This window comes from Arenibacter certesii DSM 19833, assembly GCF_000429545.1.
GTDB lineage: Bacteria > Bacteroidota > Bacteroidia > Flavobacteriales > Flavobacteriaceae > Arenibacter > Arenibacter certesii.
In genome coordinates, this window is record NZ_AUCB01000017.1 from 1 (window position 1) to 57,671 (window position 57,671).

Consider the following 57,671-nt stretch of genomic DNA (forward strand, 5'->3'; position numbering starts at 1 on the left):
TGTCGGCCATGGCGCTGGAAAAAGCGGCATAGGGACTAGCGATCCGAAACTTCGATGGGAAAGGTATGCCAGAACCTCACTAAAACGACCAAAAAGCCCTCTTAAACCGGACGAAAATCCACTTCGAAAATAAACCATAAAAAAAATCCCGGAAACATCGATGTTCCAGGATTCGTTCTGTCCAGTTTTTAGTGAAAATCGGCCTACTCCCGAATATCCCCGAATAGAGGGCTTTTGATAATATATATACGTTTTTTATATATTAGAAAGAATAGTTTAGACCAAACAACCAATACGTCTGCAAGTCATTATCTACATTGCTAAAATTAGGCTCAGGATCGGTAACTGCCATATTATTAATAGCATAGTTCAATGCTTCTTGCTTGTTATCCCTTAAGCCAAACTCAAATCCTAACCCAATTCCTTTCCACAAGGTATAACCAAAAGAATTGGTCCAAGTCCAGTTAGAATAGTCCGAAGATTTATAGCTTTGAAACATAGATAAATTAGTTTTAAAATTTACTTTCCCTAATTGTCTTGTATAATCGGCAACAATCTTAGCTCCTAAAGAAGATTCAAAAACGGTATCCCCACTACTAAAAACAAAGTTATAGTTTAATGGGTGTATTACCACTACTAAATCGGTAATAGGAGTCCACGTAGCACCCACCCCAAGATCCAAATAACCAGGATCGTTAAAATTATCGATAATGGTTGTTTTGTATTCCCCTAAGGTCGAGATCGCAAAATTTTCGCTAAGCTTCTGACCGTAAAGAGATGTTATTGTAAATACATCTGTAGAGGAACGAAAGCTATCGTCATCGGTATCAATATCCTTATCGTCTATCTTTACCCATCCAAGATTTACGTTAAGGGAGTTTCTCCAAAAAAACTTTTCCTGATTAAGGTTTGCAAAGGCATTTACTGTTACACCAATATTCCCTGCACTAGAGTTAGGAGCTCCTTTGGCGTACCAGTTGTTAAATCCAGAAAGACTGGCACCTATTGTTCCAAAAGCGCCTTTTTTCCATCCCGGAAGCGCCTTTATCTTTGCTTGGATGTCATTTACCCTTCCTTGAATTGCTGCAATGGAATCAGTCTTAATACTTTTCTCTGCCTTTAGTTCTTCCAAAGTTTGAGCTGAACCTACTTGAATCGTCATAAGGACGATAAATGCGAGTACAATTTTCTTCATAATAATCTATGTTTATTGAATTTACGGCAAAATTAAGAAACTTTGTATTTTGGCTGTGTCTTATTGAGAGTTATTTTGCCTTAAAAAGTGGCACGGAGGAACAAGCTTCACCATACATAACACTTCTTGCCACCTTTTGTAATTTTGCCGTGACCCATAAATAAGCATTGGGAGGTACAGGTTTGTTAGAGCACCCTTTAACGATAACGGGTTTACCCTCGTATTCCGAAACATCTAAATTTTCCAAAATGTCTTGATATAAGGAAGATTCCAGCATTTCTAGTTCACCAACAACCATTCTCTTGCAGTAGGGCTGTAATTTAGTACCTATAAGCATATAGGCCCAACCCGGAATAATAGCGTCTGAAGAACAGGTTAAAGCAATATACTTATCTTGGTATTGGCTCCAATCGTGATCTTCCAAATACTGCCTAAATTCCTTTTCCCGAAGTATAATATCTTCGTACAGCCAATCCTTTATATCTAAAAGCACCCTTTCTCCCTTAGGATAGTAATCCTCTAAATTAAAGGTGACTAATTTACTTTGCGCAACGCGATTTACGATCTCTGACATATTTAAAATTTAAGCAAAAATAAAGACATTATAGCATTAAGACTCTAAAATAATTCTTTGCCTGAGTCCAGACCATTTACGGCCTTTAACAATACGCCATCGTTAGACCATGTTATACATCATCATAATCCACCGTTAATGTTTCGGTAGTTGGATGCGCTTGACAGGTTAAAATAAGCCCTTCGGCAATTTCGCCATCGGTTAAAATTTGATTTTTTACCATCTCGGCCTTTCCTTCTTTGATTCGAGCGATACAGCTACTACAAACTCCACCTTGACAGGAATAAGGCGCATCAATGTTCTCTTTTAGAACCGCATCGAGCACTACGGAACCTTTATCCATAGAAAGCGAAAACTCCTCATCGTCCAAAATAACCTTCACCACGGTTTTACCATCTAGCTTCTCAGGAAGTTCGTCCTTAATTTCAGTTTCGGTAAAAAGTTCAAAATGAATCTTATCCTCAGTAATTTCGTTTTCTTTTAAATGATCTTTCACCAAGTGGATCATAGGTTCTGGACCACATAAATAAAAATCATTGAACGTTACGTTCTTATGTTTATTCTTTAGCACATAGTTTATAGTGGAAGTGTCTATTCTCCCAAATATAGATTCGTCCTCCTGAGTCTGACTCAATATAAAATACACGAAAAACCTATTTGGGTAATCCAATTGTAATTTCACCAAATCCGTATAGAACATGGTTTCTTTATAGGACCTATTCCCAAAAGTCAGAACAAAAGTGTTTTTAGGATTACTTTCCAACACCGTTTTGGCAATACTCATAATAGGAGTAATTCCACTCCCTGCAGCAAATGCGGCAATATTTTTAGGACTGCTGCTAGGCTTAAATATAAACCTACCTTCTGGAGGCATAACCTCTAAAACATCCCCAACCTTTAATTTACTATGGGCATAAGCGGAAAATCCACCTTTATCCACCTTTTTTACCCCAATGGTAATGGAGTCGGATTTAGGGGAAGAACTAATGGAATACGCTCTACGTAATTCCTTGCCTTTAATCTCTTTTTTAATGGTTATATATTGACCAGCGGTAAAACCAAATGTCTGGATCAGTTCCTTTGGAATGGTAAAAGTTATTGCAACCGAGTTTGGTGTAAGTTGCTTTATTTTTTGAACCGTAAGCGAATGAAAATGGGCCATATTAAATCTTTGGCGCAAAATTAAGCAAAGCAAGCAGGATTTAAAACGGGATTTCAAAAAAAATGCATACATAGGATGCTTAGGCATTCTAATATTTCTTACATTTATTATTTAAACTGTAAAGCCGTGCTTTGTTTTAGCTCCAGAAAGGCGCACATATTATGCATTTGTAATCAAAATGAGAAATTCCAAATTATATAAAGGAAGTTTAAATATCATTATCCTAAAACTCTTAGAAGAGCAAGGAAAAATGTACGGGTACGAAATTACCCAAAAAGTAAAGGAGATCACCAAGGGCGAATTAAAAATCACCGAAGGATCATTGTATCCTGCCCTACATAAATTAGAAGCAGAAGGTTTATTAGAAGTAGAAGTTGCCAAAGTAGACAATAGAATAAGAAAGTATTATAAACTTACCGAAGCCGGAGAAAAGGAGACCGTGAACCGCTTAGCAGAATTGCAAGATTTTATCCGAAATATGCAGCAATTAGTAAATCCAAAGTTGAGTTTAGAATCATCCCTACAAAGTTTGATACTAAATAGAGTCCCGATTCCGAAAAACCAACAATAAATGAAATTAGACCAACACCAACTAAGATTTATAGATACCTACCTTAAAAATTCAGACATTGAATATTTAGATCTCCGTGTGTAAATGCTAGACCATGTTGCTACTGGGGTTTTGGAAACAATGGAAGTGGAGAACATTTCTTTTTACGAGGCCTTTAAATCTTTTATGATAGTCAACAAGAAAGAGCTTTTAAAATGGAATAAAAATTTTAGGAAGGTTACCGACTTAAAGATGCTGCGAAAACTTGGTATTCAATTATGTAAGCCTTGGAGCATAGTAGTCTTTTTCACTTTTCTTTTACTCCTAAAAATAGGTACGGAATCATTTGATCTAATTGTAACTTTCAGATATATACCATTGGGGATTTTATTCGTGATTCTTATTTATTATTTCTATAACTATAAGATTGTATTTAGGAAAAACCGTTTTTCAGGGTTAGAGCGTATAGGAACACCTTTAATTATTTTTCAGCAAGGGATATTGTTTTTATTTTCCCCCTATTATTCAAAAGTGTTTTTTCAAGAAAACACCTTAATTTACTACGCTTTTATCTCGCTAATCGTAGTAATGGGTTTGGTCTTTATAAGATTCATCCATGAATTGAAGAAAGCGTATTTAGCTCATTACAAAATAGCATAAAATGAAAGTTAATCCAACGCAAATACAGGAGCTATACACCTTTACCCGCCAACACTTTGTGGAGCTTTACGACTTGCAAACCGAGTTAGTAGATCATTTAAGCAATGGGATTGAAGCCTAATGGAAAGAAAATCCGCAACTTAGTTTTAAGGAAGCGCTAAACAGAGAGTTTAAAAAATTTGGCGTTTTCGGATTTCAAGACGTTATTTTAGAGCAGGTAAAAGCAATGGAAAAACGATATCGGGCTTATATCTGGCGTTTTTTTAAAGACTATTTTACCTTTCCTAAAGTTGCATTAACCGTTTTTTTAATAGCTCTTTGCTATACGCTATTACGGCTATTATCTCCTGAAATAGGAATTGGGGTTGTTTACGGTGTTTACTTTATGTCTTTGCTATTTATGTTTTATAAAACTTTTAAATTTAGAAAGCAACAACGTTCTAAAGAAAAAAGATGGATGCTAGAAGATTTAATTTTTCAACAATTGGAATATTCCAACATTGCTTTTATTCCCATATACATCATTTCTTGGCCTATCAGATCCACAAGCTTACAATCTGAGTGGTTATCACTCCTTATCTCTGTTGGACTCCCCTGCCTAGGCTTATTTCTTCATGTAGTTACTAACATCATTCCACAAAAGGCAGAAGAACTATTAGAAGAAACGTATCCCGAGTACAGAATTGTATAAATTTGCTGTAACAAATCTGATGCATTTTATACTAACCGATGAGCAATAACCAAACACCTATATGCTAAAACACTTTCTTTCCCTTGAGTGGAAATCCTTTTTTAGATCCGCATCCTTTAAATCCAATTTGGGCATTAAAATCCTAATGTTCTTTGGGGCACTCTATTTTATGGCCGTATTCTTAGCAATGGGCGTTGGTGCCTTTTATATTATTAAAAAAGGGGGATGGGGCGATCCGCTAGAGGTATTCAACCAGTTTTTGATTTACTATTTGGTGGGGGATCTCTATTTGAGGTATATGCTTCAAAAAATGCCTATTACCAATATAAAGCCTTTATTATACCTACCGGTAGAAAAAAATCAGGTAGTGGCATATTCCTTAGGAAAAACGGTAATTTCTTTCTTTAACTGGTCCCACGCATTTTTCTTTTTACCGTTCGCAGTTGTACTGCTGATTGAAGGATACAACCCCACAGGAGTTATAGCTTGGCAATTGGGGATTATGGCATTGATCTTCTGCAATAATTTCATCAATGTATTGGTGAATAATAAAGACCAAATATTCTATGCCGTATTGGCCCTCATCATCGTTTTGGGTGCTTGTCAATATTTTAACCTTTTCAACATCACCCAATACACAGCGCCGCTATTTAATGCCTTATACCAAAATCCACTAACTGCCTTATTGCCGTGGGCCATGTTGCTAGCCCTTGCTGTATCCGCCTTCACCTATTTTAGAAGACATATGTATTTAGATGCAGGGTTAGCAAGCAAAAAATCGGTCGCTAAGACGGAGGATTATACATGGTTAAACCGTTTTGGAAATTTAGGCACCTTTTTAAAGAACGATATTAAATTGATCAAAAGAAATAAGCGTTCCAAGACCTCAGTAATTATGAGTTTCTTTTTCATTTTTTACGGGCTGTTGTTCTTTAGTGGAAGCGTATCTGCTTATGACGGACCGGTTTGGAAGATATTTGCAGGGATTTTTATTTCAGGCGGCTTCCTATTTAGTTTTGGTCAATTTGTTCCTAGTTGGGATAGTGCCTACTACCCTTTAATGATGAGTCAGAACATAAAATACAAGGAATATTTAAATTCTAAGTGGTTCCTAATGGTAATTGCCACCATAATAAGCACAATTTTAGCTTCCTTTTATCTCTATTTTGGACTGGATGCTTACTTAGCGGTAATCGTTGGTGCAATTTATAATATAGGAGTCAATTCTTACCTAGTTCTTTGGGGCGGAGCCTATATAAAAACACCTATAGACCTTAGCTCAAACAAAAAGGCATTTGGAGATAAACAGGCATTTAACTCCAAAACCCTTCTACTTACCCTTCCCAAGTTAATTTTGCCCTTAGGTTTTTATGCCTTAGGACACTACCTAATTAATCCTACTGCGGGTTATATTTTTGTAGCCATGGCTGGCGTACTTGGGTTTGCCTTTAAAAATAAGGTGTTTAAAAGGATAGAGCATATTTATAAAAAAGAAAAGTATAAAACGCTGGCTGCCTATAAGCAAAAAGCTTAATAACAACATATTTTATGATTAAAATTGAAAATATAACCAAGACCTATGGCAGCGCTACGGTATTGAATATAGCGAATTTGGAAATTCCTAAAGGACAGAGCTTTGGCCTCGTAGGAAACAACGGGGCAGGAAAAACCACCCTATTCAGCCTAATGCTAGACCTTATTCAACCCACTACAGGCCACATTATTAATAACGGCGTTTTGGTAGATGAGTGCGAAGCATGGAAACCATTTACCTCCGCATTTATAGATGAAACCTTTTTAATAGGGTATCTTACCCCCGAGGAGTATTTCTATTTTATTGGAGAATTAAGAGGACTGAACAAAGCCGATGTAGATGCGCTCTTGCCCGGTTTTGAAGGTTTTTTCCATGGGGAGATTCTTGGACAGAAAAAATATTTGCGTGACCTTTCTAAAGGAAACCAGAAAAAAGTGGGCATTGTTGCCTCTTTTATTGGCAATCCCGAAGTGATCATTTTAGACGAGCCCTTTGCTAACCTAGACCCCACTACTCAAATTAGACTGAAAGGTATAATTAAAGATCTTGCCAATAACAGAGAGGTTACCGTACTAATTTCTAGTCATGATTTAATCCATGTTACAGAGGTTTGTGAGCGTATAGTAGTGTTGCAGAAGGGCGAAACGGTTAAGGACATCCGTACCTCTACGGAAACCCTAAAAGAACTGGAGGCCTTTTTCGCAGGACCTGCGTAGTTAAACTTTCACAATTATATAAATAAAATGGTGTCCAGGGAAAATTCCTCCTCAATTCGCATGCTAGGGAACCTCGGAATAATACAACAAGAGCATATTTACTTCTCTTGATATTATTAATTATTACCACTGAAAAATTAACTTCTTAATGGAAGTTACCAAAGATTGTGTCTACTTCATAAAAATAATTCTACTTTTACCGACCAACTGCATAATAAACACGTTATTTTTAAGTTCTAGGATACGTACGAATACATTGAATTTTGAAGCTTCGCAACAATCTAATTTTATTATCTGTTATTGGTGGATTGGCATTTAATGCCTGCTCTACCAAGAAAGATGCTATGCTCAATAGAAGTTGGCATGCCCTAAACACCAAATACAATAGTTTGTACAATGGCAATATTGCCTTTGAAGAAGGCCGCGAAGGGCTAAATACTGAATACCAGGACAATTATTGGGAGATATTGCCAGTAGAACGATTGGAGGTTACCGAAGACCTGAAATTGGATTCGGAAGATAATAATCCCAAGTTTCTTCTCGCTGAGGAAAAAGCGGCAAAAGCCATACAAAAACACAGTATGGATATTAAAAATAGGGAACGCAATCCGCAAACCGATGAGGCTTTCCTGCTCTTGGGAAAAGCTAGGTATTTTGACCAAAGGTATATGCCCGCCCTAGAATCCTTTAATTATATCCTCAATAAATACACACAGAGCGACAAACTTAATGAGGCTACCATTTGGCGAGAGAAAGTTAATATACGCTTACAGAATGAAGAGCTTGCAATTAAAAATTTAAAACGACTGCTAAAACAGGAACAGTTAAAAGATCAAGAATATGCAGATACCCACGCTATGATGGCGCAAGCATATATTAATTTAAATGTCCCAGACACCGCTATACAGCAACTAAAGATAGCAACAGCATACACCAAGAAGAACCCCGAAAAAGGTCGATATTTATATATTATTGGTCAATTATTCAATCAAATAGGACATAAAGACAGTGCCAACTATGCCTTTGACAAAGTCATAGCCCTTAATAGGAAATCTCCTAGGGTATATATGATTAACGCCCATATCCAAAAAATACAGAATACCGAACTTACCGATGAGAATACGGATGCACTATACCAGTATCTGGTAAGCTTAGAAGAAGATAGAGAAAACAGACCTTTTTTAAATAAAATCTACAGGGAATTGGCAGAATTCCATTATGCAGAAGAATCCGATAGCCTCGCATTGGCATATTACAATAAATCGCTAAGGGCAACAAACAATATGCCTCAACTAAATGCGCTGAACTATGAGGATTTGGCCATCTATAATTTTGACCAGAACAACTATCGTACTTCTGGAGCTTATTATGACAGCGTACTGCAGAATTTACATGAAAATTCAAAAAAATACAGAGCGGTTAAAAAGAAACTGGACAATCTAGAAGATGTCATAAAATATGAGGAAGTTGTACAATATATGGATAGTGTTATTGGATTATACGAGCTTCCGATAACGGAGAGACAGGCCTATTTTGAGACGCATATAACCAAACTAAAGACTGCGGCAGCTAAAAAACAAAATAACGAATCGCGAGCTACCAATGAAGGCTTTGCAACCTTTATGAAAACTAAAGGCAATAATGAAAATAAGGGTAAGTTCTATTTCTATAATATAACCACTCTTAGCTACGGCAAGAACGATTTTAAATCCAAATGGGGAACAAGAACCCTAGAAGATGATTGGCGTTGGTCCAACAAAAATAGGGTGCAAAATATAGCTCAAACAGGCGGGGAGGATCCAAACAAGAAAGATAATACGGTAGCCCTCGAAGACGATCAAAAATATAACGTGATGTTTTACATGGATCAGATCCCTACAGATGAAAATTTCATAGATAGCCTACGAACCGAACGCAACTTTGCTAATTACCAATTAGGACTTATCTATAAAGAGAAATTTAAGGAAAACCTTTTAGCTTCAGGAAAACTAGAGAACGTCCTTCGGTCCAGTCCAGAAGAGCGACTCATTATTCCTTCCAAATACAATCTATACAAGATTTATGAGGAAGAAAATAGTCCGCTAGCGGAAGAAATGAGGTATAACATTATTATAAACCATCCAGAATCGCGCTATGCGGAAATACTACGAAACCCACAGGCTGTTTTAGCCGCAGATTCAAATAGTCCGGATGCTATTTATGGACAATTGTATAAAAAATATCAAAATCAAGAATTCCTAAGCGTTATTACAGGAACCGAAGAACAGATCAGCAAATTCATAGGTGATCCTATAATTCCAAAGTTGGAGATGCTCAAAGCCAATTCTATTGGCAGATTGCAAGGCTTTGTAGCACTTAAGGAGGCTTTGAACTATGTATCCCTCAATTATCCTAATTCACCGGAAGGCAAAAAGGCTCAAAGCATGGTTGCCAATCAATTACCACAACTAGAAAATAGAGAATTCTCTACTGAAACAGAAAGCAGTGGCACTGGAAATTGGAAAGTTGTTTTTCCCCTCAAAACTCGTGATACCAAAAAAGCACTTCGATTAAAAGAACTATTGGAAAATTCTATTCAGGAATTAAAGTATAAAAATAAAGTCTCTTTGGATGTCTATAATCTAGAGGAGATATTCGTGGTGGTACATGGTTTTAGAGCTAAGGATTTTGCCCTTGGATATACGGAACTGATTCAAAAAAATAAGGACTACATGATTCTGGATGAGAATTTCGTAATTTCATCTACCAATTACAAGATTATCCAAGTTCATAAAAATGTAGAAGAATATAAAAGCACATCAATAATTACAAAACTATAAAATATGTTTTCAGACAACAAAAAAGTTCGTACTACAAATGAACCAACCGGACAACCAAACAGAATAGGCAAGTCTACCAAAATTAAAGGAGATATAGTTTCCGATGCAGATTTTAGGATAGATGGCGAACTAGAAGGCAATGTAACTACCTCTGGGAAAGTGGTTATTGGCGCAGGAGGAAATATTAAGGGAAAAGTGGAGTGCGCACAAGCCGATATAGAAGGAAGTTTTAATGGTGAATTGATCGTTACCGATCTATTATCGCTAAAATCATCTGCGATTATAGACGGCACGGTAAGCGTTGCTAAGCTAGCTGTAGAACCAGGAGCTACTTTTAATGCCTCTTGCACCATGAGGGGAAAAGGCACTAAGGGAAGTGCTTCAAACACACAAAATACCGCAACCGTTAATGGATCCTCAAAAACCGCCTAAAAAAAACAATGGCCTAAGAAATGCAGCCATACTATCCGGAGTTGCCATACAAATGGGAATAATCATTTTCTTGGCAGCTAAGGGTGGAAAATGGCTAGACGCTTATTTTGAAATGGAATCCAAAACCTTTACGATCATAGTTACCCTCCTTGGGGTAGCTATTTCTATTTATCTTGTTTTACAACAATTGAAACGCATAAATAATTAATGTTTAAAAAAAATCTTCTCTACAGTTTTTATTTCTCCATTGCGCTATTAGGCCTATTCGTATTTTGCCTACACCTATTAGTTTTATATTCAAAGGGACTCCCCCTATTTGATCACATGATTCTATTAGCCTATGCATCAAACCTAATCTTGGCCATTCTCATATTTTCTATTCTTTACCTTTTTAGAGAACCACTTAAACACCAATTAGGATTTTTATTCTTAGCAGGTAGTATGTTAAAGTTTGTTCTTTTCTTTATACTTTTCTATCCTGTTTATAACATGGATGGGAACATGGAATCCGTAGAATTCGCCACATTCTTTATCCCCTATTCAGTAGGATTGGTGGTAGAAACCATTTTTGCTGCTAAATTGTTAAATAATTTACCTTGATTTTACGATAGTTAGGGCTTTTGCGATCCTCTTAAAAATAAACCGTTCAATGCTTTTTTCTTTTTTAAATAAAAGCGTACATTTGCACGGATTTTTCGAGACCGATATTTAAAGCGATATGCAAAAACCATTTTACGTTAAGATTCTTTTAGTTGCCACACTCCTTCTGGGATTCAATGCTTTTGCACAAGATAAGGACAATCAGTCCGTAGATGAGAAAGGTAGCGTAAAAGCAGAAATAAAAGAATTTATAGCCCATCATTTACTTGATTCGCATCATTTCACCCTTTTCACCATTGATGAGGAGAATAATGAGCACTTTGGCTTTCCTCTGCCTGTAATTTTATGGGACAATGGCCTAAAGGTATTTTCATCCTCCAAATTAGATCATGGTCAAGCTGTTGCCGAAGTAGATGGCGAACATTATGCCCTGTACCACGGAAAGATAGTAAAAACAGACGCTCAAGGAACCATTAATTATGATGCAGAAGGCCATGCAACCAACGTAAAGCCTTTAGATTTTTCCATCACAAAGAATGTAGTGTTCATTATTTTGGTATCCCTACTATTGATCTTTATGTTTAGCAGAATGGCCAAAACTTATAAAGGTAATAACATCCCTAAAGGGATAGGACGAGCTCTAGAGCCTATTATTTTATATATCAGAGATGACATTGCTATTCCTAATATTGGAGAAAAGCATTATAGAAAATATATGGGATATTTGTTAACGGTATTTTTCTTTATTTGGATTATCAACCTATTAGGTTTATCCCCATTGGGCGTAAATGTTACCAACAATATTGCCGTAACTTTTTGTTTGGCGATATTCACCTTTTTCATTACTGCTTTCACAGCAAATAAAAATTACTGGAAACATATTTTTTGGATGCCAGGCGTACCTGTTTTCATGAAAGTAGTATTGGCTCCAATAGAATTATTGGGAACCTTGATTAAGCCTTTCTCATTAATGATCCGATTATACGCGAACATTACAGCGGGGCATTTAATTTTGATGAGTATCCTAGGAATGATGTTTATCTTCAAAAGCTGGATGGGAAGTTCCATGTCGTTTGTATTGGCTAGCGCACTTTCTTTCCTAGAATTGTTGGTAGCTGCCCTACAAGCATATATTTTCACCATGCTTTCTGCCCTTTATTTTGGAATGGCCGTTGAGGAACCTGAGGATCACTAAAAGTAGAATGTTTAATAATTAATTATATATATTATGGAAATTCCAACAATTGTAGGAGCTGGTTTAATAGTTGTCGGTGCCGCTTTCGGTATCGGTAAAATTGGTAGTTCTGCTATGGATGCCATCGCACGTCAGCCAGAGGCTTCCGGTAAGATTCAAACAGCAATGTTGATTGCTGCAGCTCTTATTGAGGGTATCGGTTTTGCTGCGTTATTTGCATCTTAATCAAACAAAGAAACAGCTATAACGGTTGGTTATAGCTGTTCTTTTTACCATTTAATTATTAAACGTATATATCATAATATTAAAACATGGAGAAATTAATAGAACAGTTTTCATTTGGATTGTTTTTCTGGCAATTGTTATTGCTGATTATACTGTTACTTGTATTGCGTAAAGTTGCATGGAAACCCATCCTTAATGCAATTGAAGAAAGAGAATCTGGCATAAAAGATGCTTTAGAAGCAGCAGAAAATGCCAAAAAGGAAATGCAAAATGTTACTGCAGATAGCGAACGTCTTTTGCAAGAGGCCCGTATTGAGCGCGAAAGCATGATTAAAGAGGCTCGCGAGATGAAGGAGAAGATTGTTGCTGACGCCAAAGAATTAGCTCAGGTAGAGGCCGACAATATGATAAATCAAGCTAAAACCGCTATTGAAGGCGAAAAGAAGGCAGCAGTAGCCGATATAAAAAACCAAGTAGCTACCCTTTCCCTGGAAATTGCCGAGAAGGTAATTAAAGAGCAGTTTTCCGATACAGGAAAGCAACTGAAGTTGGTAGAAGAAATGGTAAGTGATATTAAGCTTAACTAAGGTTAAAAAATGAACGAATCTAGAGCAGCGGTACGTTACGCAAAGGCAGTTTTGGGCATGGCGGTAGAAAATAAAGCTACCGAAGAAGTGGAAACAGACATGCGAAAAATAATGGCCACAATTTTGGGAAGTCCAGAACTTCGCGAAATGTTGGGAAGTCCACTGCTAAAAGGGGAATCTAAAAAAGATGCCTTGTCCGCAATTTTTAAAGGTAGTCATCCGGTAACAGAAGGCTTGCTAACAATATTGGTAGAGAACAAGCGAATCTCCATGTTGAATAATGTGGCAGAGAAGTTTATTATCCTAAATGAAGCCAGAAAAGGACAGGAGGTTGCCACGGTAACCACCGCAGTTCCTTTAACAGCAGAATTGGAGAAAAAAATTCAGGATAAGATAGTTCAACTTACCGGAAATAAGTCCAACTTGGAGAACAAAGTGGATGCGAGTATTATTGGAGGCTTTATTTTAAGGGTTGGAGATACGCAGTACGATGCAAGTATCGCCCATAAATTAGAGAATCTAAGAAGAGAATTTACAAATAGTTTATAAATAATTACTTTGGGCGAAGTTGATTATCAATTTAGTCCTAATCTTATATCTATAACAAATGGCAGGAGTTAAAGCCGCTGAAGTATCAGCAATATTAAGGAAACAATTATCGGGATTTGAAGCATCAGCTTCTTTAGACGAAGTAGGTACCGTATTACAGGTTGGTGATGGGATTGCCAGAGTATACGGACTATCCAACGCTCAATATGGGGAATTGGTAGAGTTTGAAGGCGGACTTCAAGGTATCGTTCTTAACTTAGAAGAAGATAATGTTGGTGTGGTATTGTTGAGCCCTTCTAGAAATGTTAAAGAAGGTTCTGTTGTAAAACGTACTCAGACCATCGCTTCTATTAAAGTTGGAGAAGGAATTGTAGGACGTGTTGTAGATACCTTGGGTAATCCAATAGACGGTAAAGGCCCCATTACGGGAGACCTTTATGAATTGCCATTAGAGCGTAAAGCTCCTGGGGTAATTTTCCGTGAGCCGGTAACCGAGCCATTGCAAACTGGAATTAAAGCTATAGACGCCATGATTCCTGTAGGTAGAGGACAAAGGGAATTGGTTATTGGTGACCGTCAAACTGGAAAGACTACAGTTTGTGTAGATACCATTCTAAATCAAAAAGAATTTTACGATGCAGGTAAGCCTGTTTACTGTATATATGTTGCCATAGGCCAAAAGGCGTCTACGGTAGCGCTTATTGCTAAAACCTTGGAAGAAAATGGCGCTTTGGCCTATACTACCATTGTAGCGGCAAATGCTTCTGACCCTGCATCCATGCAGGTGTATGCTCCTTTCGCAGGTGCTGCAATTGGAGAATTCTTTAGGGATACTGGTAGACCCGCTTTAATCATTTATGATGATTTATCTAAACAAGCAGTTGCCTATCGTGAGATTTCCCTATTATTAAGACGTCCACCGGGACGTGAGGCATATCCTGGGGATGTATTCTACCTTCACTCTAGATTGTTAGAGCGTTCTGCAAAAGTTATCGCGGATGATGCTATTGCAAAAAACATGAACGATTTACCAGACGTATTAAAACCAATGGTAAAAGGAGGTGGTTCTTTAACAGCCCTACCAATAATTGAAACACAAGCAGGTGACGTTTCTGCATATATTCCAACCAACGTAATTTCTATTACAGACGGTCAGATATTCTTAACTCAGGATTTATTTAACCAAGGGGTACGTCCTGCAATTAACGTGGGGATTTCCGTATCACGAGTTGGGGGTAACGCTCAGATAAAGTCCATGAAAAAGGTTGCTGGAACCCTTAAATTGGATCAAGCACAGTTCCGTGAACTAGAAGCTTTTGCCAAATTTGGTTCGGATTTAGATGCGGCTACTTTAAACGTAATTGAGAAAGGACGTAGAAACGTAGAAATCTTAAAACAGGCACAAAACGATCCGTTTACCGTAGAAGATCAGGTTGCTATTATCTACGCAGGTTCTAAAAACCTGTTAAGAGATGTTCCTGTTACCAAGGTTAAAGAATTTGAAAAAGACTATATCGAATTCCTAAACGCAAAACATCGCCCAGTATTAGATCAGTTGAAAGCAGGTAAATTAACCGATGAGGTGATAGATGTATTAACAAAGGTTGCTAAGGATTTATCGGCAAAATACAAAGGCTAGTATTGCGGTTATAGGTATCCAATATAAAGTCTTATGAATAAAATGTGTAATGACAAATAGTGATACCAAATGGAAAGGCTGCTTATACCAGTAGTAACTGATAATGCAGGTTCCACTATGATTATTACAAATTAAACTCATTACTCAACACCAAAAAAGATGGCCAATTTAAAAGAAATAAGAAATAGGATTACCTCGGTATCCTCTACTATGCAGATTACCAGTGCCATGAAAATGGTATCTGCTGCTAAGTTGAAGAAAGCCCAGGATGCTATTACCGCCATGCGCCCCTATTCTGACAAGTTATCGGAATTATTACAGGGTCTTAGCGCAAGTTTGGAAGGTGATTCGGGGAGTATCTATTCTGATAATCGCGAAGTAAAGAAAGTGCTTATCGTTGCAATTACCTCTAATCGTGGTTTGTGCGGGGCCTTTAACTCCAATATCATTAAGCAAAGCACCCATTTAATCAATACCATCTACGCACACAAAGAAGTAGATTTTATGGCCATTGGTAAAAAAGCTAATGACACATTGAGAAAAAGAAGTGAAGTTATTGCAGATCATAGTGATCTTTTTGACAGCCTAACCTTTGAAAATGTGTCTGAAATTGCAGAAGAGTTGATGGAGCTTTTTGCCTCAGGAGCCTATGACAGGATTGATATTGTCTACAACAAATTTAGAAATGCAGCCACCCAAATTATAACTACAGAACAGTTTTTACCAATTGTTCCTATTGAAGGGGATACCGATGGAATGGCCGACTATATCTATGAGCCCACCAAGGCGGAAATTGTTGAGGAATTAATACCAAAATCCCTTAAAACGCAATTGTTTAAAGGAGTATTAGATTCCTTCGCCAGTGAGCACGGTGCGCGTATGACCGCAATGCACAAGGCCACGGACAACGCAACGGAACTAAGAGATCAATTAAAACTGACCTACAATAAAGCAAGACAAGCCGCAATTACCAGCGAAATTTTAGAAATTGTTGGGGGAGCGGAAGCATTAAATAATTAGGCAGAGCGGTAGCGAAGCCAAATTATAAAACTGCGGAAGCATTAAATAATTAGGCAGAGCGGTAGCGAAGCCAAATTATAAAACTGCGGAAGCATTAAATAATTAGGCAGAGCGGTAGCGAAGCCAAATTATAAAACTGCGGAAGCATTAAATAATTAGGCAGAGCGGTAACAATTGAATTATCGAATTTAAAAGAATAAATATAGAGCCCTTCAGAAATGTGGGGCTTTTTTTATGCATAATCTTCACATCACTATTTATTAGACCCCCTTTGTATAACTACAATACACCCTACCTTATAATACCGTAAAATGTTAATCCGTTCCCAAACGTATTTAACTAACTTTGCACTCAGTAATTAAATCTCTATTTTTAAAGTTAATTCATAGTTTTCTTTGAGTCAGATAAAAAAACTTTTCAAGCAGACCTTTATCTATGGCTTGGCAACAGTATTGCCAAGGATGCTATCATTTCTCTTACTACCTCTTTATACAGGAGTTTTAGAAACGGCCGGGTATGGGGAAATAAGCATTATTTTTTCATGGTTTGCTATTTTCAATGTCTTATTGGCGTATGGAATGGAAACCGCCTTCTTTAGGTTCTACAACAAAGCTGAAGATCGAAAGAAAGTAGTGACTACCTCATTAATCTCCATTGGGGCAACTACCCTTATATTTGTTATTATCGCTCTCATCTTTAAGGATGTTATCGCCCATTTAACCAACATAGAAGTCAAATACATCCACTACGCCATTTATATTTTGGCCTTGGATGCTTTGGTCATTGTTCCCTTTGCTTGGCTAAGAGCAAACGAACAACCAATGCGTTATGCGGTGATTAAAATTTTAAACGTCTCCGTGAACTTTGGACTCAACATATTCTTCTTGATCCTGCTACCAAAAATGGTCGCAGAAAACTCCAACACCCTTTTTTCAGGATTGTATAAGCCCAACTTTGAGCTTTCCTATATATTTATTTCCAACCTAATAGCCAGTGCTATTACGCTATTGTTAATGCTAAAACTATACTTAAGACAACCCTATGTTTTTGATAAGCACTTATGGGTTAAAATGATGAAATACGGCCTTCCAGTTCTTGTAGCAGGAATTGCTTTCACCATAAATGAGGTTTTTGATAAAATATTGCTATCCTACCTCTTACCGGAAGCCATCGCGGAAAGTGAAATTGGCAAGTATTCTGCCTGCTACAAACTGGCCATGTTTATGACCTTATTTGCTACAGCATTTAGAATAGGCATAGAACCTTTCTTCTTTAGTCATTCCTCCTCTCAGAACCCACAAAAGGCTTATGCCCAGATTACCAATTACTTTGTAATATTGGGAAGTATTATTTTACTAGGGATAGTCGTTTTTGCCGATTTGCTAAAAGTCCTTTTCGTACGAGACAGCTCTTATTGGGAGGCCATGTCTGTTGTTCCCCTAATTGTTCTAGCCGCTTTTTGCCTCGGAATCTACCACAACCTCTCTGTGTGGTACAAAGTAACGGATAGAACCAAATTTGGCGCTTACATTTCAATAGCTGGAGCTATTCTGACCATAATCATTAATTTTGCTTTTATACCTAGTTTTGGATATAAAGCATCGGCTGTAGCTACCTTAGTAGCTTATGCAACCATGATGGTGTTATCTTATTATTATGGTAAAAAATATTATCCCGTTCCCTATAACCTCAGAAAGATCATTTTTTATTTAGGAGTATCCATTCTCTTCTCTATATTATCCTTCTATGTATTCGATCGGAATTTAGTTATAGGGATATTATTCCTAAGTATCTTTTTAGGTATAGTGTACAAACTTGAAAACGATTCATTAAAACAAATATTTTTAAAAAAATGACAATAAACATTATCAATAAATCGGAACACCCCCTACCCCATTATGAAACTATAGCTTCCGCTGGCATGGACCTAAGAGCCCACCTAACCGAACCAGTTACCTTAAAGCCTATGGAGCGCACCATTATTAAAACTGGGCTATTTATAGAGCTTCCAATAGGAGTTGAAGCACAAGTACGACCTAGAAGTGGATTGGCAGCTAAAAAGGGGATTACCGTACTTAATGCACCTGGAACGATAGACGCGGACTACAGGGGAGAGATTGGCGTGATTCTTGTAAACCTTTCCAATGAAACCTTTATTGTTGAGAATGGCGAACGAATAGCTCAAATGGTCATTGCAAAGCACGAAAGGGCAGATTGGAACAAGGTAGACGTCCTTTCCGAAACCTCACGAGGAGAAGGCGGATTTGGTAGTACGGGTGTAAAATAAGCGTAGTCGTGCGCTCTTTCGCAATTAGATTGCCTTAATTCTGAATTGGATACGTTATTCAATTTTATAAATAGCAGATGGTAAAATGAAAAACATCGGATCGCTTTTTTTTCTTGCTTTAGGGTGCTTATTGATGCCTATAAATACCTATGCGCAAAAAGTGATTTTTGAGGAAGAAGAGAGCTCCGAACTGTTTATGGAAGAATATTCAGATGAATTTCAGGAATTGTTTTTTGAGGCCTTAAAACAAAAAGGAATAGAAAACTATGATAGAGCCATTAACCTATTCTTGGACTGTAAAGCCTTAGGAGCAAACAACCCGGTACTAGACTATCAGCTTGCAAAAGCTTATTTAGCTACTAAAAATTACGTTTTGGCTCAAGAATATGCACTTGCCGCTCTTAATTCCAAACCAGAAAATTATTGGGTCCTTAAAACAGCTTATAACATTTTAGCTGCCCAAGGCCTTAATCTAGAGGACATAAAAAGTCAGCTGCCCTTTACCAATAGCGAATTGCAAAAAAACTTAGTGCTGATCTATTATGAACGTCAAAACTACGAAGCAGCACAGCAAATATTAAAAGGGATGCAACAATCTTCCTTCTTGAAAGAATATACCGTAAAGATAGAAGAATCTATTCGCAATAAACAGGAGAAAACAGAAGAAACACCCATAGAAATGGAGGAGCAGGCGATTCAAGAAAGTCCTATTGACAATTACTTAAAAGCACTTTCAGATTTAATTGCTCAAAGTAATTACAAGGAACTATTAGCAATGAGTTTGGAAGCTTTGGAAAATTTTCCTGCCCAACCTTATTTCTATTACTCCCATGGTTTAGCACTAAATAAAATGGACAAACACAAAGAGGCCGTCTCCATCTTAGAATCAGGAATTGATTTTATCTTGGACGATGAGCGTTTATCAAATAAAATATATAAGGAATTGGCATATGCCTATACTGCTTTGGGAAATTCTTCCAAGGCAAATATGTATCTTAGCAAAATAAAATCAGGCTCATAACACCATGGGAAATCCAACAATAAATTTTCGAAATTGGGCAGTTATCATTAGTATGATAACCCTTTTCATTTCATGTAAATCTACTAGCGTTGTAAAAGACGGTACGGTGGATGAAAATATTAGCGCCAAATCGGTAATCAGAAATCATTATTATAACAAACTCAGCTTTAAAACCCTTAGTGGAAGAATGAAAATAGATTATTCTGACGGAAGCTCTTCTCAGGGTGTTAATGTAACCTTTAGAATGGAAAAGGACAAGGCAATATGGTTAAGTGCCCCCTTGGGCATCGTAAAGGCCTACATCACTCCAGAAAGGGTAACATTTTACAATAAGTTGGACAATGAATATTTTGATGGAGACTTCTCTTATTTAAGTCAGCTTTTAGGAACCGACCTCGACTTTGACAAGGTGCAGAATCTCTTGCTAGGACAGGCTATTTTTGATCTTAGGGATGAAAAATACGCAGTAGATATCGCAAATAATAACTATCAGCTTAAACCCAGAAAATCAGGAGAGCTGTTTAAGACTCTTTTTCAAATAGAGCCATTAAACTATCGCATGGCTACCCAGCAACTTTCCCAGCCTTGGAAAAAGAGAATGTTGGAAGTCCAATACAAAAATTATCAAAAAGTAAGCAATTGGATACTTCCCAATAAAGTTGAGATTCTTGCAATGGATGGAGATAAATCCAATAGCATACAAATTGAATACAGGAATATGGAGTTTAATAAATCGTTAAACTTCCCCTATACAATACCAAATGGTTTTAAAGAAATTGCCTTAAAGGAATATGGGAATTAAACGATCATCTATAGTATATATCCTATTTCTTTTATGCCACCTTGGGGGTACAGGCCTATTTGCACAAACCAGTGAACAAAAAGCCTTAGAAACCAAACGGGAACAATTAGAAAAGGAAATTAAGGAGATTAACCGATTACTTTTTGCAGAAAAGAAAGAAAAGGGGAACGTATTGGACCAAATGGAGGCGATGGACCACAAGATTAATGTACGTCAACAATTAATTCGCGTTACCAATCAACAATCCAATCTTTTAAACAGGCAAATAAATACCAACATAAGAAATATTGGTAAGCTACGTGATGATTTAGACAGATTAAAAGAAGATTACGGCAACATGATCCTTAAATCTTACCAGAACAAATCACAGGAAAGTAGACTTATGTTCCTGCTTTCTTCGGAGGACTTTTTTCAGGCCTTTAAAAGATTACAGTATATGAAGCAATATACCCAGTACCGAAAGGAACAAGGGGAACAAATTCTGGTAAAAACTGATGAACTTACCCAACTAAACAAAGATCTTTCCGAACAACGAAAAGAAAAGGACAGATTAGTTGCCGAGAATACGGCGGTTAAGAACCAGCTGTTTAAAGAAATGCAGTCTCAAAAGGAATTACTAAATACCATTAAGCGCAATGAAAGCAAATATGCTACCCAAATAAAGAATAAACAGCAGGAGGCAAAACGCATTGATGCACAGATAGAGCGATTGATCCGAATGGCAATTGCAGCTTCCAATAAAGAAACTACTAAATCATCGGGAACAAAGGCAGCTAGTAGCAGTACTTTTGTACTAACTCCAGAGGCCACCATAGTAGCCAATAATTTCTCTGCCAATAAGGGGAAGTTAATTTGGCCAGTTGAAAAAGGAATTAAAAGACAAGGCTTCGGAATCTACAAAGATGCCGTTTATCCGGGCATAAAACACCAGAGCAATGGGGTAATAATTGCCACCGATCCAGGCTCCCAGGCCCGCTCTATTTTTGAAGGGGAAGTTATTGCCATCCTCAGTGTTCCTGGCGGAAACAAAGGAGTACAAATAAAACACGGAAATTATATTAGCACCTATTACAATCTGTCTACGGTAAATGTAAAAAAGGGAGATAAGGTCAGTATTAAATCCAATTTAGGGGAAATCTATACCAGTAAGACCAATGGCAACACCCAATTAAAATTCTACCTATACCGTGATTCTACGAAGCTAAATCCGGAAGATTGGATCTATCAACTCTAACTTCCAAGGTGTTTAGAAATAGTAACATGACAAAGCATTTTGCTTAACTTAAAGGGTGTGTGGTACGCCTACTTATAATACGGCCACCGCTAATCTAGGAATAATGAATTCCCGCTTCTATTTGTTTCAACAACTAGCCGGTTGGTGTTAGTCCATGAAGAGGGCTCGTAATTCCGTAGCTTCTTTGGGCTTCATTTTTCCTGCCAGCACCAAACTCAATTGTTTTCTACGTAGAGCGGCGGCGTAACGCTCCTTTTCTAATGGAGTTTCAGGATTCAATTCAGGAATTTGTATTGGTCTACCACTCTCGTCTACCGCAACAAAGGTATATATCGCTTCATTCACCTTGGATTTCTCACCACTAAATCGGTCTTCCATCCATACATCTATGTAAATCTCCATAGAGGTCTTAAACGCTCTAGAAACAGCTGCTTCAACCGTTACTACACTACCCACAGGTACAGCTTGGTTAAAAGCTACATGGTTTACAGACGCAGTAACTGTAATTCGCCTACTATGTCTTCTTGCAGCAATACTAGCAGCCCTATCCATACGGGCCAGTAGCTCACCTCCAAAAAGATTGTTTAGGGGATTTGTTTCACTTGGCAATACCAAGTCGGTCATTAATGTTCGTGACTCACTAGGTGTCTTGGACTGCATAAAGGATAATTTTTTGCCCAAAGGTACGTTGCTATTAAGAAGGTGGGAAATGGAAGTCTATTTATTTTACGGAACGCATCCATGCTTCGGAAGATTCGGACGCTTTTATTTTCCTTAGTTCCTGCAAAGCCTCGTCAGTGTTACTATAGCTGCCATAAGCAACCATGTGCAGCCCGTATTCGTTTTCCCCAATATATAAGGCGTCGTATCCCTTTTCCTTTAGCTGCTCCACCTTTTTATCTGCATTCTCCTTAACACGGAAGGCACCTGCAATGATTTGATGTGCCGCACTTTTTTTAGGAGAACTGATATTAAGCGATATTACGGGCAATTCTAATGGTGCCGTATTAAAAAAGGTAGCTTCTTGTATGTTTCTAGAAACCTGTTGCTCTGCTTCTTGCCTAACCAACTGTTGGGTATTTACATTCTCATTATATAATCGGTAACCAGTAAAACTGGTCGCTACCGCCAATAATATTACTGCAGCATATTTAAAATAAGGCCTATTACTTCTTTCTTTACGTGCTTCGGGAGTTATAGTAAATGGAACCTTTTCTTCCAGTTCCAAAATCTCTTCTTTTAAGATTTCCCTAGTTATTGGAGAAGCTACAAAAGAAGACAGTCCAAATGAAGAAGTTAAATAATTGACTTCATTTGAAGGTTGGAATTGCGTTTTTCCTTCTTGGTTACGCCATAATTCACCAAGATTAGGGAATGATAGCTTTTCGCCTGCTTCCAACTTCAATTTCCACTGTTGAGAGACCCAAGCAATTTTTTTCTGCATGTCTTCATAAGACATTTTTTCAGCATCGGCCATGTAGGATACTAAAAGTCCATCATTGGAAGTAAGTTGCTCATTAAAGGAAATCGTTTTCCTTGGTGGTGAAAAGGTGTTATTGCTTTCGTTGATAACCGCAGACTCCATCTGGGTTAAAAATGCGCCAAATTCCGGCACCATAACGCAATTATATCTATAAAGTAGCTCCGCTATATAATGTTCCGTTCCCATAAGGACAAAGATTGTAAATATTCTACAAGTTAAAAACCCTTACCCCATCTTTTTATTAACATAAATTTTTATGTATTTTGTGAACAACTAAGCGCTACTTATAAATGACTAAAGATGAAATAATTGCCCTTTTGCGATTGCAGAACGTCCCCAATATAGGAGATATTACCGCTAAAAAATTAATCGCTCATTGTGGTGGACCCGAAGCAGTTTTTTCTAAAAAGTTAGATTCTCTCCTCAAAATTGATGGTATTGGCAATTACACTATAAGAGGCCTATTAGACACTGAACATTTAGAAGCAGCACAAGAAGAATTCAACTTCATCAAAGAAAACGATATTCAACTATATCCTTTTACAGACCCTAATTACCCCGCTTATCTAAAGCATTGTATTGACGGTCCCATTTTACTTTTTGGAAGTGGTAAAATCGATTTGGACAAAAGAAAGATAATAAGCGTAGTAGGTACCAGAAACATTACTAGTTATGGCACTGCTTTCTGTGAGGAACTTATTGAAGAATTAGCCCCGCTAAACCCTATCATTGTAAGCGGTTTTGCCTACGGGGTGGATATCTGCGTACAAAAAGCGGCGATTAAAAATGGACTACAAACCATAGGCTGTTTGGCGCATGGTTTAAATCAAATTTATCCAAAACTCCATAAACGGTTTGTAGTAGAGGTAGAAAAGAACGGAGGGTTTTTAACTGAATTTTGGAGCACCTCTCAACCTGAAAGAGAGAATTTCTTGAGGCGAAATAGAATAATTGCCGGAATGAGCGAAGCTACTGTGGTAATAGAATCGGCCGAAAAAGGAGGCAGTTTGGTTACAGCTGATATTGCCAACAGCTATAACAGGGATGTGTTTGCAGTACCAGGCAGGGTGCAAGACAGATATAGTTCTGGCTGCAACAATCTTATTAAACAACAAAAGGCGCAAATGATTACCTCAGCTGCTGACTTAATCTATATGTTGGGATGGGAATTAGAAGACCAACAGCCCAACGCAATACAAAAACAATTGTTCGTAGAATTAGATGATACGGAAAAAAATATTTACAACTACCTCCAAAAAGGAGGAAAACAAATGCTTGATACCATTGCCCTAGATTGCAATCTTCCTATTTTTAAGGTATCATCTACCCTATTAAATATGGAAATGAAAGGGGTAATAAGACCCTTACCAGGCAAACTATTTGAAGCGATTTAAAACTATCTTCGCCACCAAACTCATCTAATAAAACCCTTTATTGTATAAAATTTAGACCGCTATAATTTTCAAATCCGCATCTGCTTACCGATCAATTGGTATGTAGCGCACATTTCTGAGCACATACATTGACCATTTTTGCCCGTACATTCGGAAACATTGCCAATCAACGCTAATTACCTCGTAAAGTAAGAAATGAGCACTAATAACAAGGGACCGAGCGGTTTTTTATGATTTTAGTAGCCTACTTTGGTTCTCACCCTTGCCAAAACCTCATCGGCTACCACCCTGGCCTTTTGTGCGCCTATCTCAAGAGCAGTATCCAGTTCATCCAAGTGGGTCATATAGTAATCAAACTTCTCACGAGCTTCTCCAAATCGGTCCAATATTACTTCGTACAACGCTTGCTTGGCATGTCCGTAACCATAATTCCCTCTAAGGTAATTTTCCTGCATTTCTGCCACCTGACTTTCCGAAGCCACTATTTTATAAAGGGCAAAAACAGTATCAGTATCCGGATTTTTTGGATCTTCCATAGGTGTACTATCCGTTTGGATTCCCATAATCTGCTTTCTCAATTTCTTATCGGATTGAAAAAGACTGATTAAATTCCCTTTACTCTTGCTCATTTTAACGCCATCCGTTCCTGGAATATACATAGTCTCTTCTTGCACCTTTCCATTTGGCAATACAAATGTCTCCCCTAGCTGAGCATGGAATCTTGAGGCTACATCACGCGCCATTTCTAAATGCTGCATTTGATCTTTCCCTACGGGCACGATTTCTGCGTCATAGAGTAATATGTCTGCTGCCATTAACATAGGATAATAAAAGAGCCCAGCATTAACGTCATCTAACCTATCTGCCTTGTCCTTAAAAGAATGAGCCAAAGTAAGACGCTGATAGGGAAAAAAACAACTTAGGTACCACGCCAATTCCGCAGTTTGAGGAATATCACTCTGACGATAAAATACCGTTTTATTTATATCTAAACCGAATGCTAGCCAAGTAGCGGCCACGGCATACGTGTTATTTCGCAATTCTGCACCATTTTTAATTTGAGTAAGCGAGTGCATATCAGCAATAAAAAGAAAAGATTCGTTCTTAGGGTCGTTTGCCATATTTATGGCTGGGATAATTGCCCCCAATATATTTCCCAAATGTGGGGTTCCCGTACTTTGTATTCCTGTTAATATTCGTGCCATGACATTATTTTCAAAAGACTACAAAGGTAAAAGAAATCCTAAAAGAGAACTTATAATTATTATTTTTGATTTCATGATTTCAATACTGAAAAAAATAGGCTATACGTTATATCGTATATGGTTTTATATTTTAGTTGCTCTACCCATTTTGGTGATGCTACCCCTACTTGTGCTCTTTACCATGTCCGAGAAAACTTATGCACAATTCTTTTGGTTGGCTAGGAATATTTGGGCAAACTGTATTCTTTATGGAATGGGGTGTTTCCCCAAAATAAAGAGGGAGCAAAAATTAATAAAAGGCGAAAGTTATATGCTGGTAGCCAACCACACCAGCATGTTAGATATTATGCTGATGTTAAAAGTGAGTAGAAATCCTTTTGTTTTTATCGGAAAAAAGGAGTTAGTAAAAATCCCCCTATTTGGATTCTTCTACAAAAGGGTATGTATAATGGTAGATCGCGAAAGCTCAAAAAGTAGAACTGCAGTATACAGAAGAGCACAAAGACGATTAAACCAAGGCTTAAGTATTTGTATTTTTCCAGAAGGTGGCGTGCCCGAGGAAGAGATTATATTAGACAATTTTAAAGATGGTGCCTTTAAAATGGCTACAGCTCATAATATACCCATTGTTCCTATTACCTTTTGCGACAACAAAAAACGGTTTTCCTTCACCTTTTTTAGTGGAGGCCCAGGAAAAATACGCGCACGAGTCCATAAGTTTATCCAAACAGACCAACTAAATATGGAAGAAAAAATTAAACTAAAAGAAAAGGTAAGGACGGTTATACTAAAAGACCTAGAAGCCAATTGCAAATAAGCCTGTTAGCTATATTTATTTGGGTCCATCTTATAACAAATAGAAGTCAATAGCTTTAGAATTTAAAACTAAAACCACTATAGACCCCAATAGAGTAAGGGTTGAAATTTCCAGAAGTATCATTAAAAGTATTCAACTGGTACTTAAACACGGGTTCTACATTCAACTTTAAATTGCCGCTAAATTCATAATTAAGCCCAAGTCCAATATTTGTACTAAAATTCACGGAGTTAATATTATTGGCTTCCCCTAATTCCGTAGTCTGTCCACTAGATTGCAAGACCACCACATTATCTGTTAAAAAAAGTGAGCTTAGTCCACCAATCAGGTTTACTCCAAATTTACTGTCCAAGATAGCGTAATTCACTTCCAAAGGAACTTCTAAATATCCAATTTGTTGCCCCATTTTCCCCATACGGGCAGGACTCTTACCGGTAAAATCCAGAGCAACCTGCATATCAGACTGCGGAGCTCCCAACTGCCTCCTAGTTTCCCTAAGCACAATAGATTGGGCAGTATTAGTATAATTAATATTAGTTAGCTGAGCTTGGGCAGGGGCGTTAAAAGAAGAAGAAAAAGACACATCATTGGTATTATAACCAAAGTCCACTTTATGTATCCCCGAACGTATGCTAACTTTTTTAGAAACCTCATAAGCCACATTCACCCCATAGCTGAGCGTAACATTTCCAGTTTTGGAATTGGATGCCAAGATGGAATTAATGGGAGACCCTTCTCCAATACCATTAAAATAAACAGGGGCCACACTCGGTCCCGCAGACCATTTGCCTCCTTTTGCAGTCGCAACTTTAATGTCTTCCTCCCGATTTTCTATCTCGTCAAAAATGGACTTTTTCTTGGGGTCTATTTTTTCTGTAGAAGTTTCGGATATATCAGTTAATTGGTCTTCCCCTTGTTTGCCAAAATTATCCCCAACTACTAACTGATGACCATCTAGGCTCTGATTGTCATCTAACCCAGGCTGACCCTCTAAAACAGGATTTACTTTATCTTTAATTTCACTTCCACCATCAGCAATATCCATTACTCTAGCGTTCCTAACATTCATTAATACATCAGCATCGTCTTTTTTCGATGAAGAGGATACAATTACAGCATTAGAATTATGTTTTTTCTTGGCATCTACATTGACTATTGCATTCTTAACAGGCTCTTCCCTTTCTTCCTGCACTGTGGTTAAGGCGGGAGTCTCCTTTACAGATTCCTTTAAAATGGTATTGAATTTTTCATTAACATCCTCTACCGCTTTATTTTCTACATCTGTAATAATGGGATCTACGTTTGTAGTACCCGAAAATGGATTAATAGCCACGAACAATATAGCCAATACCGCTGCTACCCCACTAAGTTTCCACCAAAATGGCACAATCCTTCTGGACTTACCTTTCTTATCCAAAGAGGCCTCTATAGAACTCCAGACTTTACTGTCGGGAACTACCTGAAAGTCGGCCAACTTTTCTTGGAATAATTTGTCTAAATTATTTTCGCTCATACACTGTACTCTTGGGCAGCTTGAAATTAATGTTAAGGCCTATCCCTCCACATGTATCCTTGCTTTGTTCGCTTCTATTTTTTCTTTCAATATTTTCCTGGCCCTAGCCAAATTAGATTTTGAGGTTCCTTCGGAGGTTCCCAACATTTCACTTATCTCTTTATGACTATACCCGTCCAATACATATAAATTAAATGTAAGTCGATATTTATCTGGTAGTTCTTGGATATACCGCAATAGAACCTGCAGGTCCACATCCACATACTCTGCTTCCTCTATAGCCTCCTCCTGTATATTGTCGGACACTAAGGATAAGCTTTCTTGTTTCCTATATTTCTGTAGCACCGTATTTATGGTAATTCGCTTCATCCAACCTTCAAAAGACCCTTGATGCTTAAACTGATCTATCTTACTGTAGATTGTCATAAAACTATCGTGCAAGCTGTCTTCGGCCTCCGTTTTATTGCGTGAGTATTTAAGGCAAATACCGAACAATATCCGGGAGTAATCCCGATATAACTGCTCTTGTGCCTGCCTACTCCCGTTTTTACAATTATTGATGAGCTCAATTGGATTACTCAAAATACAGTATGGGTTATGCTACTATTCCTTGTTCTGATCCGAACTCCCTGAGGTTACAGGAACTGTAAACTCTAGGTATTCTGAATCTCCATTTTCGTCCTCTCCTGTCCAAAATTTAAACAAATAAGGTTGATTGTACAAAACTTCAAAGTTAAATGAAGCCGTTACCTCCTCCAGTTTTTCTGTACATTGCGCATTGTCATCTTCAATGACCGATCCTACAGCGACCACTTTACGGGTAGTAAGCTCTTCCTTCACTACATCAAATCCCTCAAAATAAGTACAGTTGTTAGGCCTAATATAAGTAACTTTTATCTTATAGATATTGCCATATTCAAACGATTCCGGCATTTCTACAGATTCCACCTTCAATGCTTCAAAATGGTAATTAACTCCGTCATCTACAGAGCAGGAAGCCAATACAGAAGAAATGATAACAACCAGTAAAAAGAGTGTTCTTTTCATGTTTTATTACGTTTACGTTTAAAATTAATTAATGGAAACTTCAATTACTATTTAAGACTCGAAAAACAGCATCTAGTTTAAATTAACTTTCAGTTTCAAAACAATTTCTTTTTATTAGTAGATGTAGTTTAAAACAAAGGTTGCGTGGTGGTCAAAAAAAAATCCCGAGTAAATCGGGATTTTCTATTTGCAATTACAGCTTCACTGTTTTGATAGCTTCTATTATCTTACCTTCCAGCTCCTCCAGCAACTCTGGATTGTCTAAAAGCAGGTTTTTAACGGCATCTCTACCTTGACCCAGTTTGGTGTCACCATAACTAAACCAAGAGCCACTTTTCTTAACGATCTCGAATTCGACTCCTAAATCAATTATTTCCCCGACTTTGGAAATTCCTTCACCGTACATGATATCGAACTCGGCAGTCCTAAATGGAGGAGCCACCTTATTTTTTACGACTTTCACTCGTGTTTTATTTCCTTGCACCCCGCCATCTGTATCTTTAATCTGCGTAGATCTTCTAATATCCAAACGAACGGAAGCGTAGAATTTTAGGGCATTTCCACCAGTAGTAGTTTCGGGGTTACCGAACATTACACCAATTTTCTCCCGTAACTGGTTAATAAAGATAACCGTACAATTAGTCTTGCTAATAGATCCTGTTAACTTTCTTAAGGCTTGTGACATTAAACGGGCATGAAGTCCCATCTTAGAATCCCCCATCTCACCTTCTATCTCACTCTTGGGCGTCAATGCCGCAACGGAATCGATCACCACAATATCAATAGCACCAGATCTAATTAAATTATCGGCAATTTCTAACGCCTGCTCTCCATGGTCTGGTTGTGATATAATTAAATTGTCTATATCTACCCCTAACTTCTGAGCGTAAAAACGGTCAAATGCATGCTCTGCATCAATAAAGGCTGCAATCCCCCCATTCTTTTGTGCTTCTGCCATGGCATGAAGGGTTAGGGTAGTCTTACCAGAAGATTCTGGTCCGTATATTTCAATAACCCTTCCACGTGGATATCCACCTACACCAAGTGCAACATCTAATCCTAAAGAACCGGAAGATATAACTTCAACATCTTGTGCCACACTATCCCCCATCTTCATTACTGCACCCTTGCCGTACGTCTTATCTAATTTATCTAGGGTAAGTTTTAATGCTTTTAATTTTGCTTCTTTTTCAGAACTCATTTTCATATCGTATTAAGGACGCTAAAATACCACTTCTTTTTGCATAAAACCATCTAAAAAGCGGATTTTCTAGGTCGTATTCACCTACATAATAGGCTACATAAATAAGAGATCCTATAAAAAATAGGCGTTTCCACCCGGAACCCCACTCCTATTGCAAAGGGTTGTTTTATAGACTATTCCCTAAAGTTTTTTATTATTTTAAGGCGTACGCAACCTTTTTAGAATTATAACATCTAACTAATAACTAACTCAAATAACATTGCTTATTGTTTTTGGTAGAACAATAAGGGTTGTGCGTCAATACTGAATCCTAAGTCTATGAAAAAGAGTATTGGTATTGACCAAATTAAAGGGGTCTTGAACATTCAAGATCCTTTTTTTGTACACTAATTCCAGCTTCCATTACTTAAAAATGAGCTAATAGTTTTTAAACCCGCCTTGGAAATATTAAATTTGCACTTTTAATAACTACTTTAACTTAAATATTAGTATAGCATGCAACTGTACAATACCTTAAGTGCAAAGGAAAGGGAAGCTCTTATTGAGGAGGCAGGTAAAGAACGCCTAACTATTTCTTTCTACAAATATGCACATATTGGCAATCCGTCAATTTTTCGAAATCACTTATTTATCCATTGGAACGAATTAGATGTTCTAGGTCGTATTTACGTTGCCCACGAAGGAATAAATGCGCAGCTATCTGTTCCTGCAGAGAACTTTGCGGCTTTTAAATCTCATTTAGACAGTATTATTTTTTTAGAGAACGTACGTCTAAACATCGCCATAGAACAAGACAATAAATCCTTTTTAAAACTAAAGGTAAAGGTTAGAAAGAAAATTTTGGCCGATGGCTTAAACGATGCCACCTTTGATGTCACCAACAGAGGAGTTCATGTAAACGCAGAAACTTTCAATACCCTAATCGAAGATCCGGATACTATACTGGTAGATATGCGTAACCATTACGAAAGTGAAATTGGGCATTTTAAAAATGCCCTAACTCCGGATGTGGACACCTTTAGGGATTCATTGGATATTATAGAACAAGATCTGGCCGACCATAAAGAAGATAAAAAGCTTGTGATGTACTGCACCGGAGGGATTAGATGTGAAAAGGCAAGCGCCTATTACAAACATAAGGGCTTTAAGCAGGTTTACCAACTGGAAGGAGGAATCATAGAATACACCCGACAGGTAAATGACCAAAATCTTGAAAATAAGTTTATAGGGAAAAATTTTGTATTTGACCACAGGCGCGGCGAACGTATCACAGACCATGTAATCGCCAATTGCCATCAATGTGGAAACCCCTGTGATGTACATGTAAACTGTGCCAATGAAGCCTGTCACCTGCTTTTTATTCAGTGTGATTCCTGTTCAGAAAAAATGGATAATTGTTGTTCCAATGAATGTAAGGAGATAAATGCCCTCCCCTATGAAGAGCAGAAAAAATTAAGAAGAGGTAAGGTGGTCAGCAATAAAATCTTTAAAAAAGGAAGATCAGAAGTGCTTACCTATAAGAAGTAGGAGACTATTTGCATCAAGGTTCACTCTTTCTTTTCATCGCTTAAAAAAAACACTATCTTTACGGTTGATAAAAATTATGAACCTTTTTCGGTGAAATCATTACATTTTTTCACCGAACCAACATATTAATTATGGGTTGTAGCAGTTGTTCAACCGGTAAGGACGGACAGCCAAAAGGATGCAAGAACAATGGGACTTGTGGTACCGATGGCTGTAATAAATTGACGGTATTTGATTGGCTTTCCAATATGTCGCTTCCAAATGGGCAAAAACCATTTGACTGCGTGGAAGTCCGCTTTAAAAATAGTAGAAAAGAATTTTTTAGAAATTCCGAAAACCTTTCACTTTCCATCGGGGATATTGTAGCCACTCAGGCTACATCTGGTCACGATGTGGGCATGGTTACCCTTACCGGAGAATTGGTACGGGTACAGATGAAAAAGAAGAAAGAAGATTATACTAATCCTCAACTTCCTACAATTTATCGAAAGGCCTCCCAGAAGGATATCGATAAATGGCAGAAATGCAGAGACAGGGAAGAAGAGATAAAAAAGAGAGCTCGGGAAATTGCTATCATCCTAAAGCTTCAAATGAAAATTTCCGATGTGGAATTTCAAGGAGATGGTTCCAAAGCTACTTTTTATTATACTGCGGAAGATAGGGTAGATTTTAGGCAGTTGATAAAGGATATGGCCAAGGCCTTCGGTATCCGAATAGAGATGAGACAGATTGGATACAGGCAGGAGGCCCAACGTTTAGGTGGAATTGGCTCTTGTGGTAGAGAATTGTGTTGCTCTACTTGGTTAACAGATTTTAGATCGGTTAGCACCTCTGCAGCACGTTACCAGCAGCTTTCTTTAAATCCGCAAAAACTGGCCGGACAGTGTGGAAAACTAAAATGCTGCCTTAATTATGAACTGGACGTCTATTTAGATGCCCTGAAAGATTTCCCTAGTCAGGATACGAAGCTGTTTACGGAAAAAGGAATGGCCTTTTGCCAGAAGATTGATATTTTTAAAGGGTCACTTTGGTTTTCTTATAAAGATCAACCTGCCAATTGGCATGAGTTAACTAAAGATCAGGTAATTAAAATCCAAGAAAAGAACAAGAAAAAAGAAAAGGTCGCCAGCTTGGAGGAATATGCCGTAGAAAACGTAGAAGAACTAGAAAAGGTGTTCGAAAATGTAGTAGGACAAGACAGCCTTACCCGTTTTGATGCTCCAAAAAGAACTAAAAACAAGAAAAGAAGCAAGAAAAGAAGAAAGCCCGCTCCTAAAAAAAGACCCACAAACAATGCTTAGAGCTTTAGCATCACTTATCATGGTAGCCTTAATTGTTTCCTGTGATGGGCAAACTATTAGATCTGGTTATACTGCCACAGATAATGGGCTGTGGCATAAGGACAGTATTATGCAATTTCAATTTAATGGGATAGATACCGTACAACCCTATAATATTTTCATCAATATAAGAAATGACCAAACCTTTCCTTATAGCAATCTATTCCTAATTGCAGAACTAAACACCCCTAACGGAGATTTAGTAAGGGACACCTTGGAGTATGAAATGGCGCTCCCAAATGGCCAATGGTTAGGGAGTGGTAATGGCAGTTTAAAAGAAAATAAATTGTGGTATAAGGAAAACATCATTTTTCCATCTTCTGGCGTATATACCTTAAAAGTATCACACGCAATGCGAAAAAACGGCCAGGTAGAAGGCATCGCAGAATTAGAAGGCATTACCGATGTTGGATACCAAATAGAAAAACTTAATCCCTAGGCCCATGGCGACCGCAAAGAAAAAAACAAAAAAGAAAGGAAACAGTTTTATAAAATTTATTAAATGGTTTTGGATCTTATTTATTACAGGAATCCTTTCTGTAATTTTAATATTCTTAATGACAGCTTGGGGAGTTTTTGGACCCATGCCAGAATACGAACGATTGGAGAATCCACAAACCAATCTGGCCAGTGAGATCATCTCTTCCGATGGAGAAACGCTTGGAAAGTTCTATCTAGATGACAACAGAACAGATGTAAAGTTTGAAGACCTGCCCAAAACGCTGGTACAAGCGTTAATTGCAACAGAGGACGCACGCTACTATGATCACTCCGGTATAGACGCAAGAGGAACAATTAGAGCCTTTGCTTTTTTAGGAAAAAGAGGAGGGGCAAGTACTATTTCACAACAATTGGCCAGACAGCTATTTGTTGGAGTTCGATCTAAGAATTTATATGAAACCATTACCCAGAAATTAAAAGAATGGGTTTTGGCCACTAGGTTAGAACGCAGCTATACCAAAGAAGAAATCATTAAAATGTACCTCAACATTTATGATTTTAACTATAATGCTGACGGTATTAGATCCGCGGCCAGAATTTACTTTGGAAAAGAACCCAGCAATCTAAAAATAGAGGAATCGGCGGTATTGGTAGGGATGTTAAAAAATTCATCCTATTACAACCCACTGAGAAGGGAAAAGTTGGTTTTCGACCGAAGAAATACCGTGTTGGGACAAATGGCTAAATACGATTTTATCACTGAAAAGGAGAAAGATTCGCTACAGGCCCTAAAAATGGATATTAATTTTAGTCCGGAATCCCACAGGGAAGGGATAGCGACCTATTTTAGAATGTACCTCCAAGGATTTATGCGCAAGTGGATAGAACAAAATCCCAAGCCTGCCATTAAAGGGGAACGAGATAAATGGAACATCTTTTTGGACGGATTAAGAATATACACCACCATAGACTCTAGAATGCAGAAAAATGCGGAAGATGCGGTTTCCGAACATATGAAGCGTTTGCAAGCCGAATTCTTTCATCAAAATACACCAGAAAGAAATAAAACTGCACCATTTATACAGGAATTTCCCGGGGAGATAGATCGCATAATGGACCGTGGCATGAAAACCTCCGATCGTTGGCGCAACATGAAAGCCAATGGCAAATCGGAAAAGGAGATTAGAGCGTCTTTTGATAAACCAACCGAAATGACCGTTTTTGATTGGAATAGTGAGACTCAGGACAAGGACACTATAATGACTCCTATGGACTCCATCCGCTATTATAAATCTTTCTTAAGGGCAGCTATGATGTCCATGGAACCACAAACGGGGCACGTAAAAGCTTGGGTAGGCGGACTCAATTACAAACATTTTCAATATGATAACGTTTACCAAGGCGCTAGACAGGTAGGTTCTACTTTTAAGCCCTTTGTGTATGCCGCGGCAATTGACCAGTTAAGGTTATCGCCCTGCGACGGGCTGTATGACAACCAATATTGTATTGAAGCAAACAAACACGGAAACCCCGATCCTTGGTGTCCCAAAAATGCTGACGGCAAGTATTCCGGGAATTTAATTACTCTAAAACATGCCTTGGCCAATTCCGTAAACACTATAACTGCTCAATTGATAGACCGGGTGGGTCCAGAAGCAGTGATCGAGATCACAAAAAACTTAGGTATTACAGGAGATATTCCTGCTGTTCCATCCATTGCATTAGGAAGTGCAGACCTTAATGTTTATGAAATGGTAGGCGCCTACGGTGCATTTGCCAATCAAGGAGTTTATGTAAAACCTGTAATGGTTACTAGGATCGAGGATAAAAATGGTACCGTCTTATTTGAATATGTTCCAGAAACCAAGGACGTGCTTAGTAAGGATGTAGCCTATGCTATGGTAGACTTAATGTCTGGCGTAACGCAAGGTGGATCCGGAACCAGACTTAGAACCAAAGGTGCGGAAAAATGGAATAAGGTTTACGAAGAAATTATTACAGGATATCCATACGGATTTACAAACCCTATTGCCGGTAAGACAGGAACCACACAAAATCAAAGTGACGGATGGTTTATGGGCATGGTGCCTAATTTAGTCACTGGAGTTTGGGTAGGCGGTGAAGATAGAGCAACACACTTTAGGTCCCTCGCATACGGTCAGGGAGCATCTATGGCCCTTCCAATTTGGGGATTGTACATGCAAAAGAATTATAAGAACAAAGAATTAGGTGTTTCTGATGGGAATTTTGAAAAGCCAGAGAATTCATCCATCAATGTAGACTGCAATAACATTAGTGAAGAAAATGACGATGATATAGACACAGAAGACGATTTGGATTTCTAAAGTTATCTGCTACAATCTTCAAGAAAAATGCCCTAGCTTTTACCTAAAGTTAAGGGCATTTTTTCGTTTAAATCATGTATTTTAGAGGAAGTACTTTTATCAAGCTAATATTAAAATTATAACAAATGATACGGAAAACAGTTGCCAATGCAGCGGAAGCCTTAAAAGGTATCCAAGATGGAATGACCTTGATGCTTGGAGGATTTGGATTATGCGGCATCCCAGAAAATACAATCACGGAATTGGTGAAAATGGAAGTAAAGGACCTAACCTGTATTTCCAATAATGCTGGAGTAGATGATTTTGGACTGGGGTTACTACTACACAAGCACCAAATAAAAAAAATGATATCGTCATATGTGGGAGAGAATGACGAGTTTGAACGGCAAATGCTAAGCGGGGAGTTAGAGGTAGAATTAACCCCACAGGGTACCCTAGCAGAAAAATGTAGGGCCGCACAAGCAGGGTTCCCCGCGTTCTATACCCCCGCCGGTTATGGCACCGAAGTAGCTGAAGGAAAGGAAACTAGAGAATTTAATGGTAAGATGTATGTGTTGGAAGAAGCCTTTAAAGCCGATTTTGCTTTTGTAAAGGCTTGGAAAGGCGATGAAGCAGGGAACCTTATTTTTAAGGGAACTGCGCGAAATTTTAACCCAGTTATGTGCGGAGCCGCTAAAATTACGGTAGCAGAAGTAGAAGAGTTGGTCCCCGCTGGGGAATTAGATCCCAATCAGGTTCATGTGCCAGGCATCTTTGTACAACGTATTTTTCAAGGCTCCAACTATGAGAAAAGAATAGAACAGCTAACTGTAAGGAAGCGTGATTAATCAATTTGGAGCTTAGCTAATGTGTTAATTTGAAAATGGGTTGATATAAAATGACTAAAATATGAGAAAGGATAAGGAAAATATGATAGTTAAGAAAACCTTTGATTTCTCTCTCGAAATTATAGAATATTCCGTAAAGTTAAGGGCCTTAAAGAAATACGAAATGGCATCTCAATTATTCAGAAGCAGAACATCAATAGGTGCAAATACTTGGGAGGCTCAAAACGGAGAAAGTAAAGCAGACTTTATTCACAAATTTAAACTTGCGGCTAAGGAAGCAGACGAAACTTCCTATTGGATTGAGCTTTGCAAGGCCTCTGAGCACTATCCAAATCCTAAACCCATTCTTTTTACAGAATTAAACTTAATTATTCTCATCAGTTCAAAAATACTAGGCACAACAAAGCGAAGTACATTGCCAAACTAAAAAATTACCAAATTTTCAAATCAAAAATTATGTTGGACAAAAACGGAATTGCAAAGCGAATAGCACAGGAAATAAAAGATGGATATTACGTAAACCTAGGAATTGGAATACCAACTTTAGTGGCCAATTTTGTTCGGGATGATATCAGCGTGGAATTCCAAAGCGAAAATGGGGTACTGGGAATGGGTCCCTTCCCATTTGAAGGGGAAGAGGATGCCGATATTATTAATGCAGGGAAGCAAACAATTACAACACTCCCCGGAGCGTCATTTTTTGATTCCGCAACAAGTTTTGGAATGATTAGGGGACAACACGTAAATCTTACTATTTTGGGCGCTATGGAAGTTGCTGAAAACGGAGATATCGCCAATTGGAAAATTCCAGGTAAAATGGTGAAAGGGATGGGGGGAGCAATGGATCTCGTAGCCTCTGCAGAAAATATTATTGTCGCCATGATGCATACCAATCGACAAGGGGAATCCAAATTATTAAAAAAATGCAGCCTGCCGCTTACTGGCGTAGGATGTGTTAAAAAGATAGTGACCAACTTAGCGGTACTAGAAGTTGTTCCTAATGGATTTAAACTCTTGGAAAGAGCACCCGGAATAACCATTGATGAAATAAAAAAGGCAACCGAAGGAAATTTAATAATAGATGGAGAAATTCCAGAGATGTTAATTTAATATTTTCTAGTTATTCATTGGCTTTCAATAACTTATTATTATCAATCACAACAAGTATTGTACGATTCACAACAAATTTTAAGTCAATTCGTAATGTTGTATTATATTAGGCTCATCATAAAAGTTAAACCCCAAATTTCACTGAACTAAAATATTTTTACTATGGACGCCCAAATAAATCACAACCCTACACAAGAAAAGATTCAGGTTTATTATAACGACTTCTATCATGGATTCGTACGATTGACCAAGAAGTTGTTTATGTTGTAAACATAGAGAAACGAAACAAATGAGAGCAATGCACAATACATTGCTCTCTTTTTATTTTAAACCTCACCCCAAAACACTACTTTTAAGATAAAAGCAGGAAATGGAAATCCAGATAATACTTTGCTCAGTTAGCGATTTGGCTGCGTTAATCAACCTCGGAAAGTGTACTTTTACTGAATCTTTTGAGGAGCAGAATAACCCTGACGACTTTAACCATTACCTAGAAACCGCATTTTGCAGGACAGAAATTTTAAAGGATTTAGAAGATCCCAATACCTCCTATTACTTTGTGACCAAAGATGCCATAAAGGTTGGATATTTTAAAGTGAACCAAGCAAAATCGCAGACAGATATTAAGGATGATTTGGCCTTGGAACTAGAGCGAATTTATGTACTAAAAGAATTTCAAGGTAACGGGATTGGAGGCCGAATTTTGAATTGGGTAATTAAAAAGGCTCGATTCTTAAACAAAAAGTACCTTTGGCTTGGGGTCTGGGAATACAATCTAAAAGCCATTAATTTCTACAAACAAAATGGTTTTAAAAAGTTTGGTACCCACCCCTATTATATTGGTAAGGACAAGCAAACGGATTGGTTAATGAAATACGAACTTTAAGCCCTCAATACTTCCCATTTATTTTTTCTGACAGCTGCACCCGCTTTAATAAATTTGTCCTGGCCCACATATGGGCATATTGTATATTTCCATCTCCCATTCTAATAATCACCTATTCGAATTATGTGATACTTCTCAATTTAAATACTCCGATAATAAAATCCGGGTTATTTCACTATAGCGATTTTTGGCCCTAGTATTTTAATATCATTTATTGAATATAGTTAAACAGAAGTTAAACCTTTCCTCAACTATTGAGTCCAACAAGCCATACAACATCGGTTTAAAATTTAAATAGCAAGATTTGAGAACATTAATATCTATTTTATTTCTCTTGGCAGTAAACAATATAATCGGCCAAAAATTCAGTTTGGAAGGGGTGGTTCAAAATCCAAATGAAGGCAATTTAGAAGGAGCAACTGTATTTGTTCAGAATACAAACGACTCAATAACTATGGCCTATGCTATTACGAATAAAGATGGAGAATTCTCTATTAGAATTAATGCAGAGAATCAAAACAAATTGCTTTTTAGAGTAGCTCATTTGGGGTATATCCCTTATAGCAAAGAAATTCTGGTACCAGAAAGCGATAAATTAGTTTTAGATGATATTATTGTAGAGGAACAAGTGGAGGAATTGACGGAGGTGTTCCTACTTGGGGAAGCACCGCCTGTATTAATGAAAAAAGATACCATAGAGTATAATGCCGATAGTTTTAAAACCTTACCCAATGACAAGGTAGAAGATTTACTAAAAAAGCTGCCCGGAATAGAAATTGACATGGATGGAGGTATCACCCACAATGGAATAGAAGTAGAGGCTGTAAATGTAGATGGCATGCGTTTTTTTGGAGAAAAGAATGGAAATATTGCCATTAAAAATCTACCAAGTCTCGTTATAGATAAGGTTCAAGTAACCGATTTTAAGACCGACCTGCAAAAGTTTACGGGAGAAGAGTCAGATTCTGGAACCAAGGAGCTTAACCTAAAGATTAAAAAAGGGAAAAATAAGGGATATTTCGGGGACGTTGCCGGAGGATATGGGACAGACAAAAAATACCAGGTCAACGCCAACCTCTTTCAATTGATCGATGGAAAGCAACTGGGTGTAATAGCGGGGAGCAATAACATTAATTTGTCCAACGGTTTTAATAGCTTACCAGATACAGATACAAGTAATGGATATTTAGAATCTGATTTTGTGGGAGCTAATTTTACTAAGGGAAAATGGAACGAAACACAGGTTAATAGCAATTATAGGTTTAGCAGTCAAAGCAGAGAAACCGAACAAAAAACCATACGGGATAATTTTTTGCCAGATTTAAATTACACCACTTATTCAGAAAGAATAGGCAGTAACGATTCCGACAGTCATAATGCTAATCTAGATTTAAAATTTTTATTGGAACCCAAAAATAAGTCGGCAAGCAAGAGAGTACAAATTGCCAATAAAACTGATTTTATCATGTCCAATTCAGAATCTTTTAACCAAGAGACCACACAATCTAAGGAAAGTAATGGCGATTTGGTGAGCGATTATACTTCAGCAAATCAAGCTATTTCCGATCAATACAGTATTAGCAATAACTTTAGTGTGACTCCCAGGATAGGAAATAATCGCGACTTTTTCCATATTGGTATTAGTACCAATATCAACAAAAACCAGTCCAGCGGAAAAAAGTATTCCGAAAATATACTACACCAGAAAAACACCACCAATATTCAAGATCAAATAAGTGAAACAGATAACTTTAGTACTAATATTGGATTGAACGCTAACTGGAATAAAGAATTGTTTACTGGTTTTAGGGTTATTCCGAGATATTCTGTTCGAATAGGGAACAGTAGTAATGAAAGGTTTGTGTACGATTTTAATACCGATGAAGATTCGTATGAGGAATTTAACCAACAGTTAAGTACCCAAAACAATTATATAACCACCTCTGTAAGCCCTGCTATAGGACTTAGGTATAATTATAAAGGATTTCGTTTTGAAGCATTGGGTAATTATACAAATACCTATAGAAAATATGTAGATAAAATTATTGAAGAGCGTAATTTTAAGACCGACTTTAATTTTATGACTTATTCGGGTAGGATTAGGTATAGGGATGACAAGGGCTACAAGAACATCAACCTAAACTACGATCAGAATGTAGATTTACCGTCCATAGGCCAACTACAACCTGTCCCAGATGTAAACAACCAATTACACATTCGTACTGGGAACCCCTTTTTAAAACCAGCGATAAACCACAATTTCCGGTTTCAATATCAAAATAATTTAGCCTTCAATAATATTAATATCACAGGAGATGCGGGAGCAAGTTTTGTAAAGGATAAAATAATCAATAGTACAATTACGGATGAAGACCTTATAAAAAACACCACCTATACCAATATCCAAGGTGATTATTCTTTTAACGGTAATACGGCCATCACCAAAACCTATTTTAGCCAGAATAGCAATATAAACATCAACCTTAGGCTACATGGAAGTTTTAGAAACAATCTCTCATTGCAAAACAATGTAAAATTTACCGCTCAATCGTCCGTACTAAGACCATCGTTATCTTTCCGGTATGCCTATGATAAGAAATTGGATTTTAATGCCTCTTACAGCTATGAATTAAACAAGACCATTTACGATACCGATATTTATGACAACAACGCCTACTTTGTACAAAACCTTCAATTAAACAGTACCGTTTATTTCTTTAAAGACGCTTTCTTTACCAATAAGGTTTCCTATCGCTATAACAGCAGGGTAGGTGATGCCTTTGACGGGGATGCTGTATTTTGGAACGCTGGTCTAGGAATGCAACTCTTAGACGGTAACGGGACACTTACTTTGGTAGGCTATGATATTTTAGGTAAAAACAACGGATACGTAAGAACCGTATCCGAAGCCTTTATTCAAGATTCTGAAAGCAAAATATTAGAACAATATTTTATGCTAACTTTCAGCTATAAATTTGGGCGATTTGCTGGACAAAGAATGGATATGAACCGCAGACCAGGAAGGTCTCAAATGCGACGAATAAGATCCTAATCTCCCTTTATGCCATGTACCGTAACTTGCCAGTTATTTTCGTTTCTGAAATGACCTACAGAATGGGTACACAATTGTTGCCCCGTTATAACGTGCACAAAATTGCCACTGCTTTTTCTAAAGTCGCATCGGTCTTGGCAAAGCAAAATCGCAAAAGATTATTATCTAATTTATTGGTGTTAAAGCTAGATATAGGAATACTGGCGATTTTGTACTCTCTTACCAGTCTTTCCGCAAATACCTCATCCGGTTCCGTAGTAATGGTACTATAGTCTAACAATTGAAAATAAGTGCCCTGACATGGTTTTATTTTAAATCGGGAATTGGCTAGCTCAGATAAGAAGAAATCTCGTTTGGCCTCATAAAATGCGCCTAATTCCAAGTAATTGCAAGGATCTTTTAAGTAGGTTGCCAATGCCTTTTGAACCGCATGATCTACACAAAATACATTAAATTGGTGGACTTTTCGAAATTCGTGCATCAATGCTTCCGGACCAAGGCAATACCCTACTTTCCACCCCGTTATATGAAAGGTTTTTCCGAAGGACCCACAAACAAAACTACGTTGACTAAGATCACTGTACTTGGCGGCACTATGATGAAGCTGCCCATCAAATACAATATGTTCATACACCTCATCGCTAATTAGGATAATATTAGTGCCCTCTAGGCTTTTTTGTAATTGTAACATATCGGCTTCCGAGAAAATTGTTCCACTGGGATTGTGAGGTGTATTAATGATCACCATCTTGGTCTTGGAGGTTATCTTTGACCGGAATTCCTCCCAGTTGATCTTAAAATCCGAATTACATAATTGAATTGGCACCACAACCCCTCCATTTACTTCTATTGCGGGCTCGTAACAATCATAAGCAGGCTTTATTACAATTACCTCATCCCCACCCCTGATAAACGCTGTAATGATCGTAAAAATAGCCTGGGTAGCACCTACTGTAACGGTTACTTCCTTCTCTGGATTGTACCTTCTCCCATATAAATCTTCCATCTTGTAGGCTATTCTTTCCCGAAGTTCCAATAATCCGGGCATAGGTGCATATTGGTTATATCCTTCTTCCATGGCTTTTGTTACCAACTCGATGAGACTTCTATCTGGCTTAAAATTAGGAAAACCCTGGGACAGATTTAGGGCCTTGTGTTTTAAGGCCAATTGCCCCATTGTAGTAAAAATGGTCGTCTTTACGTTAGGGAGCTTAGAGAAGGCTTTATTATTATTTTGAGGCATCGTATTAACTTTGAATAATTAAATTAGGAATGTAAGGATTTAAGGTGAGCGGCAACTTTAAATAGACAATCTTCTAATTCCTTATTTACCTCACTTTCCCAAAAACGGAATACGGTATACCCCATCCGCTTCAATTCTTCATTAACCTCTTCGTCTCTCTGGATATTACGCTCTATTTTCGGAATCCAAAACTCCCTATTAGTCTTTAGGCTATCCTTTTTTTCTTCCCAATTGTATCCATGCCAATATTCACCATCTATAAATAGTACCGTTTTATACTTTTTTAAAAGAATATCTGGCTTACCTATCAATTTTTTATAGTTTACCCGATATCGGTAGCCAGCCTTCCATAGTGCCTTTCTAAAGATAAGTTCCGGCTTGGTATTCTTGCCACGAATTTTGCTCATAATCTTAGAGCGTTCCGGTGTAGTATAAAAACCGGACTCCTCATTAAAGCGAGGGACGATTATTCTACCTTCTGAATATTCTTTAGACATACCTAAAGGTAGGTTATTTTAGATTTTATCCATTACACTAGTTCATGGAAAATAAGGAGTCATCTTTTATTTAATGATATAGAACATAAACTAGTAAAAAATCCATCCAAGTATACACCGCATTGTATTTAGCTTCTATTTTTATAATGCCTATTATTATAACCTAATGATCCTTTTCATTTGGCAATACATCGAATAGAATAAATAAAGTATCGACCACATCATGTATAATATAGGGATTTAACTACCTTGGGTACAACGTTAGAATCCATTTATATATTTTCTTAGAATGAAGAACATAGTTATTGTAGGAGCCACCAAGGACGGGGGCATTATTTTGGACTCTTTAGATAAAAATGACGAATATAAGATAGTAGGGTTTATAGATGGGTCTAAGGAGAAGGGAACAGAGTTTAATGGATATACAATTTTAGGAACCGAAGTAGACCTTCCTAATTTAATAAAGGATTATAACCTAGATGGGGGCATTTTAGCCATCGAGAACAATTGGTTACGAATGAAAATGGCTGAGAAGCTCAACTCAATTGATCCCAATTTTCACTTTATCACCATTATACATAGTAGTGCTATAATAGGAAGGAACGTTAAGATTGGAATGGGTAGCCTTATTATGCCAGGTGTGATTATAAACGCTAACTCCAGCATTGGAAAATTTTGTAATATAAATGCTAATTCGTCCATCGGACACGACAGCAACCTAAAAGATTTCTCGAGCATTGCATCTGGTGTCTGTACAGGTGGCAATCTTAAACTAGGGGAGTTTTCAACAATCTCATTAGGCGCAAAACTAATAGAAAATATTACGATTGGCAAACATAGTATTATAGGCGCCGGCTCATTGGTAGTTAAAAATGTAAAGAGTCTTTCCGTCGCGAGTGGATCACCGGCAATTATTGTTGAGAAAAGGAAGTTAGGAGATTCATATTCAAGTAAAGAATAACAATTCCAACATAAAATTAATGTCACAGTTTATAAGTTTGAAATAGATTATCCCTGCTAGTCCTGAAAGTTGCGTTAAACCGAATCTAGATTCGCTTCATAGTAATATAGGAATGGCTTTCTGCACCTTTATAGTTCTTCTATGAACTAATAATACCAGGGCTAACACATAAAATTAAATACTATCTATATGCATTTCGATAACCCAGAGCGGATAAAAGTATTTCTAAAGAATCCTAATAAAAAAAACTACCTCAAAATCTGTAAAGAAGTACTGGTACTTTGGGTAACGAAAAAAGAGGTGCCTATGTATTATTTTAAGCATCTTTATAAAAGGGAGATCAAAAATTATAAAGATTATCTAGGCACCAAGGAAGCCGCTGAAATTAGAGAAGGCAAAAAATTACACCAATTAGAGTTTACCTCCATATTGTGCAACAAACTTAATTTTTCTCTTTACTGCGAAAGAAGTAATATCCCCACCCCAAAGCTTATAGGCCACAATCTTGGAAATCATTTTTTCTCGGGGAGTGAAATGCGCAAAATAAATAATAAGACAGAGCTGATTGCATTTTATGAAGCAATATTTGAGTCTACCCAATTAGAAACGCTCTTCTTTAGGCCCCTATCCCAATATGGGGGAAAAGGAATATTTAAGTTGAGGCACGATAATATTGAAGCAAAGTTGGAATCCGAATATCAAAACTTAATAAATGGAAATTATCTGTACAATGAGGTAATAACACAACATCCAAAATTAAATGCCATTCATGGTACCTCCATAAACTCCCTTAGAATATTGACCTACATCCATAATGGGGAAGTAAATATAATTTCATCTATCTTTCGGTTAGGTACGGCAGGTGCCGTGGTAGACAACACCTCATCTGGCGGATTGTTTATAGGTATAGACGACAAAACAGAGACCTTAAAAAAAGAAGGATACCGAAATTTAGAATTTGGGGGAGAAGTACTTACGAAGCATCCAGATACTAATTTTGAGTTTCTAGGTTTTAAAATGCCTTACTATAAAGAAGCATGCGAATTGGTTAAAAAAGCGACTGCCGTAATTCCCAATCGTCTTATCGGATGGGACGTAGCTATTACGCCCACTGGGCCAATAATTATAGAGGGCAATGCACATCCTGATTTGTTTGCGGCAGATGTGGCCTATGGCGGACTTTTAAAAAACAAACAGATACAAAGGATAAAAGCTTTTATAAAATAATTGGATTTTAGGAAAAAAAAATCCTAAGCACCATTAAATGGAGCTTAGGATTTTGTGCTATCTTAATTAGGAAGAGGTTTTTAACCCTTTACATTGGCTTTAAAATACTCTCTATTTAAGCGCGCTATATTTTCCAAAGAGATTCCTTTAGGACATTCTACTTCACAGGCTCCTGTATTGGTGCAGTTTCCAAATCCTTCCAAGTCCATTTGCGCCACCATATTCTTAACACGATCTACAGCTTCCACCTGCCCTTGTGGCAATAACGCATATTGCGAAACCTTTGCCCCAACGAATAACATAGCTGAAGCATTTTTACAGCTAGCAACACAGGCACCACAACCTATACAAGTAGCGGAATCCATAGCCATATCTGCAGCATGCTTATCAATTGGAATGGAGTTCGCATCTTGAGTATTTCCAGAAGTATTTACTGATATATACCCACCTGCTTGTTGAATTCTTTCAAACGAGCTACGGTCTACCATCAAATCCTTAATTACAGGAAATGCTTTCGCTCTAAATGGCTCAATGGTAATAGTATCGCCATCTTTAAACGAACGCATGTGCAATTGGCAGGTAGTGATCCCTTTATCCGGACCATGGGGTTCTCCATTAATATGCATAGAACACATCCCACAGATACCCTCTCTACAGTCGTGATCAAAGGCAACTGGCTCTCCTCCTTCATTGATGATCTGCTCATTTAAAACATCCATCATCTCCAAGAAAGACATGCTTTCCGATATATCCGACACTTGGTAATCTACCATTTTACCCTTGTCTTGAGATCCGTTCTGTCTCCAAATTTTTAATGTAAGCTTCATATTTTAAGTATTGAGTATTGAATATTGCATATTGAGATTTTAATCCCGATTATTAGGTCAATACTACTTATTTATAACTCCTTTGCTTCAATTCTATATCGTTAAACTCCAATTGTTCCTTATGCAGAACGGCATCTGAAGGCTCTCCTTTGTATTCCCATGCAGCAACAAATGCAAATTCTGCATCATTACGCTTGGCTTCTCCTTCTTGTTCTCCATCCAGCTCTACGGATTCTTCCCTAAAGTGTCCTCCACAAGATTCCTCTCGCATCAGGGCATCTTTAGCAAACAACTCTCCTAATTCCAGGAAATCGGCCACACGACCTGCTTTCTCTAGCTCTGGGTTCATTTCATTAGCCTTTCCGGGTACTTTAACCTCCTTGTAGAATTCTTCACGGATAGCTTTAATTTCCTGGATCGCTTCTTTTAAATCCGTTGCGTTTCTAGACATTCCACACTTATCCCACATTACCTTTCCTAATTTCTTGTGGAAATAGTCCACGGAATGGGTTCCCTTATTATTGATGAATGCGTTAATTTGGTCAGTGACCGCTTTTTCCGCTTCGTCAAATTCTGGGGTATTGGTAGGTATTTTTCCTGTCCTAATTTCGTGCGACAGGTAATCCCCAATAGTATATGGCAATATAAAGTAACCGTCTGCCAAGCCCTGCATTAGTGCAGAAGCTCCTAAACGGTTGGCACCGTGATCAGAGAAGTTGGCCTCCCCAATACAGTACAATCCTTCTACAGTGGTCATTAGGTTGTAATCTACCCAAATACCGCCCATGGTATAGTGCGTAGCTGGATAGATCATCATTGGAGTCTTATATGGATTTTCGTCCACAATTTTTTCATACATCTGGAAAAGGTTACCGTATTTGGCTCTTATAATTTCCTCTCCTAACTCCGTAATTTTTTCTTTACTGGCATTGGTTATCCCATGAAGTTTTGCCTGCTCATTCCCGTAACGCTCTATTGCCGATTTAAAATCTAGATAAACCGCTTCTCCAGTTGCGTTTACTCCGTAACCCGCATCACATCTTTCTTTGGCAGCCCTAGAAGCCACATCACGCGGCACCAAGTTTCCAAAAGCAGGATATCTCCGTTCCAAGTAATAATCTCTTTCCTCCTCACTTAGGTCGGTTGGTTTTTTCTTTCCCTCCCTAATGGCCATTACATCTTCCATTTTCTTCGGCACCCAGATCCTACCGTCGTTACGTAGGGACTCTGACATCAGCGTTAATTTGGATTGATAATCCCCTGATCGCGGAATACAGGTAGGGTGAATTTGAGTATAGCAAGGATTTGCAAAAAAAGCTCCTTTTTTATGTACTTTCCAAGCTGCAGTTGCATTTGATCCCATAGCATTGGTAGAAAGGAAATAAACATTCCCGTATCCTCCGGTTGCAATTACAACCGCATGTGCAGAGTGGCGCTCAATTTCCCCAGTAACTAAGTTACGGGCAATAATTCCCCTTGCCTTACCATTTATCTTAACTACATCCAACATTTCATGTCGGTTGAACATTTCTATTTTTCCACGTGCAATCTGCCTGTTCATAGCAGAATAGGCACCTAGTAATAATTGTTGTCCTGTTTGTCCTTTAGCGTAAAACGTACGGGAAACAAGTACCCCACCAAAAGAGCGGTTATCTAACAGACCACCATAGTCCCGTGCAAAAGGCACACCTTGAGCAACACATTGATCTATGATGTTGCCAGATACTTCTGCCAAACGGTATACGTTAGCCTCACGAGATCTATAATCTCCCCCTTTTATAGTATCGTAGAATAAGCGGTAGGTAGAATCCCCATCACCCTGATAATTTTTTGCCGCATTGATACCTCCCTGAGCCGCAATAGAATGTGCTCTTCGTGGAGAATCTTGGTAGCAAAATGCCTTTACATTGTAACCTAGCTCCGCCAAAGTTGCCGCAGCAGAACCTCCAGCAAGTCCGGTACCTACCACAATAATATCTATAGAGCGTTTGTTAGCAGGATTAACTAGGTTAATCTTATCCTTATAGTTGGTCCATTTATCCTTTAATGGCCCTTTTGGTACTTTAGAATCCAATATAGACATAGCTATGTAGTATTATATTATTGGTTGAAATGGTGAAAAAGAGCAATAAAGATAAATCCTAACGGAATGATTATCGCATATGCTTTTCCAAACCCTTTTAATCCTCTTGTGTATTTATTATTGGCACCTACAGACTGAAATGCCGAACTAAATCCGTGCAATAGGTGAAGGGCAAGAAAAATAAACCCTACACAGTAAAGCGCCACTCTCCAAATAGGAGCAAATTTGTGGGTAAGTTCTTCGTAATAACGATATCCTTCCCCATCTGCAAGTAATCCCGACATATCTCCTTGGATAAACTTAGTGTTGATTTCCGGAAACCAGAAATCTATAAAGTGTATTACAAGGAATACTAGGATAAATCCACCGCTCCAGATCATGTTTCTGCTCATCCAAGTAGAATTGGCATCACCATTGTACTGGGCATACTTTACCACTCTTGCATTTCTATTCCTAATTTCTAGGATAAAGCCCATAACAAAGTGAAAAATAACCCCAAAGAGCAAAATAGGCTGTAACCCAAATTGCACCAAAGGATTGGTACCCATGAAATGGGAGATCTCGTTAAATGCATCCGGGCTAAACACGGATAGAATGTTAATGGCAAAATGTTGAACGATAAAAATCATCAAGAAAAAGGCCGAAAGTGCCATGGCATACTTTCTGCCAATTGAAGAGTTAAAAAATCCACTCATTATGTTAGTTGTTTTGAATACAAATCTAATCTAGAATGCAGTTATTCACAAACTTTGTTTAGTTTATGTCCCATATTTAGAACCAATTTAAAGAACTTACTGTTATTACAGCTATTTAGGTGCAGAAATTTTTACGATTAAAAGTGTCGTTTCACCTAAAAACTATAGCATAATTAAGATAATTTACATTCCCTTAAACCTAATAAAAACCAAATTACATTGTACCGTCCTTAGTGAGAACCGCACTCTTTGTTCTATAATATTTTTCCTCCTACTTTCTTTTTAATTCGGAGATAAAGCTGTCAGACTGCATTTCAATAATAGACCGCGCACTTAAAATGGCCTTTTCCACAATAGCGGTATTTCCCGGATTAGCCATATCCCTAGTAGAATCAATAGTTTTTATGTACCAATCTGTCCATGCCTTAATAATCTGTTGTTCCTCTTCTGAAGACGCCCCTTTTTTTACAGCTCTTTCACTCAATAAAAATTCTGCCGCCAAGCGATTGGTAGCAGCATCTTTCATTAGGTCAATTATTGCTGTAGCCGTATAGCTATCTCCATTTACCAGGGTTAGGGCACTAGCTAAGGCTGCGGTACTCACATTTCTCAAGGTTTCTTGCGACACCTTATCCATAGTATCATTATCTGTATGATAAAATTGGTCGGTAAAGTGCCAAAGCAATAATCCCGGAATATCCGCTTTTAAAAAGGGCATATGGTCACTGCCCCCTTCATACGGATTGGTTTTTACCACCCAATTAGCAAACTCACCCTGATTTTTAAAATTATGTATCATAAAGTCGTTCAAGTAATGTGGTTTCATATCCTCTAGTCTTAGCACTCTTCCACCCCACTCAGAATGCTGGTCTTCCCCTCTTGTCCAAATAGCACTAGGATCAGGCATTTTTTCAATAAGAAAGGTCCCGCCTGTTATACTGGTATTTTCCCCAACCATGTCTAAACTAATGCCCCATTTAATACTTTTGGCCCTTTCCTCATCCTCAACAATATACCGATTGGTTGATATAATTTCATCTCCCCAAAGAAAACTGATACTCCTATAGGCATCAATAGCATCGGAGGCTATAAGTTTAGCCGTTGTAATAGCCATTTCTAATTGCGCCCCTACGCCAGAAGCATTATCATTTGCACCTGGCTCCTGAACATGCGCGCTAAAAACAAGTCGTTCTCCTGGAGTTTCAGATCCCCTAACATCAGCCACCAAGGTTAGCTCTTCTGAAGGATATAATTTAGTAGCCACATTCACCTTAGCTCTTACGGTTCCCTTATCCATAGCCGATTTTAATGTTTCCTTAGCTTCATAAGATAGCGCTATGGCCCATTTATTATTTGGATGATAGGGTAGGCTACGAAACTGAATAGAGGTCGTATTTATTTCTGGTTTCAAGTAGCCAGGATTATTATAACTAAACATCCCCAAGGCACCATTATTAAGCACTCCCTCCTTATAGATTTCTGAAACACGATTGGCATCGGTATAAATAATCTTGCCTCTTACCGGGGAATTTTTTAATGCCCCTAAGTCCTTTATATAGACCACCTCCCCTACAACTCCATTACTTGGAGTAGAAGCAGAATTTAAATAAACCATATTGCGATTGGTGGCCTGTTTAAGCAACGGTGAGGCGCTCCCAACAAGACTAACCTCGGCACTTACAGGCTCCCAAGTAGGATGCTGCAACGACCTCTTCTCTATTCTATAGGTGAATCGGTCCAAAATAGTTGCATTTGTCTCCTGCACATAGCCAGCGGCCTCCAATTCTGAAGCTACTTTAAAAATACTTTTATTAAAGCCCTCATTCCCAACTACCCTCCAGTATTGGGATACAAAAGCTGTAGTTTCATAGGCTTTTTCACCCGTAATTGTCTCACGTAAAATTTTAAAATAATCGTCAGTTGTAACGGCCGATTTTTTTTCTTGGGACCACCCCACAACTACAATTGAGAAAAAGAAAAATACGAAACTTTTAGTCATGTGAATAATTAAATTTATAATGAAGCAATCTGCTTTTAAATGCTATTTAGAGCTTTCCGATTAATCAGCGAAGATAGACTATTTTGAAAATTTCGGGAATGTAAGCGGTCCCTTTTAAAATGATTTGCGCCTTAATGGCATTAAGCATAACCTATTTCTTAAATTTGCAGATATAATTAAAAACTGGCGCATAAATGAGGTCGCTGCTATATTGGTGGGAATATTGACTACACCGTTTCACCACTGAAGATATCAATGGCAAGATGCTATGCCCAAAAAAAACATAACTGATGAAGTACGAGCAAATACCACAGCAATTATTTGTAAAAAATCGCAAGAAATTTATGGCACAAATGAAGCCAAAAAGCATTGCGGTATTCAATTCCAATGATATTTACCCAATAGGTGCAGATAGCACTCTTCCCTTTGAGCAGGATAGGGATCTTTTTTACTTAAGTGGTGCAGATCAGGAAGAAACCATACTATTACTTTTCCCAGATGCCCATGACAAAAAACACAGGGAAGTGTTATTTGTAAGGGAAACCAATGCTCATATTGCGGTTTGGGAGGGAGCAAAGCTCACCAAAGAAAAAGCTACTGAGGTTTCAGGGATTGAAACAATTTATTGGCTTACGGATTTTGATAAGATATTTTTTGATCTTATGACCGAAGCAGAGACGGTTTACTTTAACACCAACGAGCACTACAGACAAGCGGTGGAAACCCAAACTAGGGAGGACAGATTTATTGCGCAGTGCAAGCAGGACTACCCGGCACATAATTGGGCAAAGAGCAGTCCTATCCTTCAAGAAATACGTGGGATTAAAGAGCCAGAAGAAATCGCAATTATGCAAACGGCTTGTAATATCACCGAAAAGGGTTTTAGACGTTTATTACCCTTTGTTAAGCCGGGTGTTTGGGAATATGAAATTGAGGCGGAACTGTTACACGAGTTTATCCGAAACCGTTCTAAAGGGTTTGCCTACACCCCTATTATTGCTTCTGGAAACAATGCTAACGTATTACATTATATAGAAAACAACAGACAATGCAATGATGGCGATATGCTGTTAATGGACGTAGCTGCAGAATATGCCAATTATTCTAGCGACTTAACCCGTACCATCCCTGTTAATGGAAAATTCACAAAAAGACAAAAAGAAGTTTACGAAGCAGTACTTAGCGTTAAAAACGAGGCTACAGCCATGCTAGTCCCCGGAACCATGTGGGCGGAATTCCATAAGGAAGTAGGTAAATTAATGACCTCCGAACTCTTAGGATTAGGATTGTTAGATAAGGCCGATGTACAAAACGAAGATAAGGATTGGCCAGCCTACAAAAAGTACTTTATGCATGGCACAAGTCATCACATTGGATTAAATACCCACGATTACGGTGCTTTAAAAACACCCATGAAAGCGAATATGGTATTTACCGTAGAGCCCGGAATATATATCCCAGAGGAGAAAATGGGAATTAGGTTAGAGGATGATGTTGTTATCCAAGAAAATGGGGCACCATTCAACTTAATGGCCAATATCCCTATTGAAATTGAGGAAATTGAGGAGTTGATGAATGCCAAGGCATAATAATCAACCTATTTATTTTATAACTATTGAAAAAGAGCTGGCAATATCCGGCTCTTTTTATTTGTAATATTATTTCGGCACTTTTTAAGAAGGATCCTTTACCAAAGCAGAATTTCGTATAGCGTTAGCTATCACAAATGCCACAACAGCAGGTAGCACCCATCCTAATTGGTGCCCGCTTAAAGGTATCCATCCAAAAATACCTTTATCAATGGTCAAAAACTCCAAGCTCCCCAAGAAATCAGGAATACTAAACAAGATTGTTATTAAAACTACTACTTTAAAGACTATAGGCGATGCCAAGCGATCTGGGACAACATTTAAAAGTATAAGCACTATAGTTAACGGATAGATAAACATAAGGGCAGGCAAGGCCACCGTAATGATATACGCAACATTAAATTGTCCAATTAAAACCCCAAGAACGCAACCAAGTATCGCTGTATATAGATAGGCATTCCTATAGTTAGAATAGCGTTCCTTAATAAAATCGGCAGTACCAGTTACAATTCCCACCGCAGTGGTAAAACATGCAAGACTTACGAGGATACTTATAAAAATGTTGGCTGTATTTCCCATTGTAAGCCTACTGATTCCTGTTAACAGCTCTGTTCTACTGATATCTGGAGAAAAATTATTTTGATTTAATGATCCTGTGATAATTAATCCAGCATAAATAAGGAATAGTGCCAGCCCAGCCAACCAGCCCGATTTACGGATCAGTCCTTTTTTGGCTTCATAAGAGGCTTTAGTCTTTAAATTGATAGAAACTATAATTACACCTCCAACAACTACAGCACCAATAGCATCAAAGGTCTGATAACCTTCCAATATACCAATGCTGAATGGATTTTTAATAGTTGCTTCCCCAAAACTTACATCTACATCAAAAATGGTAATTCCTATTATAGCCAACAGTATTACAATAATAGTGGGCGTGAGAATTTTGCCAAGCACATCTAATAATCTGGACCTATTAATTACAAAAACAAATACTAAGGAAAAATATATAACACTTGTGGTGAGGGACGAGATATTAAAAAATGGCTGAACGGCAATTTCATGGGTTACTGAAGCGGTACGAGGTGAAGGAAGGCTAATAGAAATCGCATATATAGAAAGGGAATATATTAGACTAAAGGTTGAAGAAACCTTTTTTCCAAAATCAAAAATAGTCCCTTGCAATTTAGCATGGGCCAATATACCAAATACAGGTACCAAAACTGCAGAGGTAGCAAAACCTAAAGTAACCAACCACCACATTTCGCCAGACTTAAAACCCAATAATGGAGGTAGAATTAGGTTACCAGCTCCAAAAAATAAGGAGAACATCGCAAATGTGGTTATCAGAGTTTCTTTAGTCCTAAGCATACTGAAAAATTTCGACGAAAGATAGGGTAAAAACCACTTAGCATAAAACCCAAATTAACTGTCTAAAAACCACCATTCATCGAAAAAGAAACAATTTGACCGAAATAATCACATAAAACACATATGAATTCCAATAAATTGCAAATGTTTACGTTCATAGAATGTTACGAATTTAAAATTACACCAATACCAACAACCAAAACATTAAATTTTTAGCTATTAAGGCTATCACACTTTAACATTACAACCTAAAATCTTAAATTATGATAAAAACAATCAACCACTACAGCAACAGATTTAGCGCAGTTTTCTGCAGTATCTTTGGACATCATTATGGTGTTACCAAAGAGATTACATTACATATTAAAGAATATAAATGCGTTCACTGCTACAAACAGGTAACTACGGATGCCAGTGGCAACCTATCCGAATTAACCCCAGAATTGCAAGACATCAACAATACTTTAGAGCATATTTATCAAAAAAGACACAGCTCCAACCAGCAGGTTGCCTAAACCCGATGGATCAGGGCTGTTTTAGCAATCGTTACGGGTTGATATATAAGATAGTTCCTGAAGATTGATTGTGTAATTTTTATTTGAACCTGTTATTTACCCCACGACAGTTAAGATAGGTTACAATCAATTTTCGGGAATTTTTTTTTGTTTAAGAAAACGAATTCCACCCTTGGGCAGTAATCGGAATTTTTGTGTCACTACGAGAAACTAAATTAGCTCCTTCATTTTTATCGGTCATGTGGCCAATAATTGAAAAATGTGGATTACCCTTTATTTTAGGAAAATCTTTTTGATCTATGGTAAATAACAGTTCGTAGTCCTCTCCCCCACTTAAAGCCACTAAAGTACTGTCTATACTGAACTCTTCACATGCTGAAATTACAGTTGGGTCTAGCGGAATTTTTTCTTCGAACAGATTACAACCTACTTCACTTGCCTTGCATAGATGCAGAATCTCTGAGGAAAGTCCGTCACTAATATCTATCATTGCCGTGGGTTTTATTTCCAATCCCTGCAATAGACCCTTGATATCTTTTCGCGATTCGGGTTTTAACTGTCGCTCTATTATATATGTATACGGAGATAGGTCTGGTTGGTTATTGGGATTCACCTTAAAAACTTCCTTTTCCCGCTCTAAAACTTGCAAGCCGCAATATGCACCACCCAAATCTCCCGAAACCACCAAAAGGTCGTTTGGTTTTGCTCCATTTCTGTAGGTAATATCAGCCTCATTGGCTTCTCCAATGGCAGTAACACTAATAATCATCCCTTTAGTAGAAGATGTAGTGTCACCCCCTATCAGATCCACTTTATAAAGTTCTGCTGCCAAGGCAACACCCGCATAAAATTCTTCTAGAGCTTCTAATGGAAATCTATTGGAAACGGCAATAGAGACCGTAATTTGGGTAGCTATGGCATTCATAGCATAAATATCCGATAAATTTACCATCACCGATTTATACCCTAAATGCTTTAATGGCATATAACTTAAATCGAAATGCACACCCTCTACCAACATATCCGTAGACACTATGGCTTTCTTTCCACCAAAGTCGAGCACGGCAGCATCATCTCCAATTCCTTTTAGGGTAGATTTGTGGTTAAGTTTAAAACTTTTTGTGAGGTGTTGGATCAGTCCAAATTCCCCCAACTTTTCTAGGCTTGTTCTTTCTTGGTTCTTATCTTCTAACATACTGCAAAAGTAAGGAGTAAATTTATTTATTAAACCTTTTGTGTTAAATATTGATAGAAGTGCACTAATTTTCAATTTTGACTATAATTAAGATTAATCAGTCATCAAGAAAACCACGAATCAAGCTCAAAAGTGGTGTATATAAGTGGTGTTTATAATATGTGTGTAAATAAAAACGCCAGCCTTTTTTGTAAAGACTGGCGTTTTTGTATTTGGACCAAGATGTTATTCCTAACCTAAGGAGTACCCATCTCTATAATTCCGTTTTACGTATTTGTTAGCGGCCTCAAAATTGGACACTTTCATATTCTCTGCATCCCATAACAAACGCTTTCTACCATAATACTTAGAGCCACCACTCCAGAAGCCCTTGCCTTCTGCTTTTGGATCTTCCTCAAAATAGGCTTTAAGTGCCAAGTTTCCAATAAGGATACTTTCTGTAAATGGACCTGCATAATCAAATGAGGAACTTGTTTCCGCATTTCCGTAACCAGCCATACAAGCATTAACCCATTGCAAATAGTGCCCTTCAGGAACTCTTGCAATAGTTTCTTCTACTTCAAATTGTTCGTTCAACGTTAATGGAAGAAGTCTTGGATTAGCTCCGTAACAATCTGCCATCAACTTTCCTTTGGTACCAATGAACAGTACACCACCATCCCAGTTCCCCATTGGCTCGTCATCTCCCATTTCCTCTGGACGCTCTGGAAGCAATCCGCCATCCATCCAAGTAACTTTTACATTGCCTTTCCCATCGGTTCTTGGATAGCTAAGGTGAATTTTACTGGAGTTAGGAAAACTTTTTGGGTAATCTGCAGTTTCAAACTTCCCTTTAAAGGAATCAGATACGCTGCACTCTACTTGGTTTGGATACAGAATAGGAAGAATCCTATAAACTGGGTCCATAATATGGCAAGCCATATCTCCTAGGGCTCCTGTTCCAAAATCTGACCAGCCTCTCCAATCAAATGGAAGATAAGCATCGTTATAATCACGCATTTCTGCCGTTCCTAACCAAAGATCCCAATTAAGTCCTTTTGGTATTTTATCCTTTTTTGTAGGTGTTTGTAATGCCTGTGGCCAAATCGCTCTATTTGTCCAACATTCAACAGTATGCACTTCACCAATGATACCCGTATCATAGATTTCCTTCATCTTGCGCACGCCATCGCCAGAACCGCCTTGATTCCCCATTTGCGTCACTACCTTGTATTTTTTAGCCGCTTCAGTAAGCATTCTCGCCTCCCAGATATCATGGGTAAGGGGCTTCTGAACATATACGTGCTTCCCCATTTGCATGGCCATATAAGCCTGTACCGCGTGATTATGATCTGGGGTAGATACGGATACAGCATCAATATTATTCTTCTCTTTTTCTAGCATTTCCCTAAAATCTGCGTAGTAATTAGCTTTTGGGAACAATTTTCTAGCCTCTATAGATTGTCTATCATCAACATCACATAGACCTACAATATTTACATTTGGACTTTCAGCAAAGGAAGTAAGATCGCTCTTTCCTTTCCCACCAGCACCAATGCCGGCAATGTTTAATTTATCACTGGGGGCAACAAAGCCTGGGCCGCCCAAAACATGTCTTGGAACAATCATAAATCCGGCTGTAGCCAACCCGGCACCCTTGATAAAATCCCTTCGAGATTTATTATTAAATGTGGTCTTTTTCTTGGACATAACTTTAAAAGATTTTTTCGGTTTTTTAAAATGCAGTTGAATTTAAAGTAAATATTTGAAATGACATGAAGATAAAAGAAAATAATTTTTCATCTAC

The 57,671-nt window shown here is 37.8% G+C and carries 54 protein-coding genes; 35 read left to right on the forward strand and 19 right to left on the reverse strand.

All coding sequences use genetic code 11. The annotated features are described in order from the left end of the window. Positions 1-262: 262 nt before the first annotated feature. From G466_RS0110175 to G466_RS0110185, 3 genes are all read right to left on the reverse strand, one after another. Complete coding sequence (locus G466_RS0110175; protein ID WP_026813568.1) at positions 263-1,195, reverse strand: DUF3078 domain-containing protein; 933 nt, start codon at positions 1,193-1,195, stop codon at positions 263-265. Between the two features lie 70 nt (positions 1,196-1,265). After that, a complete protein-coding gene (locus G466_RS0110180) occupies positions 1,266-1,769 on the reverse strand; it encodes a DUF2480 family protein (RefSeq protein WP_026813569.1) in 504 nt (167 codons plus the stop codon). Positions 1,770-1,881: 112 nt separating this feature from the next. After that, positions 1,882-2,931 (reverse strand): ferredoxin--NADP reductase, encoded by a 1,050-nt coding sequence (locus tag G466_RS0110185; RefSeq protein WP_026813570.1) that lies wholly within the window; start codon positions 2,929-2,931, stop codon positions 1,882-1,884. 178 nt (positions 2,932-3,109) lie between these two features. On the opposite strand from G466_RS0110185, the gene G466_RS21760 reads away from it, so the two are divergent. The 20 genes from G466_RS21760 to G466_RS0110285 all read left to right on the forward strand — a co-directional run bounded on the left by G466_RS21760 (position 3,110) and on the right by G466_RS0110285 (position 21,492). Next, the gene (locus G466_RS21760; protein WP_051315601.1) at positions 3,110-3,502 is read left to right on the forward strand and encodes a PadR family transcriptional regulator; all 393 of its coding nucleotides are present in this window, start codon (positions 3,110-3,112) and stop codon (positions 3,500-3,502) included. An 84-nt stretch (positions 3,503-3,586) separates the two neighbouring features. Then, positions 3,587-4,141 carry a hypothetical protein gene (locus G466_RS0110195; protein ID WP_026813571.1) on the forward strand — a complete coding sequence of 185 codons (555 nt, stop codon included), beginning with the start codon at positions 3,587-3,589 and terminating at the stop codon, positions 4,139-4,141. A gap of 226 nt (positions 4,142-4,367) precedes the next feature. After that, complete coding sequence (locus tag G466_RS21765; RefSeq protein ID WP_051315602.1) at positions 4,368-4,832, forward strand: hypothetical protein; 465 nt, start codon at positions 4,368-4,370, stop codon at positions 4,830-4,832. Positions 4,833-4,893: 61 nt separating this feature from the next. Continuing rightward, on the forward strand, positions 4,894-6,366 hold the full coding sequence (locus G466_RS0110205) for a DUF5687 family protein (RefSeq protein ID WP_026813572.1): 1,473 nt from the start codon (positions 4,894-4,896) through the stop codon (positions 6,364-6,366). Positions 6,367-6,380: 14 nt separating this feature from the next. Continuing rightward, positions 6,381-7,082, forward strand: a complete 702-nt coding sequence (locus tag G466_RS0110210) for an ABC transporter ATP-binding protein (protein WP_026813573.1) — start codon at positions 6,381-6,383, stop codon at positions 7,080-7,082. A gap of 263 nt (positions 7,083-7,345) precedes the next feature. Beyond that, the gene (gene porW, locus G466_RS0110215) at positions 7,346-9,901 is read left to right on the forward strand and encodes a type IX secretion system periplasmic lipoprotein PorW/SprE (protein WP_026813574.1); all 2,556 of its coding nucleotides are present in this window, start codon (positions 7,346-7,348) and stop codon (positions 9,899-9,901) included. Positions 9,902-9,904: 3 nt separating this feature from the next. Next, positions 9,905-10,333, forward strand: coding sequence for a bactofilin family protein (locus G466_RS0110220; RefSeq protein ID WP_026813575.1), 429 nt, complete (start codon positions 9,905-9,907; stop codon positions 10,331-10,333). Beyond that, the gene (locus G466_RS0110225; protein ID WP_026813576.1) at positions 10,311-10,541 is read left to right on the forward strand and encodes an AtpZ/AtpI family protein; all 231 of its coding nucleotides are present in this window, start codon (positions 10,311-10,313) and stop codon (positions 10,539-10,541) included. Before G466_RS0110220 ends, G466_RS0110225 begins: the two co-directional genes overlap by 23 nt. Then, positions 10,541-10,933: a DUF6168 family protein gene (locus tag G466_RS24450; RefSeq protein WP_026813577.1), complete on the forward strand. Its 393-nt coding sequence runs from the start codon at positions 10,541-10,543 to the stop codon at positions 10,931-10,933. Before G466_RS0110225 ends, G466_RS24450 begins: the two co-directional genes overlap by 1 nt. 118 nt (positions 10,934-11,051) lie before the next feature. Continuing rightward, complete coding sequence (atpB, locus tag G466_RS0110235) at positions 11,052-12,128, forward strand: F0F1 ATP synthase subunit A (RefSeq protein WP_026813578.1); 1,077 nt, start codon at positions 11,052-11,054, stop codon at positions 12,126-12,128. Between the two features lie 33 nt (positions 12,129-12,161). Next, positions 12,162-12,353, forward strand: a complete 192-nt coding sequence (gene atpE, locus G466_RS0110240; protein ID WP_026809418.1) for an ATP synthase F0 subunit C — start codon at positions 12,162-12,164, stop codon at positions 12,351-12,353. 86 nt (positions 12,354-12,439) lie between these two features. Beyond that, a complete protein-coding gene (locus G466_RS0110245) occupies positions 12,440-12,940 on the forward strand; it encodes a F0F1 ATP synthase subunit B (RefSeq protein ID WP_026813579.1) in 501 nt (166 codons plus the stop codon). Between the two features lie 9 nt (positions 12,941-12,949). Next, entirely contained in the window at positions 12,950-13,489 is a 540-nt protein-coding gene (gene atpH / locus G466_RS0110250) for an ATP synthase F1 subunit delta (protein ID WP_026813580.1), read from the forward strand. 58 nt (positions 13,490-13,547) lie between these two features. After that, positions 13,548-15,128 (forward strand): F0F1 ATP synthase subunit alpha, encoded by a 1,581-nt coding sequence (atpA, locus tag G466_RS0110255; protein ID WP_026813581.1) that lies wholly within the window; start codon positions 13,548-13,550, stop codon positions 15,126-15,128. A 159-nt stretch (positions 15,129-15,287) separates the two neighbouring features. Then, positions 15,288-16,148, forward strand: coding sequence for an ATP synthase F1 subunit gamma (gene atpG / locus G466_RS0110260; RefSeq protein ID WP_026813582.1), 861 nt, complete (start codon positions 15,288-15,290; stop codon positions 16,146-16,148). Between the two features lie 395 nt (positions 16,149-16,543). Next, positions 16,544-18,004: an oligosaccharide flippase family protein gene (locus G466_RS0110265; RefSeq protein ID WP_026813583.1), complete on the forward strand. Its 1,461-nt coding sequence runs from the start codon at positions 16,544-16,546 to the stop codon at positions 18,002-18,004. Beyond that, positions 18,001-18,435, forward strand: coding sequence for a dUTP diphosphatase (gene dut, locus G466_RS0110270; protein ID WP_026813584.1), 435 nt, complete (start codon positions 18,001-18,003; stop codon positions 18,433-18,435). Before G466_RS0110265 ends, dut begins: the two co-directional genes overlap by 4 nt. Before the next feature lie 85 nt (positions 18,436-18,520). Further along, positions 18,521-19,456, forward strand: a complete 936-nt coding sequence (locus tag G466_RS0110275) for a tetratricopeptide repeat protein (RefSeq protein ID WP_026813585.1) — start codon at positions 18,521-18,523, stop codon at positions 19,454-19,456. 4 nt (positions 19,457-19,460) lie between these two features. After that, positions 19,461-20,258: a DUF4292 domain-containing protein gene (locus tag G466_RS0110280; protein ID WP_034235291.1), complete on the forward strand. Its 798-nt coding sequence runs from the start codon at positions 19,461-19,463 to the stop codon at positions 20,256-20,258. Beyond that, positions 20,248-21,492: a murein hydrolase activator EnvC family protein gene (locus tag G466_RS0110285; RefSeq protein ID WP_026813587.1), complete on the forward strand. Its 1,245-nt coding sequence runs from the start codon at positions 20,248-20,250 to the stop codon at positions 21,490-21,492. Before G466_RS0110280 ends, G466_RS0110285 begins: the two co-directional genes overlap by 11 nt. Positions 21,493-21,639: 147 nt before the next feature. Here G466_RS0110285 and G466_RS0110290 read toward each other — a convergent pair whose 3' ends face one another. Further along, positions 21,640-22,152, reverse strand: a complete 513-nt coding sequence (locus G466_RS0110290; RefSeq protein ID WP_026813588.1) for an acyl-CoA thioesterase — start codon at positions 22,150-22,152, stop codon at positions 21,640-21,642. A gap of 61 nt (positions 22,153-22,213) precedes the next feature. Beyond that, a complete protein-coding gene (locus G466_RS0110295) occupies positions 22,214-23,161 on the reverse strand; it encodes an HU domain-containing protein (protein WP_026813589.1) in 948 nt (315 codons plus the stop codon). A 104-nt stretch (positions 23,162-23,265) separates the two neighbouring features. Here G466_RS0110295 and dprA point away from each other — a divergent pair, with 104 nt between their 5' ends. Further along, positions 23,266-24,369 carry a DNA-processing protein DprA gene (gene dprA, locus G466_RS0110300; protein WP_026813590.1) on the forward strand — a complete coding sequence of 368 codons (1,104 nt, stop codon included), beginning with the start codon at positions 23,266-23,268 and terminating at the stop codon, positions 24,367-24,369. A gap of 236 nt (positions 24,370-24,605) precedes the next feature. On the opposite strand, the gene trpS is transcribed toward dprA, so the two are convergent. Continuing rightward, positions 24,606-25,574: a tryptophan--tRNA ligase gene (gene trpS, locus G466_RS0110305; protein WP_026813591.1), complete on the reverse strand. Its 969-nt coding sequence runs from the start codon at positions 25,572-25,574 to the stop codon at positions 24,606-24,608. A 73-nt stretch (positions 25,575-25,647) separates the two neighbouring features. On the opposite strand from trpS, the gene G466_RS0110310 reads away from it, so the two are divergent. After that, entirely contained in the window at positions 25,648-26,391 is a 744-nt protein-coding gene (locus tag G466_RS0110310; protein WP_026813592.1) for a lysophospholipid acyltransferase family protein, read from the forward strand. A 55-nt stretch (positions 26,392-26,446) separates the two neighbouring features. Here G466_RS0110310 and G466_RS0110315 read toward each other — a convergent pair whose 3' ends face one another. The 4 genes from G466_RS0110315 to recA all read right to left on the reverse strand — a co-directional run bounded on the left by G466_RS0110315 (position 26,447) and on the right by recA (position 30,152). After that, positions 26,447-27,904 carry an outer membrane beta-barrel protein gene (locus tag G466_RS0110315; RefSeq protein ID WP_026813593.1) on the reverse strand — a complete coding sequence of 486 codons (1,458 nt, stop codon included), beginning with the start codon at positions 27,902-27,904 and terminating at the stop codon, positions 26,447-26,449. 39 nt (positions 27,905-27,943) lie between these two features. After that, complete coding sequence (locus tag G466_RS0110320) at positions 27,944-28,486, reverse strand: RNA polymerase sigma factor (protein ID WP_229797197.1); 543 nt, start codon at positions 28,484-28,486, stop codon at positions 27,944-27,946. A 21-nt stretch (positions 28,487-28,507) separates the two neighbouring features. After that, positions 28,508-28,951: a hypothetical protein gene (locus G466_RS0110325; protein WP_026813595.1), complete on the reverse strand. Its 444-nt coding sequence runs from the start codon at positions 28,949-28,951 to the stop codon at positions 28,508-28,510. Between the two features lie 193 nt (positions 28,952-29,144). Then, complete coding sequence (gene recA / locus G466_RS0110330; protein WP_026813596.1) at positions 29,145-30,152, reverse strand: recombinase RecA; 1,008 nt, start codon at positions 30,150-30,152, stop codon at positions 29,145-29,147. Between the two features lie 498 nt (positions 30,153-30,650). Between recA and trhO the strand changes: the two genes are divergently transcribed. The 9 genes from trhO (at position 30,651) to G466_RS0110375 (ending at position 41,683) form a co-directional block, all read left to right on the forward strand. Then, positions 30,651-31,682: an oxygen-dependent tRNA uridine(34) hydroxylase TrhO gene (trhO, locus tag G466_RS0110335; RefSeq protein ID WP_026813597.1), complete on the forward strand. Its 1,032-nt coding sequence runs from the start codon at positions 30,651-30,653 to the stop codon at positions 31,680-31,682. A 131-nt stretch (positions 31,683-31,813) separates the two neighbouring features. Further along, a complete protein-coding gene (locus G466_RS0110340; protein WP_026813598.1) occupies positions 31,814-32,983 on the forward strand; it encodes a PSP1 domain-containing protein in 1,170 nt (389 codons plus the stop codon). Then, positions 32,976-33,461, forward strand: a complete 486-nt coding sequence (locus tag G466_RS0110345) for a gliding motility lipoprotein GldH (protein WP_026813599.1) — start codon at positions 32,976-32,978, stop codon at positions 33,459-33,461. Before G466_RS0110340 ends, G466_RS0110345 begins: the two co-directional genes overlap by 8 nt. A gap of 4 nt (positions 33,462-33,465) precedes the next feature. Next, positions 33,466-35,808 (forward strand): penicillin-binding protein 1A, encoded by a 2,343-nt coding sequence (locus tag G466_RS0110350; protein WP_026813600.1) that lies wholly within the window; start codon positions 33,466-33,468, stop codon positions 35,806-35,808. 125 nt (positions 35,809-35,933) lie between these two features. Beyond that, positions 35,934-36,635, forward strand: a complete 702-nt coding sequence (locus tag G466_RS0110355; protein ID WP_026813601.1) for a CoA transferase subunit A — start codon at positions 35,934-35,936, stop codon at positions 36,633-36,635. 61 nt (positions 36,636-36,696) lie between these two features. Continuing rightward, complete coding sequence (locus G466_RS0110360; RefSeq protein WP_026813602.1) at positions 36,697-37,062, forward strand: four helix bundle protein; 366 nt, start codon at positions 36,697-36,699, stop codon at positions 37,060-37,062. Positions 37,063-37,091: 29 nt separating this feature from the next. Beyond that, positions 37,092-37,745: a CoA transferase subunit B gene (locus G466_RS0110365; protein WP_026813603.1), complete on the forward strand. Its 654-nt coding sequence runs from the start codon at positions 37,092-37,094 to the stop codon at positions 37,743-37,745. Between the two features lie 370 nt (positions 37,746-38,115). Beyond that, entirely contained in the window at positions 38,116-38,631 is a 516-nt protein-coding gene (locus G466_RS0110370) for a GNAT family N-acetyltransferase (protein WP_026813604.1), read from the forward strand. Positions 38,632-38,935: 304 nt separating this feature from the next. Next, positions 38,936-41,683: an outer membrane beta-barrel protein gene (locus G466_RS0110375; RefSeq protein WP_157373853.1), complete on the forward strand. Its 2,748-nt coding sequence runs from the start codon at positions 38,936-38,938 to the stop codon at positions 41,681-41,683. Positions 41,684-41,768: 85 nt separating this feature from the next. On the opposite strand, the gene G466_RS0110380 is transcribed toward G466_RS0110375, so the two are convergent. Together G466_RS0110380 and G466_RS0110385 are read right to left on the reverse strand one after the other, a co-directional pair. Then, a complete protein-coding gene (locus G466_RS0110380) occupies positions 41,769-42,926 on the reverse strand; it encodes a methionine aminotransferase (protein WP_026813606.1) in 1,158 nt (385 codons plus the stop codon). Between the two features lie 23 nt (positions 42,927-42,949). Continuing rightward, on the reverse strand, positions 42,950-43,423 hold the full coding sequence (locus G466_RS0110385; protein WP_026813607.1) for a very short patch repair endonuclease: 474 nt from the start codon (positions 43,421-43,423) through the stop codon (positions 42,950-42,952). Between the two features lie 289 nt (positions 43,424-43,712). Between G466_RS0110385 and G466_RS0110390 the strand changes: the two genes are divergently transcribed. Beyond that, the gene (locus tag G466_RS0110390) at positions 43,713-44,384 is read left to right on the forward strand and encodes an acetyltransferase (RefSeq protein WP_026813608.1); all 672 of its coding nucleotides are present in this window, start codon (positions 43,713-43,715) and stop codon (positions 44,382-44,384) included. A 189-nt stretch (positions 44,385-44,573) separates the two neighbouring features. Further along, positions 44,574-45,611 carry a sugar-transfer associated ATP-grasp domain-containing protein gene (locus G466_RS23120; protein WP_051315603.1) on the forward strand — a complete coding sequence of 346 codons (1,038 nt, stop codon included), beginning with the start codon at positions 44,574-44,576 and terminating at the stop codon, positions 45,609-45,611. A gap of 80 nt (positions 45,612-45,691) precedes the next feature. Here the strand turns inward: G466_RS23120 and G466_RS0110400 are convergent, their stop codons facing one another. The 4 genes from G466_RS0110400 to G466_RS0110415 form a co-directional block, all read right to left on the reverse strand. Then, entirely contained in the window at positions 45,692-46,438 is a 747-nt protein-coding gene (locus G466_RS0110400) for a succinate dehydrogenase/fumarate reductase iron-sulfur subunit (protein ID WP_026813609.1), read from the reverse strand. A gap of 67 nt (positions 46,439-46,505) precedes the next feature. Beyond that, positions 46,506-48,521 carry a fumarate reductase/succinate dehydrogenase flavoprotein subunit gene (locus tag G466_RS0110405; protein WP_026813610.1) on the reverse strand — a complete coding sequence of 672 codons (2,016 nt, stop codon included), beginning with the start codon at positions 48,519-48,521 and terminating at the stop codon, positions 46,506-46,508. Between the two features lie 17 nt (positions 48,522-48,538). Further along, on the reverse strand, positions 48,539-49,216 hold the full coding sequence (locus tag G466_RS0110410) for a succinate dehydrogenase cytochrome b subunit (RefSeq protein WP_026813611.1): 678 nt from the start codon (positions 49,214-49,216) through the stop codon (positions 48,539-48,541). Between the two features lie 271 nt (positions 49,217-49,487). Next, the gene (locus G466_RS0110415) at positions 49,488-51,215 is read right to left on the reverse strand and encodes a M28 family peptidase (RefSeq protein ID WP_026813612.1); all 1,728 of its coding nucleotides are present in this window, start codon (positions 51,213-51,215) and stop codon (positions 49,488-49,490) included. Positions 51,216-51,505: 290 nt separating this feature from the next. Here G466_RS0110415 and G466_RS0110420 point away from each other — a divergent pair, with 290 nt between their 5' ends. Continuing rightward, positions 51,506-52,804: an aminopeptidase P family protein gene (locus G466_RS0110420; protein WP_026813613.1), complete on the forward strand. Its 1,299-nt coding sequence runs from the start codon at positions 51,506-51,508 to the stop codon at positions 52,802-52,804. An 84-nt stretch (positions 52,805-52,888) separates the two neighbouring features. On the opposite strand, the gene brnQ is transcribed toward G466_RS0110420, so the two are convergent. Beyond that, positions 52,889-54,175, reverse strand: a complete 1,287-nt coding sequence (brnQ, locus tag G466_RS0110425) for a branched-chain amino acid transport system II carrier protein (RefSeq protein ID WP_026813614.1) — start codon at positions 54,173-54,175, stop codon at positions 52,889-52,891. A gap of 263 nt (positions 54,176-54,438) precedes the next feature. Between brnQ and G466_RS0110430 the strand changes: the two genes are divergently transcribed. Next, positions 54,439-54,690, forward strand: coding sequence for a hypothetical protein (locus tag G466_RS0110430; RefSeq protein ID WP_026813615.1), 252 nt, complete (start codon positions 54,439-54,441; stop codon positions 54,688-54,690). Between the two features lie 151 nt (positions 54,691-54,841). Here the strand turns inward: G466_RS0110430 and thiL are convergent, their stop codons facing one another. Together thiL and G466_RS0110440 are read right to left on the reverse strand one after the other, a co-directional pair. Beyond that, positions 54,842-55,885, reverse strand: coding sequence for a thiamine-phosphate kinase (gene thiL / locus G466_RS0110435; protein ID WP_026813616.1), 1,044 nt, complete (start codon positions 55,883-55,885; stop codon positions 54,842-54,844). Between the two features lie 231 nt (positions 55,886-56,116). Then, positions 56,117-57,574: a Gfo/Idh/MocA family protein gene (locus G466_RS0110440; protein ID WP_026813617.1), complete on the reverse strand. Its 1,458-nt coding sequence runs from the start codon at positions 57,572-57,574 to the stop codon at positions 56,117-56,119. Positions 57,575-57,671 lie beyond the last annotated feature (97 nt).

Bases quoted from the DNA above. Each gene is read 5' to 3' on its own strand.
- G466_RS0110280 (WP_034235291.1), top strand. From the start codon at position 19,461: ATGGGAAATCCAACAATAAATTTTCGAAATTGGGCAGTTATCATTAGT.
- G466_RS0110360 (WP_026813602.1), top strand. From the start codon at position 36,697: ATGAGAAAGGATAAGGAAAATATGATAGTTAAGAAAACCTTTGATTTC.
- G466_RS0110310 (WP_026813592.1), top strand. From the start codon at position 25,648: ATGATTTCAATACTGAAAAAAATAGGCTATACGTTATATCGTATATGG.
- G466_RS0110315 (WP_026813593.1), bottom strand. From the start codon at position 27,904: ATGAGCGAAAATAATTTAGACAAATTATTCCAAGAAAAGTTGGCCGAC.
- recA (WP_026813596.1), bottom strand. From the start codon at position 30,152: ATGAGTTCTGAAAAAGAAGCAAAATTAAAAGCATTAAAACTTACCCTA.
- G466_RS0110430 (WP_026813615.1), top strand. From the start codon at position 54,439: ATGATAAAAACAATCAACCACTACAGCAACAGATTTAGCGCAGTTTTC.
- G466_RS0110440 (WP_026813617.1), bottom strand. From the start codon at position 57,574: ATGTCCAAGAAAAAGACCACATTTAATAATAAATCTCGAAGGGATTTT.
- atpE (WP_026809418.1), top strand. From the start codon at position 12,162: ATGGAAATTCCAACAATTGTAGGAGCTGGTTTAATAGTTGTCGGTGCC.
- G466_RS0110380 (WP_026813606.1), bottom strand. From the start codon at position 42,926: ATGCCTCAAAATAATAATAAAGCCTTCTCTAAGCTCCCTAACGTAAAG.
- G466_RS0110325 (WP_026813595.1), bottom strand. From the start codon at position 28,951: ATGAAAAGAACACTCTTTTTACTGGTTGTTATCATTTCTTCTGTATTG.
- G466_RS0110220 (WP_026813575.1), top strand. From the start codon at position 9,905: ATGTTTTCAGACAACAAAAAAGTTCGTACTACAAATGAACCAACCGGA.
- G466_RS0110205 (WP_026813572.1), top strand. From the start codon at position 4,894: ATGCTAAAACACTTTCTTTCCCTTGAGTGGAAATCCTTTTTTAGATCC.
- G466_RS0110295 (WP_026813589.1), bottom strand. From the start codon at position 23,161: ATGGGAACGGAACATTATATAGCGGAGCTACTTTATAGATATAATTGC.
- G466_RS24450 (WP_026813577.1), top strand. From the start codon at position 10,541: ATGTTTAAAAAAAATCTTCTCTACAGTTTTTATTTCTCCATTGCGCTA.
- G466_RS0110340 (WP_026813598.1), top strand. From the start codon at position 31,814: ATGGGTTGTAGCAGTTGTTCAACCGGTAAGGACGGACAGCCAAAAGGA.
- G466_RS21760 (WP_051315601.1), top strand. From the start codon at position 3,110: ATGAGAAATTCCAAATTATATAAAGGAAGTTTAAATATCATTATCCTA.
- G466_RS0110345 (WP_026813599.1), top strand. From the start codon at position 32,976: ATGCTTAGAGCTTTAGCATCACTTATCATGGTAGCCTTAATTGTTTCC.
- G466_RS0110180 (WP_026813569.1), bottom strand. From the start codon at position 1,769: ATGTCAGAGATCGTAAATCGCGTTGCGCAAAGTAAATTAGTCACCTTT.
- G466_RS0110420 (WP_026813613.1), top strand. From the start codon at position 51,506: ATGAAGTACGAGCAAATACCACAGCAATTATTTGTAAAAAATCGCAAG.
- G466_RS0110210 (WP_026813573.1), top strand. From the start codon at position 6,381: ATGATTAAAATTGAAAATATAACCAAGACCTATGGCAGCGCTACGGTA.
- thiL (WP_026813616.1), bottom strand. From the start codon at position 55,885: ATGTTAGAAGATAAGAACCAAGAAAGAACAAGCCTAGAAAAGTTGGGG.
- G466_RS0110410 (WP_026813611.1), bottom strand. From the start codon at position 49,216: ATGAGTGGATTTTTTAACTCTTCAATTGGCAGAAAGTATGCCATGGCA.
- G466_RS0110175 (WP_026813568.1), bottom strand. From the start codon at position 1,195: ATGAAGAAAATTGTACTCGCATTTATCGTCCTTATGACGATTCAAGTA.
- G466_RS0110405 (WP_026813610.1), bottom strand. From the start codon at position 48,521: ATGTCTATATTGGATTCTAAAGTACCAAAAGGGCCATTAAAGGATAAA.
- G466_RS0110355 (WP_026813601.1), top strand. From the start codon at position 35,934: ATGATACGGAAAACAGTTGCCAATGCAGCGGAAGCCTTAAAAGGTATC.
- atpB (WP_026813578.1), top strand. From the start codon at position 11,052: ATGCAAAAACCATTTTACGTTAAGATTCTTTTAGTTGCCACACTCCTT.
- G466_RS0110185 (WP_026813570.1), bottom strand. From the start codon at position 2,931: ATGGCCCATTTTCATTCGCTTACGGTTCAAAAAATAAAGCAACTTACA.
- G466_RS0110400 (WP_026813609.1), bottom strand. From the start codon at position 46,438: ATGAAGCTTACATTAAAAATTTGGAGACAGAACGGATCTCAAGACAAG.
- G466_RS0110370 (WP_026813604.1), top strand. From the start codon at position 38,116: ATGGAAATCCAGATAATACTTTGCTCAGTTAGCGATTTGGCTGCGTTA.
- dut (WP_026813584.1), top strand. From the start codon at position 18,001: ATGACAATAAACATTATCAATAAATCGGAACACCCCCTACCCCATTAT.
- atpA (WP_026813581.1), top strand. From the start codon at position 13,548: ATGGCAGGAGTTAAAGCCGCTGAAGTATCAGCAATATTAAGGAAACAA.
- G466_RS0110225 (WP_026813576.1), top strand. From the start codon at position 10,311: ATGGATCCTCAAAAACCGCCTAAAAAAAACAATGGCCTAAGAAATGCA.
- G466_RS0110385 (WP_026813607.1), bottom strand. From the start codon at position 43,423: ATGTCTAAAGAATATTCAGAAGGTAGAATAATCGTCCCTCGCTTTAAT.
- G466_RS0110275 (WP_026813585.1), top strand. From the start codon at position 18,521: ATGAAAAACATCGGATCGCTTTTTTTTCTTGCTTTAGGGTGCTTATTG.
- G466_RS0110285 (WP_026813587.1), top strand. From the start codon at position 20,248: ATGGGAATTAAACGATCATCTATAGTATATATCCTATTTCTTTTATGC.
- atpH (WP_026813580.1), top strand. From the start codon at position 12,950: ATGAACGAATCTAGAGCAGCGGTACGTTACGCAAAGGCAGTTTTGGGC.
- G466_RS0110245 (WP_026813579.1), top strand. From the start codon at position 12,440: ATGGAGAAATTAATAGAACAGTTTTCATTTGGATTGTTTTTCTGGCAA.
- G466_RS23120 (WP_051315603.1), top strand. From the start codon at position 44,574: ATGCATTTCGATAACCCAGAGCGGATAAAAGTATTTCTAAAGAATCCT.
- G466_RS0110350 (WP_026813600.1), top strand. From the start codon at position 33,466: ATGGCGACCGCAAAGAAAAAAACAAAAAAGAAAGGAAACAGTTTTATA.
- G466_RS0110390 (WP_026813608.1), top strand. From the start codon at position 43,713: ATGAAGAACATAGTTATTGTAGGAGCCACCAAGGACGGGGGCATTATT.
- G466_RS0110415 (WP_026813612.1), bottom strand. From the start codon at position 51,215: ATGACTAAAAGTTTCGTATTTTTCTTTTTCTCAATTGTAGTTGTGGGG.
- trpS (WP_026813591.1), bottom strand. From the start codon at position 25,574: ATGGCACGAATATTAACAGGAATACAAAGTACGGGAACCCCACATTTG.
- G466_RS0110290 (WP_026813588.1), bottom strand. From the start codon at position 22,152: ATGCAGTCCAAGACACCTAGTGAGTCACGAACATTAATGACCGACTTG.
- G466_RS21765 (WP_051315602.1), top strand. From the start codon at position 4,368: ATGGAAAAACGATATCGGGCTTATATCTGGCGTTTTTTTAAAGACTAT.
- trhO (WP_026813597.1), top strand. From the start codon at position 30,651: ATGCAACTGTACAATACCTTAAGTGCAAAGGAAAGGGAAGCTCTTATT.
- G466_RS0110365 (WP_026813603.1), top strand. From the start codon at position 37,092: ATGTTGGACAAAAACGGAATTGCAAAGCGAATAGCACAGGAAATAAAA.
- G466_RS0110195 (WP_026813571.1), top strand. From the start codon at position 3,587: ATGCTAGACCATGTTGCTACTGGGGTTTTGGAAACAATGGAAGTGGAG.
- atpG (WP_026813582.1), top strand. From the start codon at position 15,288: ATGGCCAATTTAAAAGAAATAAGAAATAGGATTACCTCGGTATCCTCT.
- dprA (WP_026813590.1), top strand. From the start codon at position 23,266: ATGACTAAAGATGAAATAATTGCCCTTTTGCGATTGCAGAACGTCCCC.
- brnQ (WP_026813614.1), bottom strand. From the start codon at position 54,175: ATGCTTAGGACTAAAGAAACTCTGATAACCACATTTGCGATGTTCTCC.